Source organism: Roseinatronobacter ekhonensis, from assembly GCF_900499075.1.
GTDB lineage: Bacteria > Pseudomonadota > Alphaproteobacteria > Rhodobacterales > Rhodobacteraceae > Roseinatronobacter > Roseinatronobacter ekhonensis.
The window spans coordinates 55613-110258 of record NZ_UIHC01000003.1 but is presented as its reverse complement, the minus strand read 5'-3'; the positions used below and the strand labels follow the sequence as shown (position 1 = coordinate 110258).

General features: G+C 62.8%; 58 protein-coding genes (2 of these 58 cut by a window edge). 36 read left to right on the top strand and 22 right to left on the bottom strand.

The window, feature by feature from the left end:
- The 5 genes in view from flgG to ROE7235_RS02375 are tightly spaced (at most 47 nt apart) and all read left to right on the top strand, a layout consistent with a single transcriptional unit that may run on beyond the window.
- Nucleotides 1–216, top strand: the 3' portion of a protein-coding gene (gene flgG, locus ROE7235_RS02395) for a flagellar basal-body rod protein FlgG (protein WP_121093062.1). It extends 570 nt beyond the left edge of the window; the window shows 216 of its 786 coding nt (coding positions 571–786); its start codon lies beyond the left edge, outside the window; the stop codon is at nt 214–216.
- Nucleotides 216–641 carry a flagellar basal body P-ring formation chaperone FlgA gene (gene flgA / locus ROE7235_RS02390; RefSeq protein WP_121093061.1) on the top strand — a complete coding sequence of 142 codons (426 nt, stop codon included), beginning with the start codon at nt 216–218 and terminating at the stop codon, nt 639–641. Before flgG ends, flgA begins: the two co-directional genes overlap by 1 nt.
- A gap of 31 nt (nt 642–672) precedes the next feature.
- On the top strand, nt 673–1398 hold the full coding sequence (gene flgH / locus ROE7235_RS02385; RefSeq protein ID WP_121093142.1) for a flagellar basal body L-ring protein FlgH: 726 nt from the start codon (nt 673–675) through the stop codon (nt 1396–1398).
- Nucleotides 1399–1419: 21 nt separating this feature from the next.
- Nucleotides 1420–1881, top strand: a complete 462-nt coding sequence (locus ROE7235_RS02380) for a flagellar basal body-associated FliL family protein (RefSeq protein ID WP_121093060.1) — start codon at nt 1420–1422, stop codon at nt 1879–1881.
- 47 nt (nt 1882–1928) lie between these two features.
- Nucleotides 1929–3173, top strand: a complete 1245-nt coding sequence (locus ROE7235_RS02375) for an aminopeptidase (protein ID WP_121093059.1) — start codon at nt 1929–1931, stop codon at nt 3171–3173.
- A gap of 5 nt (nt 3174–3178) precedes the next feature.
- Here ROE7235_RS02375 and ROE7235_RS02370 read toward each other — a convergent pair whose 3' ends face one another.
- The 7 genes from ROE7235_RS02370 to kynU all read right to left on the bottom strand — a co-directional run bounded on the left by ROE7235_RS02370 (nt 3179) and on the right by kynU (nt 10878).
- Entirely contained in the window at nt 3179–3502 is a 324-nt protein-coding gene (locus ROE7235_RS02370) for a hypothetical protein (RefSeq protein ID WP_121093058.1), read from the bottom strand.
- Entirely contained in the window at nt 3499–4584 is a 1086-nt protein-coding gene (locus ROE7235_RS02365; protein WP_121093057.1) for an EscU/YscU/HrcU family type III secretion system export apparatus switch protein, read from the bottom strand. Before ROE7235_RS02365 ends, ROE7235_RS02370 begins: the two co-directional genes overlap by 4 nt.
- Entirely contained in the window at nt 4581–5372 is a 792-nt protein-coding gene (locus tag ROE7235_RS02360; protein WP_121093056.1) for a flagellar biosynthetic protein FliR, read from the bottom strand. Before ROE7235_RS02360 ends, ROE7235_RS02365 begins: the two co-directional genes overlap by 4 nt.
- A complete protein-coding gene (gene flhA, locus ROE7235_RS02355; protein ID WP_121093055.1) occupies nt 5369–7450 on the bottom strand; it encodes a flagellar biosynthesis protein FlhA in 2082 nt (693 codons plus the stop codon). The genes ROE7235_RS02360 and flhA overlap by 4 nt, the downstream gene beginning before the upstream one ends.
- Nucleotides 7447–8178: a lytic transglycosylase domain-containing protein gene (locus tag ROE7235_RS02350; RefSeq protein WP_147434157.1), complete on the bottom strand. Its 732-nt coding sequence runs from the start codon at nt 8176–8178 to the stop codon at nt 7447–7449. Before ROE7235_RS02350 ends, flhA begins: the two co-directional genes overlap by 4 nt.
- Before the next feature lie 75 nt (nt 8179–8253).
- Nucleotides 8254–9615 (bottom strand): oligosaccharide flippase family protein, encoded by a 1362-nt coding sequence (locus ROE7235_RS02345; RefSeq protein ID WP_121093053.1) that lies wholly within the window; start codon nt 9613–9615, stop codon nt 8254–8256.
- A 69-nt stretch (nt 9616–9684) separates the two neighbouring features.
- Nucleotides 9685–10878 (bottom strand): kynureninase, encoded by a 1194-nt coding sequence (gene kynU / locus ROE7235_RS02340; protein ID WP_121093052.1) that lies wholly within the window; start codon nt 10876–10878, stop codon nt 9685–9687.
- A 125-nt stretch (nt 10879–11003) separates the two neighbouring features.
- On the opposite strand from kynU, the gene ROE7235_RS02335 reads away from it, so the two are divergent.
- The 6 genes from ROE7235_RS02335 (at nt 11004) to ROE7235_RS19845 (ending at nt 17624) form a co-directional block, all read left to right on the top strand.
- Nucleotides 11004–11390: a rhodanese-like domain-containing protein gene (locus tag ROE7235_RS02335; protein WP_183073279.1), complete on the top strand. Its 387-nt coding sequence runs from the start codon at nt 11004–11006 to the stop codon at nt 11388–11390.
- On the top strand, nt 11381–11833 hold the full coding sequence (locus ROE7235_RS02330; RefSeq protein ID WP_121093050.1) for a methyltransferase family protein: 453 nt from the start codon (nt 11381–11383) through the stop codon (nt 11831–11833). Before ROE7235_RS02335 ends, ROE7235_RS02330 begins: the two co-directional genes overlap by 10 nt.
- Before the next feature lie 274 nt (nt 11834–12107).
- Nucleotides 12108–13679, top strand: a complete 1572-nt coding sequence (locus ROE7235_RS02325) for a Re/Si-specific NAD(P)(+) transhydrogenase subunit alpha (RefSeq protein ID WP_121093049.1) — start codon at nt 12108–12110, stop codon at nt 13677–13679.
- A 15-nt stretch (nt 13680–13694) separates the two neighbouring features.
- Nucleotides 13695–15131 carry an NAD(P)(+) transhydrogenase (Re/Si-specific) subunit beta gene (locus tag ROE7235_RS02320; protein WP_121093048.1) on the top strand — a complete coding sequence of 479 codons (1437 nt, stop codon included), beginning with the start codon at nt 13695–13697 and terminating at the stop codon, nt 15129–15131.
- Between the two features lie 196 nt (nt 15132–15327).
- A complete protein-coding gene (locus ROE7235_RS02315; RefSeq protein ID WP_121093047.1) occupies nt 15328–16611 on the top strand; it encodes a DUF3422 family protein in 1284 nt (427 codons plus the stop codon).
- Between the two features lie 71 nt (nt 16612–16682).
- Nucleotides 16683–17624, top strand: coding sequence for a hypothetical protein (locus tag ROE7235_RS19845; protein WP_147434156.1), 942 nt, complete (start codon nt 16683–16685; stop codon nt 17622–17624).
- A 32-nt stretch (nt 17625–17656) separates the two neighbouring features.
- On the opposite strand, the gene ROE7235_RS02305 is transcribed toward ROE7235_RS19845, so the two are convergent.
- Nucleotides 17657–19444, bottom strand: a complete 1788-nt coding sequence (locus ROE7235_RS02305) for an ABC transporter transmembrane domain-containing protein (RefSeq protein WP_121093045.1) — start codon at nt 19442–19444, stop codon at nt 17657–17659.
- Nucleotides 19445–19622: 178 nt separating this feature from the next.
- Here ROE7235_RS02305 and ROE7235_RS19840 point away from each other — a divergent pair, with 178 nt between their 5' ends.
- Entirely contained in the window at nt 19623–20003 is a 381-nt protein-coding gene (locus ROE7235_RS19840; RefSeq protein ID WP_147434155.1) for a hypothetical protein, read from the top strand.
- An 89-nt stretch (nt 20004–20092) separates the two neighbouring features.
- Here the strand turns inward: ROE7235_RS19840 and ROE7235_RS02295 are convergent, their stop codons facing one another.
- Nucleotides 20093–20710: a class I SAM-dependent methyltransferase gene (locus ROE7235_RS02295; RefSeq protein WP_121093141.1), complete on the bottom strand. Its 618-nt coding sequence runs from the start codon at nt 20708–20710 to the stop codon at nt 20093–20095.
- 82 nt (nt 20711–20792) lie between these two features.
- Nucleotides 20793–21125, bottom strand: a complete 333-nt coding sequence (locus ROE7235_RS02290; RefSeq protein ID WP_121093043.1) for a HesB/IscA family protein — start codon at nt 21123–21125, stop codon at nt 20793–20795.
- 85 nt (nt 21126–21210) lie between these two features.
- On the opposite strand from ROE7235_RS02290, the gene ROE7235_RS02285 reads away from it, so the two are divergent.
- The 4 genes from ROE7235_RS02285 to coaD all read left to right on the top strand — a co-directional run bounded on the left by ROE7235_RS02285 (nt 21211) and on the right by coaD (nt 24790).
- The gene (locus ROE7235_RS02285; RefSeq protein WP_121093042.1) at nt 21211–22386 is read left to right on the top strand and encodes a deoxyguanosinetriphosphate triphosphohydrolase; all 1176 of its coding nucleotides are present in this window, start codon (nt 21211–21213) and stop codon (nt 22384–22386) included.
- A gap of 135 nt (nt 22387–22521) precedes the next feature.
- Complete coding sequence (locus ROE7235_RS02280) at nt 22522–23700, top strand: trans-sulfuration enzyme family protein (RefSeq protein WP_121093041.1); 1179 nt, start codon at nt 22522–22524, stop codon at nt 23698–23700.
- Nucleotides 23701–23794: 94 nt separating this feature from the next.
- A complete protein-coding gene (locus ROE7235_RS02275) occupies nt 23795–24229 on the top strand; it encodes a CBS domain-containing protein (protein ID WP_121093040.1) in 435 nt (144 codons plus the stop codon).
- Nucleotides 24230–24289: 60 nt separating this feature from the next.
- Nucleotides 24290–24790, top strand: a complete 501-nt coding sequence (gene coaD, locus ROE7235_RS02270; RefSeq protein ID WP_121093039.1) for a pantetheine-phosphate adenylyltransferase — start codon at nt 24290–24292, stop codon at nt 24788–24790.
- Here coaD and ROE7235_RS20065 read toward each other — a convergent pair.
- From ROE7235_RS20065 to puuE, 5 genes are all read right to left on the bottom strand, one after another.
- Complete coding sequence (locus ROE7235_RS20065) at nt 24778–24942, bottom strand: hypothetical protein (protein ID WP_183073277.1); 165 nt, start codon at nt 24940–24942, stop codon at nt 24778–24780. The two genes, coaD and ROE7235_RS20065, sit on opposite strands and share 13 nt — an antisense overlap.
- Nucleotides 24943–25302: 360 nt before the next feature.
- A complete protein-coding gene (locus ROE7235_RS02265; protein ID WP_121093038.1) occupies nt 25303–25902 on the bottom strand; it encodes a superoxide dismutase in 600 nt (199 codons plus the stop codon).
- Between the two features lie 106 nt (nt 25903–26008).
- Nucleotides 26009–27433 carry a uracil-xanthine permease family protein gene (locus ROE7235_RS02260; protein WP_121093037.1) on the bottom strand — a complete coding sequence of 475 codons (1425 nt, stop codon included), beginning with the start codon at nt 27431–27433 and terminating at the stop codon, nt 26009–26011.
- Between the two features lie 73 nt (nt 27434–27506).
- On the bottom strand, nt 27507–27998 hold the full coding sequence (locus ROE7235_RS02255) for an ureidoglycolate lyase (protein ID WP_121093140.1): 492 nt from the start codon (nt 27996–27998) through the stop codon (nt 27507–27509).
- A 49-nt stretch (nt 27999–28047) separates the two neighbouring features.
- A complete protein-coding gene (puuE, locus tag ROE7235_RS02250) occupies nt 28048–29463 on the bottom strand; it encodes an allantoinase PuuE (RefSeq protein ID WP_121093036.1) in 1416 nt (471 codons plus the stop codon).
- A gap of 162 nt (nt 29464–29625) precedes the next feature.
- Here puuE and uraH point away from each other — a divergent pair, with 162 nt between their 5' ends.
- Genes uraH through ROE7235_RS02235 form a run of 3 tightly spaced genes read left to right on the top strand, consistent with a single transcriptional unit; the run spans nt 29626 to nt 32386 of the window.
- Nucleotides 29626–29982: a hydroxyisourate hydrolase gene (uraH, locus tag ROE7235_RS02245; protein WP_121093139.1), complete on the top strand. Its 357-nt coding sequence runs from the start codon at nt 29626–29628 to the stop codon at nt 29980–29982.
- 57 nt (nt 29983–30039) lie between these two features.
- Entirely contained in the window at nt 30040–31221 is a 1182-nt protein-coding gene (locus ROE7235_RS02240; RefSeq protein ID WP_121093035.1) for a glycosyltransferase, read from the top strand.
- A 22-nt stretch (nt 31222–31243) separates the two neighbouring features.
- The gene (locus ROE7235_RS02235; protein WP_121093034.1) at nt 31244–32386 is read left to right on the top strand and encodes an HPP family protein; all 1143 of its coding nucleotides are present in this window, start codon (nt 31244–31246) and stop codon (nt 32384–32386) included.
- On the opposite strand, the gene ROE7235_RS02230 is transcribed toward ROE7235_RS02235, so the two are convergent.
- A complete protein-coding gene (locus ROE7235_RS02230) occupies nt 32383–33291 on the bottom strand; it encodes a LysR family transcriptional regulator (RefSeq protein WP_121093033.1) in 909 nt (302 codons plus the stop codon). The genes ROE7235_RS02235 and ROE7235_RS02230 overlap by 4 nt on opposite strands.
- A gap of 105 nt (nt 33292–33396) precedes the next feature.
- Here ROE7235_RS02230 and ROE7235_RS02225 point away from each other — a divergent pair, with 105 nt between their 5' ends.
- Nucleotides 33397–34626 carry a urate hydroxylase PuuD gene (locus tag ROE7235_RS02225; RefSeq protein ID WP_121093032.1) on the top strand — a complete coding sequence of 410 codons (1230 nt, stop codon included), beginning with the start codon at nt 33397–33399 and terminating at the stop codon, nt 34624–34626.
- 16 nt (nt 34627–34642) lie between these two features.
- Here the strand turns inward: ROE7235_RS02225 and ROE7235_RS02220 are convergent, their stop codons facing one another.
- Both ROE7235_RS02220 and mobA read right to left on the bottom strand, forming a co-directional pair.
- Entirely contained in the window at nt 34643–35509 is an 867-nt protein-coding gene (locus ROE7235_RS02220; RefSeq protein WP_121093031.1) for a molybdopterin guanine dinucleotide synthesis, read from the bottom strand.
- Complete coding sequence (gene mobA, locus ROE7235_RS02215; protein ID WP_121093030.1) at nt 35506–36093, bottom strand: molybdenum cofactor guanylyltransferase MobA; 588 nt, start codon at nt 36091–36093, stop codon at nt 35506–35508. Before mobA ends, ROE7235_RS02220 begins: the two co-directional genes overlap by 4 nt.
- Before the next feature lie 64 nt (nt 36094–36157).
- On the opposite strand from mobA, the gene ROE7235_RS02210 reads away from it, so the two are divergent.
- The 3 genes from ROE7235_RS02210 to ROE7235_RS02200 all read left to right on the top strand — a co-directional run bounded on the left by ROE7235_RS02210 (nt 36158) and on the right by ROE7235_RS02200 (nt 39228).
- A complete protein-coding gene (locus tag ROE7235_RS02210; protein ID WP_121093029.1) occupies nt 36158–36670 on the top strand; it encodes a DUF2478 domain-containing protein in 513 nt (170 codons plus the stop codon).
- A 5-nt stretch (nt 36671–36675) separates the two neighbouring features.
- Nucleotides 36676–37281 carry a LysE/ArgO family amino acid transporter gene (locus tag ROE7235_RS02205; protein ID WP_370743417.1) on the top strand — a complete coding sequence of 202 codons (606 nt, stop codon included), beginning with the start codon at nt 36676–36678 and terminating at the stop codon, nt 37279–37281.
- A 105-nt stretch (nt 37282–37386) separates the two neighbouring features.
- Nucleotides 37387–39228, top strand: coding sequence for a M3 family oligoendopeptidase (locus ROE7235_RS02200; protein ID WP_121093137.1), 1842 nt, complete (start codon nt 37387–37389; stop codon nt 39226–39228).
- Nucleotides 39229–39323: 95 nt separating this feature from the next.
- Here the strand turns inward: ROE7235_RS02200 and ROE7235_RS02195 are convergent, their stop codons facing one another.
- Nucleotides 39324–39884 carry a PAS domain-containing protein gene (locus ROE7235_RS02195; RefSeq protein ID WP_121093028.1) on the bottom strand — a complete coding sequence of 187 codons (561 nt, stop codon included), beginning with the start codon at nt 39882–39884 and terminating at the stop codon, nt 39324–39326.
- A 171-nt stretch (nt 39885–40055) separates the two neighbouring features.
- On the opposite strand from ROE7235_RS02195, the gene ROE7235_RS02190 reads away from it, so the two are divergent.
- The 4 genes from ROE7235_RS02190 to ROE7235_RS02175 all read left to right on the top strand — a co-directional run bounded on the left by ROE7235_RS02190 (nt 40056) and on the right by ROE7235_RS02175 (nt 42532).
- Nucleotides 40056–40961, top strand: a complete 906-nt coding sequence (locus ROE7235_RS02190) for a YicC/YloC family endoribonuclease (protein WP_121093027.1) — start codon at nt 40056–40058, stop codon at nt 40959–40961.
- Nucleotides 40962–40965: 4 nt separating this feature from the next.
- Entirely contained in the window at nt 40966–41607 is a 642-nt protein-coding gene (gmk, locus tag ROE7235_RS02185; protein WP_121093026.1) for a guanylate kinase, read from the top strand.
- Between the two features lie 98 nt (nt 41608–41705).
- Nucleotides 41706–41885: a hypothetical protein gene (locus ROE7235_RS02180; RefSeq protein ID WP_147434154.1), complete on the top strand. Its 180-nt coding sequence runs from the start codon at nt 41706–41708 to the stop codon at nt 41883–41885.
- A 62-nt stretch (nt 41886–41947) separates the two neighbouring features.
- Complete coding sequence (locus tag ROE7235_RS02175) at nt 41948–42532, top strand: 5-formyltetrahydrofolate cyclo-ligase (RefSeq protein WP_121093024.1); 585 nt, start codon at nt 41948–41950, stop codon at nt 42530–42532.
- A 54-nt stretch (nt 42533–42586) separates the two neighbouring features.
- On the opposite strand, the gene ROE7235_RS02170 is transcribed toward ROE7235_RS02175, so the two are convergent.
- Nucleotides 42587–43192 (bottom strand): ImuA family protein, encoded by a 606-nt coding sequence (locus ROE7235_RS02170; protein ID WP_121093023.1) that lies wholly within the window; start codon nt 43190–43192, stop codon nt 42587–42589.
- Nucleotides 43193–43322: 130 nt separating this feature from the next.
- On the opposite strand from ROE7235_RS02170, the gene ROE7235_RS02165 reads away from it, so the two are divergent.
- Both ROE7235_RS02165 and ROE7235_RS02160 read left to right on the top strand, forming a co-directional pair.
- Nucleotides 43323–44363 carry an aldo/keto reductase gene (locus ROE7235_RS02165; protein ID WP_121093136.1) on the top strand — a complete coding sequence of 347 codons (1041 nt, stop codon included), beginning with the start codon at nt 43323–43325 and terminating at the stop codon, nt 44361–44363.
- A gap of 61 nt (nt 44364–44424) precedes the next feature.
- Entirely contained in the window at nt 44425–45120 is a 696-nt protein-coding gene (locus ROE7235_RS02160) for an HAD family hydrolase (protein ID WP_121093022.1), read from the top strand.
- 72 nt (nt 45121–45192) lie between these two features.
- Here ROE7235_RS02160 and ROE7235_RS02155 read toward each other — a convergent pair whose 3' ends face one another.
- Together ROE7235_RS02155 and ROE7235_RS02150 are read right to left on the bottom strand one after the other, a co-directional pair.
- On the bottom strand, nt 45193–45600 hold the full coding sequence (locus ROE7235_RS02155) for a VOC family protein (protein ID WP_121093021.1): 408 nt from the start codon (nt 45598–45600) through the stop codon (nt 45193–45195).
- On the bottom strand, nt 45584–47059 hold the full coding sequence (locus tag ROE7235_RS02150; RefSeq protein ID WP_121093135.1) for a replicative DNA helicase: 1476 nt from the start codon (nt 47057–47059) through the stop codon (nt 45584–45586). Before ROE7235_RS02150 ends, ROE7235_RS02155 begins: the two co-directional genes overlap by 17 nt.
- 171 nt (nt 47060–47230) lie before the next feature.
- On the opposite strand from ROE7235_RS02150, the gene ROE7235_RS02145 reads away from it, so the two are divergent.
- The 7 genes from ROE7235_RS02145 to ROE7235_RS02115 form a co-directional block, all read left to right on the top strand.
- On the top strand, nt 47231–48880 hold the full coding sequence (locus ROE7235_RS02145; RefSeq protein WP_121093020.1) for a histidine--tRNA ligase: 1650 nt from the start codon (nt 47231–47233) through the stop codon (nt 48878–48880).
- Complete coding sequence (locus ROE7235_RS02140; protein WP_245963862.1) at nt 48877–49953, top strand: ATP phosphoribosyltransferase regulatory subunit; 1077 nt, start codon at nt 48877–48879, stop codon at nt 49951–49953. Before ROE7235_RS02145 ends, ROE7235_RS02140 begins: the two co-directional genes overlap by 4 nt.
- On the top strand, nt 49950–50669 hold the full coding sequence (gene hisG / locus ROE7235_RS02135; RefSeq protein WP_121093018.1) for an ATP phosphoribosyltransferase: 720 nt from the start codon (nt 49950–49952) through the stop codon (nt 50667–50669). The genes ROE7235_RS02140 and hisG overlap by 4 nt, the downstream gene beginning before the upstream one ends.
- 89 nt (nt 50670–50758) lie before the next feature.
- Entirely contained in the window at nt 50759–51370 is a 612-nt protein-coding gene (locus tag ROE7235_RS02130) for a serine O-acetyltransferase (protein ID WP_121093017.1), read from the top strand.
- Complete coding sequence (locus tag ROE7235_RS02125) at nt 51370–52563, top strand: hypothetical protein (protein WP_121093016.1); 1194 nt, start codon at nt 51370–51372, stop codon at nt 52561–52563. Before ROE7235_RS02130 ends, ROE7235_RS02125 begins: the two co-directional genes overlap by 1 nt.
- The gene (locus ROE7235_RS02120) at nt 52560–53924 is read left to right on the top strand and encodes a cytochrome P450 (protein WP_245963861.1); all 1365 of its coding nucleotides are present in this window, start codon (nt 52560–52562) and stop codon (nt 53922–53924) included. The genes ROE7235_RS02125 and ROE7235_RS02120 overlap by 4 nt, the downstream gene beginning before the upstream one ends.
- 74 nt (nt 53925–53998) lie before the next feature.
- Nucleotides 53999–54646, top strand: the 5' portion of a protein-coding gene (locus tag ROE7235_RS02115; RefSeq protein WP_183073275.1) for an MBL fold metallo-hydrolase. Its footprint extends 267 nt past the window's final position; only the first 648 of its 915 coding nucleotides appear in the window; its start codon is at nt 53999–54001; its stop codon lies off the right edge, out of view.

Sequence of the window (54646 nt, the reverse complement as noted above, 5' to 3'; positions counted from 1 at the left end):
CTGTTTCTCGAAACCGAAGCCTCTGGGCCTGCCATTCAGGGCGTGCCGGGGCAGGACGGGCTTGGCACCTTGCGCCAGGGATATCTGGAAGAAAGTTCCGTCGATCCGGTGCGCGAGATGACTGAACTCATAAAGGCGCAGCGCGGATACGAATTGAACGCAAAGGTCATCACGGCGGCAGACCAGATGATGGGCGCAACGGCGCAGGTGCGCTGATGAAACTGTTGCTTCTGGCGCTTATCCTGCCGTGGCCCGCTTTTGCCGATGCGCTGGTCGCGACCCGGCTTATCCGTCCCGCCGAGGTGTTGCGCGCCGTCGATGTCGAGGTGCAGCGCGGGTCGCAGCCAGGGGTTGCCAGCGACCCCATGCAGGTCGTGGGGTTGGAAGCGCGCGTTGCCATCTATCCGGGCCGCCCCGTGCGACTGGCCGACCTTGGCCCCGCAGCGGTGGTCGAGCGCAACGAGACCGTCGTCATGATCTACCGTCAGGGCGGGTTGACCATTTTGTCCGAGGGGCGCGCGCTGGGTCGCGCGGCGCTGGGCGACAGTGTGACGGTCATGAACAGCACGTCGCGCCAATCCGTTCAGGCGCGCGTGACCAGTTTCGGGCAGGTCGAGGTCGGCGGGATGCTCGCCCCATGACTGCCCGCTTTGCCCCAACAAAGGAATGCCGATGCGACCTGTCCTGATTTGCCTTTCGTGCCTGTCTCTCATGGCTTGCGAGCCGTTGTCCGAAGTGGGCCGCGCCCCCGCTTTCACCGCGCCCGAGGACAGCTTTGAGCATGCTGCACTCTACCGGATGCCCTTGCCCGAAGAGGCAACGGCCGAAGCGCCGCCGGACCGCGCATCGCTCTGGTCGGCAGGACAACGGTCGCTGCTGGGCGACCGCCGCGCCTCTGGTCCGGGTGATATTCTGACCGTGGTCATCGAGATCGACGACAGTGCGCAAATTTCGAATTCCACGGCGCGCGGGCGGTCGGGCTCTACCAGTATGGCGGGCCCGTCACTGTTCGGGATACCCGAAGCGATCGACCGGCGTTTGCCGGGCGGCCTTAGCATTGCGGCGGGAGCCAGCACCGAAGGGGCCAGCGATTTTTCCGGCAATGGCAGTGTCAGCCGCAACGAGCAACTGACCCTGCGCGTCGCCTCGACCGTGGTCGAACGTCTGCCCAACAACATCATGCGCATCGAAGGGCGGCAGGAAGTCCGGGTTAACCACGAGCTGCGAGAGCTGCTTGTGACCGGCTATGTGCGCCCCGAAGATATCTCGCGCAAGAACGAGATCGGCTACGACAAGATCGCGAATGCACGCATTTCTTATGGCGGGCGGGGCGTCATCTCCAGCATGCAGCAACCTCGCTACGGGGCGCAGATCCTTGAGATTGTCACGCCTTTCTGAGGGGCTTTGAAAGAGGGCACCATGGCCAAGATCCTTCCTATCGTGTTGATTCTGCTGGGCCTTGGTGGGGGCGTTGGGGCGGGCTTTGCTTTGCGGCCCGCGCCCGAACCGCCTAGCGAGGATGGCGCAGCACCCCCGCCGCCCATAGACGCGCCCGTGACCGAGCTTTATGTGCTGGAGGGCCAGTTCCTGGTGCCGATTGTCGAGCAGGGCAGCGTCACCTCTATTATCGTGATCGAACTTGCGCTGGAGATTGACGATACCGCAAACTTGGCGGTCGCTGACAAAGAACCCTTGTTGCGCGACCGAATGCTGCAAATTCTGTTCGACCATGCCAATATCGGCGGGTTCGAGGGGATGTTCACCTCGAGCAACAATATGGCACTGTTGCGAAAGTCCCTGTTGGAAGCGGCAACGCAGGTCATGGGCCGCCGGGTCGTCTTTGAAGTGTTGATCACGAATATCCTGCGCAACGGCGCTTGACCCCACCCGCTGCTTGGCCCAGCTTTCGCAAAAGAATGGAGGCTGGAATGCGTGACGCGACCGAACTGGAACCTGACATGATGGCGGCACTGGCCCGCTTGTCGGTGCGGGTGGGATTGAACCTGCAACCCGATCAGGAATTGGTCATGACCGCGCCGACCGCGGCTTTGCCGCTGGCGCGGGCGATTGCGGCCGAAGCCTACAGCGCGGGCGCACGCCTGGTCACGCCCATCCTGAGCGATGGCGACATCGCGCGCGCGCGATATGCGCATGGCCATGATGCGGGGTTCGACCACGCGCCGGCATGGCTTTATGACGGGATGGCGCAGGCCTATGAAAACGGCGCCGCCCGACTGGCGCTTGTGGGTGAGGATCCGTTTTTGTTGTCCGATCAGGACAGCGCCCGCGTTGGTCGTGCCAACCGTGCCAACGCGGCCGCATATCGACCCGCGCTGATGCATATCTCTGATTTTCGCATCAACTGGTCAATCATGGCCTGCCCGACGCCTGCGTGGGCTGCGCGCATTTTTCCCGACCTGCCCCCCGCAGAGGCGTTGGCGCGGCTTGCGCAGTCTATCGCGCAGACCGCGCGTATTGATCAGGAGGACCCGGTCGCCGCCTGGAGCGCGCATAATGCTGCATTGGCCAAGCGCTGTGAGGTGTTGAACGCGGCGCGTTTCGACGCGTTGCAGTTTTCCGGGCAGGGCACCGATCTGCGCATCGGGCTGGCAGAGGGGCATTTCTGGCAGGGCGGCGCAAGCCGCGCGCGCAACGGTGTGACCTGCAACCCCAATATCCCGACCGAAGAGGTGTTCACGACCCCGCATGCGGGCAAAGTGGACGGCGTGGTGCGTGCGACAAAACCGCTGTCGCATCAGGGAACGCTGATAGAGGGGATCGAGATGCGGTTCGAAGCCGGACGCGCGGTCGAGGCGCGTGCAGCGCGCGGACAGGATGTTTTGTCGCAGATGATCGCAACAGATGAGGGCGCGGCGCGTTTGGGCGAGGTGGCGTTGGTGCCGCACAGCTCTCCCGTGTCGCAATGCGGGCATCTGTTTTACAACACGTTGTTTGATGAAAACGCCGCCTCGCATATTGCCATGGGGCAATGCTACGCCTCTTGTCTGGAGGGCAGTGACTTGACGCCCGAAGATATCGCGGCGCGCGGCGGCAATAAAAGCCTGATCCATGTGGATTGGATGATCGGCGACGGGCGCACGGATGTCGACGGTATGCGCGCGGACATGGACCCTGTACCGCTGATGCGCAAGGGTGAGTGGGTGATCGGCTGACCGGCCTAGGGTTTGCGCGCGGCCAGTTTTTGCAGCGCTAATGTGCGGCCAAGGGCGCGCGCGGCCCTTGGTTTTTGCTCGGCGACCGCAGCGCTTTGGCGGGCTAAGGTCTGGTTCAGGCGTATGCGCTGCTGCTCTGCCCAGCGGGCATGCGCCAGCCTCGCGGCATTCAGCGCTGGATCGTCCGAAATCTCGACCCGCGTTGACAGTTTTGCGATACGCGCTGCCATGTCCTGACGCGCGCGTGCCAGCCGGCCCAAACGTGCCAGTTCACGGTCGCGGATCAAGCCTGCCAGCAAAGACAGCTGTGCGTGTCGCCCGCGTGTCATGCCCAACGCCCTTTGGCGGCTTTGGCGCGCATTGCCTCTGCAAAGCGGATCGCGGCAGCGACGGCGGCGAAATGTCGGGCGTCGATTTCGGCCCCGATATTGACCGTTGCGTGCAGCGCCCGCGCAGTGGGCGGGTCGCTGTGGATCGGCACCCCGGCGTCGCGCGCGCGCTCGCGGATGCGCGCCGCGACCTCGTCCGTGCCCTTGGCAACGCAGATTGGTGCCGCAGCCTCGAGCGCGGACCATTTCAGCGCCACCGCGTAGTGTTCGGGGTTCACGATGACCACACTGGCGTCGGGCACATCCGCAAGCATCTGGTTGGTGGCGATCTCGCGCCCGCGGCGCGTGCGCTCGCCCTTGGCGTGCGGATCTCCCTCGGAATTCTTCATCTCGTCGCGCATCTCCTTGTGCGACATTCGGTTCTTGCGCAGATGCTCGGCGCGCTGCCAGAAGAAATCCACTGCCCCGATGAGCGTGGACAGCACGAAGACCAGCAGCAAAAAGCGCAGCACCATCTGCATCAATTCGGTCGAGGCGACCGCAGGTGTCAGATACAGGCTGCGCAGTATGGCGGGCAATTCGTGCAGCAAGAACACCCAGAGCACGACAGAAATGATTGCCAGTTTTACCGTGCTTTTGCCGAATTCGAACAGCCCATTGCGCCCGAACTTGTTTTTGGCATTGGAGATGAGCGAGACGCGCGACAGCTTGGGTTGCAGCTTCTCGGGGGCGAAAATGACCGCGCGCTGAGCAAAAAGCGCGGCCCAGACCAGAAAAAACGGCACAGCGAACAGGGGTAGGGCGGCGCTGACCGTGTCCAGAAGCACGGTGCCGATGATCGGGGTGCCGCCCGTGCTGGTTTGGGCCGCGATGCTGTCGGCCTGTTCCAGCAGGACGGTGCCAAGCTTGCCAATACGTGTGATGCTGGTTTGCCCAAGTGCAACGGCAGCGAGCAATAGACCCAGATAAGCCGCCGCCGTGTTGATGTCGGTCGAGCGCGGCACCTCTCCCTTGCGGCGCTGTTCGTCCAGCTTGCGCTCTGTGGCCTCGAATTCCTTTTCGGTGGCGTCTTCCTCGCTCATGGTGGCCCGCCTGTCGGGTTCATGATGAAGGCTGTGAAGGCGTCATGCCAGATTGGCAGAACTAGCGGGGCTGTCATGAACAGCAGCGCCAACCCCGCAAAGGTGATTGCAGGCGCGCCGACGAAGGCGACCATAAGCTGCGGCATGGCTTTGTTGATTGCGCCGAGTGCAACATAAAATACCAGCGACAGGATGACGAAGGGCATGGCCAGCGTGAACGCCAACGAAAACGCCTGCGAGACCTGTGCGACGCCCCAATCTGCTGTATCGGCGGGGGAAAGGAATTGTCCGGGCGCGAAGAGCTGGTAGGACAGCAGCAGAAGCTCTGCCAGCCGAACGTGCAAGCCAAGCGTGACCGCCAGCGCCAGCCCGCCCATGACCAGAATTTGCGACATTGCGGGTTGTGGGTCGACCCCTGCGCCACCGAAGAATTGCGACAAAGAGGTCGCCTGTGCGGCGATGGTTCCGGCGATCTGCAACACGATCACGAACAGGCGCAAGCCCGCGCCAAGCACAAAGCCGGCCAAGGTTTCGGTCGCGACGAGCCCGAGTAGTGCAACGGGCTGCTGCGGCACTGCGGGCAACTCTGCGGCAAGGGCCGGGGTTATCACCGCCGTGAAGGCGAGCGCCAGCGCCACTCGCACGCGCAGAGGGATCACCGCCTCGCCAAAGGCGGGCAGTAGGGCCATCATGGCCCCGACGCGCAAGAACACCACCAGCGCGGCGGTCAGCGTCGGGCCGAAGCTGTCACCAAGCCCGGTGAGCGCTGCGACCAGATCAGAGCTCATGCCGCGATTGTTCCGACAAGGGCGGGGCGCGCTTCGAACCCGATTTCTTCGTAGCTGAGCACAGGAGCGACCAACCCCTTGGCCACAAGCGCTGTGCGCAGGAACCGGCGGCGGCGCGACGAGGTGACAAGCGCGGGGCTGATTCCGCTGGCGCCCAAACCTGCCAGCTTTTCGGCGATACCGGTGGTCAGGCGACCGAAATCCTCTGGTGGCAAGGCGATGTCGGCACTGCCCTGATCGCCCGAAAGCTGGTAGGTCGCGAACATTTCTTCCCATTCCGGTGCGAGCTGCAACAGCGGCACCGTGCCGTCGGGCCGCTTGAGCCGGGCCACAAGTTGAAAGCCCAGACGTTGGCGGACATGTTCGCAGAGCGTTTCCGGCGTCTGGCCAGCCCCGCGCATTTCGGCCAACGCTTCCAGAATCAGCGGCAGGTTGCGGATGGACACCCGTTCGTCCAGCAGCAGGCGCAGCACGCCCAGTAGCATGTCCATGGGCACCTTGTCGGGGATCAGTTCTGACAGCAGGCGCTTGTTGGCATCGGCGCGGGTGGCATCGGTCAGGCTGCCCAGTTCATCCAGCACGCGGTTCAGGCTCCGGTAGGTCAACAACCGCCCGAGGTTGGATTTCAGCACCTCCAACAGATGGGTGGCCAGCACTTCTATCGGGGCCACAACGGTCGCGCCCGAAAGCGCGGCGTCTTCTTGTGCGGCGCTGTCGATCCAGCGGGCGGGCGCGCGGTAGACCGGCTCCGACACATCCTCTCCGGGGGCGTCGAGCGTGCGGTCGGTGCCGATAAGGGCCAGAACCTTGTCTTGCCGCAGCCTGTCGCGGGCCTGTTCGACCCCGTGGATCAGAATGGCATAGCTGCCTGCGGGCAAGGTCGCCTCATCCGTCAGACGGATTTCGGGCAGGATCAGCCCGAATTCGCGGGCGACATGGGCGCGGATATTGCTGATGCGCGCATCCAGACCCAAACCGGGGTCGAGCACCATTGGCACAAGGTCGGGGGCGAACTGGACATGGATTTCGTCCAGATCCAGCACATCGCCCAAGCCGGGTGCCGGGGCGGGCGCGCTGTCTGGTTGCGGCGCGGTGTCCGGGGGGGCGGCCGCCTTTTGGTAGGCCAGATAAGCCAAGCCCAGCAGCAATACCGCGCCCGCGATAAAGGGCACGAAAGGCAGGCCGGGGACGAAGGCGAAGAGCGCCATCAGAACCCCAACGGTTGCCAGCGCCGAGGGGTAGCGGCCCAACTGGTCAAAAAGCTGAAGGTCGGTCGCGCCATTCGCGCCGCCGCGGGCCAGCAAAAGCGCCGCCGCGATAGAGATGATCACCGCAGGAATCTGGCTGACCAGTCCGTCGCCCACGGTCAGAATGGCGTAGGTTTCGAACGCGGCCCCCAGCGACATGCCGTGCATCATGGTGCCATTGATCAGCCCCATCACGATATTCAGAAGCGTGATCAACAGCCCCGCCACCGCGTCGCCCTTGACGAATTTCGACGCCCCGTCCAGCGAGCCGTAGAAATTGGTTTCCGCCTGTTCGGTTTCGCGGCGGCGTTTCGCCTCTGTGTGGTCAATGGCACCGGCCGACATGTCGCTGTCGATGGCAAGCTGTTTACCCGGCATCCCGTCCAGTGCGAAGCGGGCGCCGACCTCTGCCATGCGCCCCGCGCCTTTGGTGATGACGATGAAATTCACGATCAGCAGCACAAGGAAGATGACGACGCCCAGAAATACCGATCCGCCCATGACGAAATTGGCGAACCCCTCGATGACGCCGCCCGCGGCATTCGTGCCGGTATGCCCTTCGCCAATGATCAGCTTGGTCGAGGAGACATTGAGCGACAGCCGCAGCATGAGCGATGCCAGAAGCACGGTCGGGAAGATCGAGAAATCGAGCGGGCGCTGGATGAACAGCGTGACCGTGAACATCAAGATTGCCAACGCAAAGGACGTGGCCAGCCCAAGGTCGAGCGCCCATGCAGGAATGGGCAGGATCATCATCACGATGACGGCCATCAGCGCGAGCGCAAGCAGGATCGTGGGCTGGAACAGGGTCTTTGGGTCGATTTTCTTCATCTTGGCCCCCCCGATTGCGGGATAAGCGGGGCCGCACCATCCAGGACCGCGACGGGTACGAGCGAGCCAAGCGCGCCGCGCCCACCGCCGCCGAGCAGCACAAAGCCGTTTGGCGCGCGCGCAGGCGGCATCTGCGGGTTGGATCCAGTTTGCGGTAATGGGCCAAGATGTTTGGCGACGGTTTCATAGCGGGCAAGGTAGCGCGCGGCATATTCGGGTGTGCGCGAATGATAAGCGCCGACCGCCGCTTTCCAGTCGCCCAGCCGCTGGAAATGCGTCCGTAAATAGCGCGCTGCGTAATTGGCGTTTTGCGCGGGGTCGAGCATGTCCTCGATCGAGGCGAAGGACGCGCCATGCCAATGGTAGTTGAGTTGAAAGCAGCCGAAATCCAGATTTCGCCGCCCGGTTGCAAGTATGGCCCGTGCTTTTGCGGCGGCGTCGGCTTTGCTGTCGAGCCAATGGCTGGTCCCGCCGGCATTGAGCGCCCATGGCCACGGGCGTAGCCTGTCACCCTGTTTGCGCCCGGTTTCCAGCAGTGCCACGGTGCGCAATATGTCAAGCGGCACGCCATGGGTGCGCGCGGCGTTCTGTGCGGCGCGGTCGCACAGGGCCGCCCCGCTTTGGGCCAGCGCGGGCCATGCAAAGACCAGCAGCATCAGCCCGGCCGCGCCGATATAGCACAGCCGGGACGGTTTCAGGCCGGGTCGTGCAACTTTGGAAAGGGGCACAGCACACTCCGATTCGAACGCTTCTGCAGGTCCGAGATCAGGTGTAGCGCAGGGTTCCTTACCACTTCGTAAGCGTCAGGGCAGAAGCGGCGCAATCTTGTCCCAATGCAGGTTGAGCGCGGCGGCGATGGGCAAAAGCGCCAGCGCTGTGTAGAGCGCATCATGGCGCTTGTCCCAGACGCCGGTATGGCGGGCCAGAGCCGCCACAGCGGGATAAACCAGAACCGCCGCAATCGCCTGACCCAAAAGCGCGCCGGGCAAACCGAGCAGCGCTGCGCCCGCTAGAAAGCAGGCGGTCTGGACCACGGCGCGGATGGCCACGACGCGGAAAAAGCGCTGCGAATCGCCGCGTGCCAGCGCGGCCTGATCATAGGTCAGCATGATCAGCGACAGCATTTGCGCGCAGCTTATCATCACGATAATTGGTCCGGCCTCTGCGTAGCGGTCATCATAGAGCAGGTCGATCAACCCCGGCCCGATCAGCGCCATGATGCTCAACAAAACCATGACCGCGCCGGTTAGCCCCATGCGCATACGACGGATTTTGCGGTCATGTTCGCCGTTTTGTCCGGCAAACGCCTCTCGGTAGGATGGGATCAGCAGTTTCGACATCATCGTATGGGCCATGAGCACCGGAAAGAAGGCGAGGAAATAGGCGATATTGTAGATGCCGAGTTTCTCCACCGTCAGGAACACGCCCAGAATGGCGCGGTCGCCCTGAAGCAGAACGAAGCCGAAGGCCGAAGAGAGCATGATCCAGCCCCCGAAGCGCAAAAGCTCGTTGCCCGCGGCCTTGTCCCACGCCAGCCGGTTGCGTGTACCTGCCAGCAAGCTCCACTCCATCAGCAGTTTTGCAGCCCCGGTCACAAGCACACCCGCGACCAGCGCCCAATAGGTCTGATAGATCCATGCCAATGTCACCATCACAACAATGCCAATGGCCTGCGAGGCAAGCTCGATCCCCATGATACGCCCCAGTTGCAGGTGGCGCTGCGCCGAAAATACCCGCGTCGGGGCCGCGCCCAGCATGATCAGCGACAGCCCGCCAAGCGGCAATATCCACATGAGTTCCGGCGCTTCGTAAAGCCATGCTGCGGGCCATGCCAGCGCGCAGGCAACAAGCCATAGGAACACCCCGCGCATCAGGTTCAGGGTCCATGCCGTGTTCAGGAAATCCGGGTCATCGCCGCGTTTGTGTTGCATGATGGATTGCGGAACACCGGTATCCGACAGCATGGTCAGACCCGTCAGAACCATCGCCATCAGCGCCATCAGCCCAAAGGCTTCGGGGAACAAAAGCCGTGCAAGGATCAGGTTCGATGCGAACCGCAAGCCTTGGCTGAGCACGAACCCGCCAGAGGTGAAGGCCGCGCCGCGCATGACTTTCTGCACGAAACTGCGGGGAGCCTGTGGGGTATGATCGGTGCCTGCGCTCATGATGTATCTGGCCTTTTGCCTTGTTTGCGCAGGGTATTGCACCGAAAATCGGCAATCTTGTGGCGCGGGTCAGGTGACTTTGGATCGTGCGTGATAGTCGGGGCGGTCCCAGCGGCCTGTGGCCATGATATCGCATAGGATATCGGCTGCGCGCGTCACATCCTCGGGCGACAGGTAAAGCGGGGTGAAGCCAAAGCGCAAAATATCGGGCGCGCGGAAATCGCCGATCACGCCTTCGGCGATCAGGGCTTGCATAATGGCATAGCCTTGGGTGTGGCGGAAGCTGACTTGGCTGCCGCGCTGGGCAGGGTCACGCGGCGTGGCCAAGCTCAGCATGGGGCAGGCGGCCTCAACCCGTTCGATAAAGATGCCCTGCAACTCCAGCGACCGCGCCCGCAGGTCGGACATATCCACGCTGTCCCAGACATCAAGCGCGGCGTCGAGCGCGGCGAGTTGCAACACCGGAGGCGTGCCCACGCGCATCCGCTCGATCCCCGCGCCGGGGCGGTAGTCCAGATCAAAGGCAAAGGGCGCTTCGTGACCCAGCCAGCCCGACAGCGCGGGGCGCACATGGTCGGCAAGGCGGGGTGCCACATAGATGAAGGCCGGGCCGCCGGGGCCGGAATTGAGGTATTTATAGCTGCACCCCACGGCAAAATCGGTATCCGCGCCCGCCAGATCGACCGGGATCGCGCCCGCCGAATGCGCCAGATCCCAGACCACCAGCGCGCCCGCTGCGTGTGCGCGTGCGATCAGGTTTGCCATGTCGTGCTTACGCCCGGTGCGGTAATCGACCTCGGTCAGCATCAGCACGGCGACGGTATCGTCAATGGCGTCCTCGACGGCCTCTGGCGCGACGGTTTTCAGCACATAATCAGGCCCTAATGTGCGGCACAGCCCTTCCGCCATATACAGGTCCGAGGGGAAATTGCCGGTGTCCGACAGGATCACCCGCCGGTCCGGTCGCAATTCCAACGCAGAGGCCAGCGCCTGATACACCTTGATCGAGAGCGTATCGCCCATGACCACGGTTCCGGGCGCGGCCCCGATCAGCCGCCCCACACGGTCGCCCACGCGCGCGGGCAGATCCATCCACCCCGCCTTGTTCCAGCCGGTAATCAGCATCTGCCCCCATTCGTCGGCAATGGCGCGCGCCACACGGTCCTTTGCCGCGCGCGGCAGAGGGCCAAGCGAGTTGCCATCAAGATAGATAACACCGTCGGGCAGGTCGAACATGGCGCGGGTGCGGGCGAAGTCGGTCATGGCGGTCCTCTTTGGGATAGTGACTATTCGGTGGCGGGTCCGGCGCGGTTGGTCAAGGCATCACAGGGGGTTGCGCAAAATATTCATTTCAGCGAATGTCTGCGGGTGAGAGGTGTGGAGGTTTCATGCGCGTTGTTCTGTTGGCCCTTTTCCTGTTGCTGCCCGTCACCGCGCAATCGCAGGAGTTAGAGGGCGCGCTATCCGAATATCTGGATTTCGCGACCGAGGCTGAAGGCATCATCGCGCCCGCCCAACTGACCGCAGACCTGTTGCCGCAGGTGCAGTTCATAGATGTGCGCAATGCGGCGGCATTCGGGACCAACCCCATCGCCGGTGCGATCCATATTCCGTGGCGCGAGATTGTCGCGCGGTTGGACGAGGTGCCAGCCAGCGGGCTGGCAGTGCTCTATTGCGATACCGGCGCGATTTCGGCGCAGGCGATGTTCGCCGCGCGGCTGATGGGGCGCGACAATGTGCTGGTGCTGCAAGGCGGACGCGCGGGGTGGCCTTGAAACTGACGCTCGATTACCCGCCGGTCTGGTTGCTGGGCGCGCTGGGCCTTGCACGCGCAGAGGTGACCTTGCTCGGCCCTGCCTTTCAAATCGGCGTGCTAGGCTTGCTTGGCAATGCGCTGTTTTGGGGCGGGCTTGCGATCATGGCGGTCGCGGCGCTGTCCTTTCTGCGGGCACGCTCGACCATCGTGCCGCATGAAACCCCGGCCAAGCTGATCACTGGCGGGCTGTATCGGCTGTCGCGCAACCCGATCTATTTGGCGGACCTGATGCTCTTGGGTGGCCTTGCGCTGGTCTGGGGGTCAGTTGCGGGGCTGGTGTTGGTGCCCGTTCTGGGCCGCATCCTGACGCGCCGCTTCATAGAACCCGAAGAGGCCCGCCTACGCGCTGCATTCGGGCCAGAGGCAGAGGCCTTCTTCCAGCGCACCCGGCGGTGGATCTGAGCCGACGCCTGACCATGCGGACCCTCGCGACACCAGGTCGCATGATAGCCCTAACCTGTCGGAAACGCCCGCCCGCCCTTGCAAATGCGTCACTTTTCCGCGATGCACGGGCAGTCAGGATAGGGGAGGATCGCTGCGCTGCCGCAGCGTTCTTATCGTAACGTTTATTGGTGCCTTGTGAAATATTCTTGCGCGGGCTATGCAGTCGCAGGATTGAAATGATCGCGGGGTGTCCCGCATCACAGGCGCTTTAACAAGCAAAGGGGGACGACGCGTGAAAGTCGGGGCCTTAAAAGAGATCAAGCCGGGCGAAGCCCGTGTTGCGCTGACGCCGGACTCTGCGGCGCAACTGCAAAAGCTGGGGCATGAGTGCCTTGTGCAATCTGGCGCGGGCGAAGCTGCCGGGTTTAACGACGCGACCTATGAGGCCGCTGGCGTGACGGTTGTTGCCGATGCCGCGGCTTTGGTGGATGGCGCTGATATCGTCATCAAGGTGCGCGAGCCCGAAGAGGCCGAGGTCAAGCGCTTGCGCGCAGGGCAAACCCTGATCTCCTTCTTCTGGCCCGCCCAGAACGAAGCGATGCTGGACGCCGCCAAGGACACCGGCGCGACCGTGATCGCGATGGACATGGTGCCGCGGATTTCCCGCGCGCAGAAGATGGACGCGCTGTCGTCGATGGCCAATATCGCGGGCTACCGCGCGGTGATCGAGGCGGGCAACAACTTTGGTCGCTTCTTTACGGGCCAAGTGACGGCGGCGGGCAAAATCCCGCCCGCGCGTGTGCTGATCGTGGGTGCCGGTGTGGCAGGGCTTGCCGCCATTGGCACCAGCACCTCGCTTGGCGCGATCACCATGGCGTTCGATGTGCGGCCCGAAGTGTCCGAGCAGATCGAATCGATGGGGGCGGAATTCGTCTTTCTTGAATTCGACGAGCCCGCGCAGGATGGCGCGGCGACGGGCGGCTATGCGGCCCCCTCCAGCCCCGAGTTCCGCGAAAAGCAGCTTGAGAAATTCCGCGAACTGGCGCCGACCACCGATATCGTCATCACCACGGCGCTTATTCCGGGCCGCCCCGCGCCCAAGCTCTGGACCGAAGACATGGTCAAGATGATGAAGCCGGGCTCTGTCATCATCGACCTTGCGGCGGAAAAGGGTGGCAATTGCGACCTGACGGTCATGGATGAGCGTGTTGTCACCGAAAACGGTGTCATCATCATCGGCTATACCGATTTCCCGTCGCGCATGGCGACGCAATCCTCGACACTGTATGCGACCAATATCCGCCATATGATGACGGACCTGACGCCCGAGAAAGACGGCGTCGTCAACCACAACATGGAAGATGATGTCATTCGCGGCGCGACCGTTGCCCATGCGGGCGAGATTACCTTCCCGCCGCCACCGCCCAAGGTGGCCGCGATTGCCGCCAAGCCGAAGGAAAAGGTCAAGGAACTGACGCCGGAAGAAAAGCGCGCCAAGGAAGTGGCCGCGTTCAAGGCGCAGACCAAGCAACAGGTCACACTGATTGCGGTGGCTGCCGTGCTGTTGCTGGCCGTGGGGCTTGTCGCGCCTGCCAGCTTCATGCAGCATTTCATCGTGTTTGTGTTGTCGGTGTTTATCGGCTTCCAGGTTATCTGGAATGTCGCGCACTCGCTGCACACGCCTCTGATGGCCGTGACGAACGCGATTTCGTCGATCATCATCCTCGGCGCGCTGATCCAGATCGGGTCATCCAGCCTACTGATCACGGTGCTGGCAGCGGCCGGTATCTTCATGGCGTCGATCAATATTTTTGGCGGCTTCCTCGTGACACGGCGCATGCTCGCCATGTTCCAGAAATCGTAAGGCGGGGGATCAGGTATGGAATACGGATTCACGATTGCGACCTATGTGGTCGCGGCAGTTCTTTTCATCCTTAGTCTGGGCGGTCTGTCCGGTCAGGAAAGCGCGAAACGCGCAGTCTGGTATGGCATTGCGGGCATGGCAATTGCCGTGATCGGCACGCTGATCGGACCGGGGCAGGGGCTGTGGCCCGCGTCGCTTGTGCTGATCGCACTGGGGGCGGGCGTGGGCTACCAGCTTGCCACCAAGGTGCAAATGACGCAAATGCCCGAACTGGTGGCGATCATGCATTCGCTAGTCGGTCTGGCGGCGGTCATCGTCGGTTTCAACGCCGACATCACGATCAACATGGTTCAGGCCGCACAGTCGGCGGGGGACGCCTTGGAAGGCGCCTTTGCAACGCTGGTTGCCAAGAAAGCTCCGGTCGAGATTACGATCTTGCGGGTCGAACTGGTGCTGGGCATCTGGATCGGTGCTGTCACCTTCACCGGCTCGGTCATCGCCTATGGCAAACTGGCGGGCAAGGTCGACACGTCGGCCAAGCAACTGCCCGGCGGCCACCTGCTGAATGCAGCGGCTGCGGCAGGCTCGCTGGTGCTGATGTTCGCCTACTTGGGCGGCATGGGAAGCTGGACGCTGGTTCTGCTGACCATTCTGGCGCTTTTCATCGGCTACCACCTGATCATGGGCATCGGCGGCGCCGACATGCCTGTGGTGGTGTCCATGCTCAACAGCTATTCGGGCTGGGCGGCAGCGGCGATTGGTTTCTCGCTTGGCAATGATCTGCTGATCGTGGTCGGAGCGCTGGTCGGGTCGTCTGGCGCGATCCTGTCCTACATCATGTGCAAGGCCATGAACCGCAGCTTTGTCAGCGTCATCCTTGGCGGCTTTGGCGGTGCGGCCAAGGGCGACCAGATGGCTGTCGAAGGCGAGCAAGTCGCGATCGACGCAGGCGGCGTGGCGTCGGCCCTGAACGAGGCCGACAGCATCGTCATCGTGCCGGGCTATGGGATGGCTGTGGCCCAAGCCCAGCAGACCGTGGCGGAACTGACCCGCAAACTGCGTGCGCAGGGCAAGGAGGTGCGCTTTGCCATCCACCCCGTGGCGGGCCGTTTGCCGGGGCACATGAACGTGCTTCTGGCCGAGGCCAAGGTGCCCTACGACATCGTGCTGGAGATGGACGAGATCAATGACGATCTGCCATCGACCGATGTGGTGATCGTCATCGGCTCGAACGACATCGTCAACCCGGCGGCGCAGGATGACCCCAACAGCCCCATCGCCGGCATGCCGGTGCTGGAAGTGTGGAAGGCCAAACAGGTCTTTGTCAGCAAACGCGGGCAGGGCACGGGCTATTCGGGCATCGAAAACCCGCTGTTTTACAAGGACAACACCCGCATGTTCTATGGCGATGCGAAAGCCAGCTTCGACAGTCTGGTGCCGCTGATCGACTGACGGGCGGCTGCCCTCCGACACCACGAAAACCGCTGCCCCCACAGGGTGGCGGTTTTTTCATGCGCGCATGCGCCCGCCGAATAAGTGTTGCCCGCTTGCAAGTATGCACAAGGACACCGCCCGCGCGCTTTTCTTTGCGGCGGTGCAGAATATGCTTTAGGGCAGACATATACAGCGCCAGCCAAGGTCAGCCCCCATGCCTCCCATTCAGGACCATCCCGACCGCTACGCCATGGTCAACGAATTGCACGCGCGCCCGGCGGCCAAGATCACGGCGCCGATGACGGCGACGTTTCTGGCCATCAAGCCGCCGCGCTTTGCCGCCAAACGCTCGCGCGAGGATGACCGCGACCACCTGCTGGCGCTGCTGGAGCGGCACGGCGCCGGGCACCCCGCCCCTGATGCCACGCATTTCTCGACCGATATGGGCCGCTACCATATGAAATGGGAAAGCCATACAGAGTTCGTGACCTACACCACATTCGAGCAGGGGCTGACCGACCGGCCGTTCGATCCGGCCAGTTTCGATGTCTACCCCGCCGATTGGTTGGGGGACGCGCCGGGCAAGCGTCTGACCTCTATCATCATGCGCATAGAGGTGATGCCGGACAACACCGAAGACATGATCGACAAGATGCTGGACTGGTTCGTGCCCGAAAGCCTTGCGGCCTCGGCGGTTCTGGACGGTGTCGCGGTCATTGCCAGCGATTTTCGGATTGATGCCGCGGGCCATATCCGCATGGCGCTGTTCGTGAAACAAGGCACTGGCGGGCGGCGCGTGGGGCGTATTGTCCAGCGCATGTGCGAGATAGAGACCTACAAGACCATCTCCATGCTGGGCCTGCTGCGCGCGCGGTCCATGTCGCCGCAAATGGGCGCGCTGGATGATGAGCTGACCCGGTTGACCCGTGCGATGAATGAAAGCGGGTCGAAATCCGAGGAAACGCTGGAACAGCTTTTGCGGATTTCCTCGGAGTTGGAGAATATGGTCGTCGAATCCTCCTTCCGTTTCGGGGCGACCGGGGCCTATGAGGCGCTTGTGCATCAGCGCATTCAGGTGCTGCGTGAGGCACGGTTCAACGGGCGGCAGACCCTGCACGAATTCATGATGCGCCGGTTCGATCCCGCCATGCGCACGGTGAAATCGGCCGAGGCGCGGCTGGCCAAGATGGCCGAACGCGCCATGCGGGCGGGGCAGTTGCTATCGACGCGGGTGGATGTGGAACGCTCGGCCCAGAACCAGGAATTGCTCGCCAGCATGGACAAACGCGCCGACCTGCAACTGCGCCTGCAACATACGGTCGAAGGGCTGTCGGTGGTCGCGATCAGCTACTACGCGGTGAATTTGGTGGCCTATCTGGTGATGCCACTGGCGGAACCTGCGGGCGTGTCCAAAACCGTCGCCATGGCGGTGCTGGCGCCGGTGGTGGTGCTGGGGGTCTGGGGAATGGTGAAAAGGATCAGGGCTAAGTTTGAGTGAGGTTCTGCCCCCGTATACTGATATTGTTTGGGCTTTTTCCTAGATAGACGGTGAACACGGAGAATTAAAATTTGGCAAAAACTATTGCGCTTGACCAAAATAAGTGGATTGAAATTGCTATTGCTTGGAAGACGCAAGATAAGAATATACACCAAGCAGTAAAATTGAAAAAGCTTGTCGATCTTGTGAATTCTGGTCGTGTCAAGTTTCCTCTTACGTTTTCAAATATCTATGAAACCTTTAAGATAGGTGATGATAACCGTCGACGAGAACTTGCACTTGTACAGTCGGTGTTGAGCCGAGGCCTGTGTTTTGTTGGAAGATACCAACAACGTCAGAGGGAGATAGAAAAAATCCTAAGATATAACTTTAAAGTAATCCCATACGATGAGAATGACCAGTGGTATTTGACACGCAGGTTTTGGGAAGCGGTTATCCCCACCAATCGGTTAATCGGAGATGTTCCAATCTCTGAGCCGCATGTTTCATGGGTTGACGAAAACTCTAGCTATGCATTATTCTCATATCTCTCTGAAACTGATGAAGTAACACGACAAGCCGCTGTAGGGAATTTCTCCACTGAAACGGCCGCGCTTCTCGGACGAATTCAACAGCGAAGAGAAGCGCAACGAGAATTGGGTCTTTCTATGCGGAGGAGAGCCCTAAGCTTTAGTATGTTTTTGGAAAATCAAGATCATTTCTGGGAGGCCGTCGCAAGCGTTGGTTTATCAGACAGAGCATTCCGGGATTGCCCTGACAGCTTTAAACGAGACTTGATCAGGAAAGTGCCATGCCTGTTCATTGAAAGGGAGTTAGCGCTGAAACTCGAAGCAGAGAACACTGAACTTACAGAAAACGACGTGCGTGACATTTTGTTCATGTCAACAACGCTACCATATGCTGATGTTGTCGTTGCGGAGAAACCTTTTGCACAGCGTGCTAGACAGGCTGGACTAGATCAAGAATTCTCGTCCCAAATAACCTCTGACTTAACAGATATACTTAAGAATTAAGTGCAGCGCCAAACAGTTGGTCGTTTTTCGTCTCAAGCCGCCCGATCCGCCGTGAACTGCAACCGCGCCAGCCGCGCATACAGCCCGCCCTCAGACACCAGCTCGTCATGCCGTCCCTGTGCCACGATCTGCCCGTCCTCGAACACCACGATCCGGTCGGCCTGTTTGACCGTGGCCAGACGGTGCGCGATCACGATGGTTGTGCGGTCTTTCGACAGGTGGTCGACGGCGCGCTGCACGGCGGCTTCGGATTCGGCATCCAATGCCGAGGTCGCCTCGTCCAGCAGCAGGATCGGGGCGTCGCGCAATATGGCGCGGGCGATGGCGATGCGTTGGCGTTGCCCGCCCGACAGCATCACCCCGCGCTCGCCCAATTCGGTGGTGTAGCCGTTGGGCAGTTTCTCTATGAACAGATCGGCGGCGGCGGCGCGTGCGGCGTCCTTCACCTCTGCATCCGTGGCACCGGGCCGCCCGTAGCGGATATTTTCCAGCGCCGAGGTGGCGAAGATCATCGGGTCTTGCGGCACCAGCGCCATGACCTGCCGGAAATCGGTGCGCGCCATGTCGCGCAGGTCCATCCCGTCGATCATCACCTGGCCCTGCGCCGGGTCATAAAACCGCATCAGCATTTGCAGGATGGTCGTCTTGCCCGCGCCCGACGGGCCGACCAGCGCCACGGTTTCGCCGGGGCGCACATCAAGCGTGACGCCGTTCAGCGCGCGCTCGTCAGGGCGGGTCGGGTAGGTGAAGGTGACGTTGTCGAACCGCACCTCGCCCCGTGCGGGGCGCGGCAGGGCGCGGGGTGCGGCGGGATCAAGAACGGTGTCGACCGCGATCAGCAGTTCCACAAGCCGCTCTGTCGCGCCCGCCGCGCGCTGAATCTCCGACCAGATTTCCGACAGCGCCCCGACGGACCCGGCGACGATCACCGCGTAGATGACGAATTGCGCCAGCTCACCCGGTGTCATTGTGCCCGCCGATACGTCGCGCGCGCCCACCCAAAGCGTGCCCAGAATACCGGCAAAGACCAGGAAGATCACCACCACCGTCAAGGCCGAGCGGGTCAGGATGCGCTTGCGTGCCACGTCGAAACTGATTTCGGTCACGCGATCGAATTCTGCGCGGCTGGTCGCTTCTGCTGTGTTGGCCTGCACGGTTTGCACCGCGCTCAGCGCTTCCGAGGCGTTACCCGAGCTTGCCGCGATCCAGTCCTGGTTCTCGCGCGACAGGGTGCGCAGCTTGCGCCCCATGACCACGATGGGCACGATGATGACCGGCACCATCAGTAGCACGAAGCCGGTCAGCTTGGCCGATGTCAGTGCCAGCAGCGCCAGCCCGCCGATCAGCATCAGGGCGTTGCGCAGCGCGATCGAGACGGACGACCCGATCACCGACTGGATCAGCGTGGTGTCGGTTGTCAGGCGTGATAGAACTTCACCGGTCATGATCCGCTCATAGAACGCGGGCGACCGGTCGATCACCTTTGCAAAGAGCGCCTTGCGGATATCGGCCACGATGCGTTCGCCCAGCCTTGTGACGAAGTAGTAGCGCAGGCCCGTGCCAAGGGCCAAAAGCCCTGCAAGCCCAAGCGCCGCACCGAAATACTGGTTCAGCATTGCCATTTCGCGCGCTTCGAACCCGTCGACCACGCGGCGCACCGCCAAGGGCAGGGTCAGCGTGATGGCCGCGGTCGAGATCAGCGCGACCATGGCCACGATCAGCAAGGTGCGATAGGGGCGGATGAAGGGCCAAAGACCGCGCAGGGCCGAGATATTCTTCGATTTGGCCCGCGCATCGCGCGCGGCGGTCGTGTCTGTCATGGCAATCCGGCTCTTGCTATTGCGCTATGGGTGTAGTCAAGCGGTCCCTCTGGGGCAAGCCCTTGGGGGCGGGCATTGCCAAACACCCTGCGGCGAACTGGCACAGCCATGCCGCCGCCGTGCGCCGTCCAGCGCAATTTTCAGCACATCCGCAGCATTTTCCAATGGCAACGCAGGCATGACCGCGCTGGTCATTCTCATGCAGAAATCGGGATCAATGCGGAAAGCGGGCCCGACATTGTGTATTATGCGGGCGGGGTGGCCACGGTGGGCGATGTTGCATCGAGTGTGCCATGGCGTCCGCGGCAGGTGGGTCTGGGCCGTTTATGCGCCGTCAGTCACCACTGCTGTTTGCATTTTCCAAATGATTGCAAAGCCTTACAACGGGATGAAAGGGTGGCCCTACATCTTTGGCGAAGGCAAGGCCAAAGACATGATCGTCTTCGACTCAGTCGGCGCGGAGTCGAACCTTGGTTCGGTGCTGGACTTCTCGGATGCGGCTTTGTTCGTAATATCGGTTGTGAACGCAATCGGCCTGCATCAATGCTGCCGATCATGAAACGCTTGGATAACAGCTATAGGTCGCGCCTGAAATCGGGCGAGGTCAGAGCGTTCGAATAGGCAAACGGGTCCGGCCCCGCCACAACTCTAGGCGGCTTTCTGCATCCGCAAAAAGGTGAACAGGCCCAGCTTGGTCAGGTGCTTTTCCTCAACCAAGCTCAACGCGTCTACCCCAAGCACGCGATCTTTTGGGAAGTTGGAATGCCACCCCAGATAATCTGCGAACGGCGCGAATTTGCGCTCAAACCATGCCAGACACCCCTCTTCGCGGGCGAAATGGTTCACCACCAAAATTTGTCCGCCGGGTTTGCAGACGCGCGCCATTTCGGCCATTACCTGCTCGGGGTCCGGCACGACAGAAATAAGATGCATCGCGACCACGATGTCGAAACTGTCATCGGCAAAATCCAACTTGCGCGCATCCATCTGACGCAATTCGCGTACTTGGCTCAGGTTTTCCTCGGATACCTTGGCGCGCGCACGCTCCAGCATATCTTCCGAGAAATCTATGCCCGTGACCGACACGCCAGGCGCGTAATAGGGCAGCGCGAGCCCTGTGCCGACGCCGACTTCCAGCACGTCCCCGCCGGTCTGGTTGGCCACCTCGGTCGCATGACGGCGACCGGCATGGGTGATCTGCCCGAAGGTCGCGTCATAAATCGGTGCCCAACGGCGATAACTCGTGGTAATCGATTCTGGCTTCATGTCATCCCCCTGTTGCGTCAAGACTTGTAGACTTGACGCCAAAGTTCAAGGCGACATTGCAGTTTCGCCAGTGACACACGCGTTACATGGCGAAACTTATGCCACAGCCGCAACTGGAAGAGGCATTGGGGTTGTCGATCACGAACCGTGCGCCGATCAGGTCTTCGGAAAAGTCGATCACCGCGTTTTCCAGAAATGGCAGCGAGACCGGATCGACCAGAACCTTGTGGCCGTCGCGTTCCAGCACCAGATCGTCATCGGCAGGCTGGTCAAACCCGATATCATACTGAAAACCCGAGCATCCGCCGCCATTTACGGCGACGCGCAGGGCCTTGACCTCGCCTGCGTCTTCGGCAATCTCGGCGAGGCGGGCAAAGGCCCGGTCACTGACACGAGGGGGGATGGCAAAGGACATGGTACGCCTTTTCCTGTCATATTCCTGATAACTACACTCTGATATAAGCGCGGAACCTGCGCGGGGCAAGCCGACCGGAGGGATCATGCTCAAACCCTATGCCACACAGCCCGAAGACTCGCGCGGGCGGGCCTACCCGGAGGCGATGAGCACGTTTCGCTCACCCTTTCAGCGTGACCGCGACCGGATCATCCATTCCAGCGCGTTCCGACGCCTGAAACACAAGACCCAAGTGTTCATCGAACACGAGGGCGACTACTACCGCACCCGCCTGACCCATTCGATCGAGGTCGCGCAAGTCGCCCGCACCCTAGCTGCGGCACTGGGCCTGAATACCGATCTGGCAGAGGCGATCGCGCTGGCGCATGATCTGGGCCACCCGCCCTTTGGCCACACGGGCGAGGATGCGCTTTGCGCATTGATGGCCCCGTATGGCGGGTTCGACCACAATGCCCAGGCCTTGCGGATCGTCACGCGGCTGGAACGCCATTACGCCGATTTCGACGGGCTGAACCTGACATGGGAAACGCTGGAAGGGATCGCCAAGCATAACGGGCCGGTCACGGATGCGGGCGGCCACCCGCTGAAAGGCGAGGTGCTGCCCTATGCGCTGGCCGAATGCAATGCGGGCTTCGATCTGGAATTGTCCGGCTATGCCAGCGCCGAAGCACAGGTGGCAGCGATTGCCGATGACATTGCCTATAACCACCATGACCTGCATGACGGGTTGCGCTCTGGCCTGTTCACCGAAGACGACCTGATGGAACTGCCGATCACCGGCCCGGCCTTTGCCGAGGTGGACAAGCGCTATCCGGGGCTGGAGCCGATGCGCCGCCGCCACGAGGCGCTGCGCCGGGTCTTTGGCGTGATGGTAGAGGATGTGCTGCTGGTGGCGGGCACGCGGTTGGGGCCTGCCGATCTGCATTCGGCGCAGGATATCCGCGATCTTGGGTTGACCATCATCCGGTTTTCCGACCGGCTGTTTCGCGAATTGAAGGTGATCCGGCATTTCCTGTTCACCCGCATGTACCGCGCCCCAAGCGTGATCGAGATGCGCAGCAAGGTGACGGCGATGGTCGAGGATCTGTTCCCGCTATTCATGGCGCGGCCGGACCTGTTGCCGCCGGAATGGCGTCTGGATATGGATATCGCAAAGGATGAAACCGCGCTGGCGCGGATTGTGGCGGATTACGTGGCGGGTATGACCGACCGTTTCGCCATTCAGGAACATGCCCGGCTGCTCGGCGCGCCTGACCGGTAAAGGGGGCGCCGCTTGGCCCCCATCGAGGGGGCCGCGCAGCGGCGCGGATCGTCCGCGCTGGGGGCGCTGCCCCCGTCGCACCTGCGGCGCGACTCCCCCGGGATATTTTTGCAAGGATGAAAAATGGAGAGCAGGATGCGTGATAAAGAAAGCCTAGTGCGGCGGATGGCATGGCCCGAGAGCGCGTCGCGCGCCGTTGGCACGCCGATCCAGCCATCGGTGGTCTATGCCTCGCCCGATCCAGACACGCTGGATGCGCAGTATGAGGGCCGTGTGCAGGGCTATACCTATGCGCGCGAGGGCCACCCGAATGCCGATGTGCTTGCGTTCAAGATCGACAGTCTGGAACGCGCGGATGGCGGGATCGTGCTGGGGTCCGGGATGGCTGCGGTTGCGGCGGTGCTGATGGGGCTGACGCGCGCGGGCGATCATGTGCTGGGCGGCGACCAGCTTTATGGGCGGTCACTGCGGCTGATGCGCGAGGATCTGCCCCGTCTGGGTGTTGCCACCTCGTTGGCCGACCCGACCGACGCGGCGCGGTTCATTGCCGCCATCCGGCCCGAGACGCGGCTGATCCTGCTGGAGGTGGTGTCGAACCCGACGCTGCGGGTGGCAGATATGGCCGCGATCATGGCAGAGGCGCGGGCGCGCGGGGTGCTGGTGGTGGTGGACAACACGTTTACCACGCCGCGCGGCTACCAGCCATTCGCGCATGGTGCCGATATCGTGCTGCATTCGGTCACCAAGATCCTGGCCGGACATTCGGATGCAACGCTTGGTTATGTTGCGGCGGCTGATCCTGCGCATCGCAAGGCGATCTATGATTTCGCCGTGACGGTCGGGTTTACCCCCAGCCCGTTCGATTGCTGGCTGGCCGAGCGGGGTCTGTATTCCTTCGAGTTGCGCTATGACCGGGCAGAAGAGAATGCGCGCGCGCTGGCCGATCATATCGCGGGTTTGCCGGGTGTGCGCCGGGTGCTTTACCCGACACGCCCCGACCATCCTGACCACAACCGCGCCGTGGCCCTGCTTGGAACACGCGGCGGGCATATGGTCAGTTTCGAGATCGGGGGCGGGCGCGCGGCGGCCAACCGCCTGACGCAGGCGGCACCCAATATCGCGTTTGCGCCGACCTTGGGCGATATCGGGACGACGCTGTCGCATCCGGCCAGTTCCTCGCACCGAGCACTTGGGGCCGAGGGACGCGCCGCACTTGGCATATCGGAAGGGTTTTTCCGGGTATCTGTGGGGGTAGAGGATATAAACCTGCTGACGCACGAATTCGAAACCGCGATCCGCGCGGCCACGGCCTAAGCCGTTTGGGTTCTTGACAGGCCCCCGTTTGCTGGCGGATGCTGCGGCAAGGTGTCGCGCTGCGTCGCGGCCCACCAGCGGAGGAGGAAAACCCATGCTTGTCAATCAGATCGTGCGCAACAAGGCCGGGAGCGGCGTGGTCACCTTGCCGCGTGGAACGTCGCTGGAACAGGCAGCACAGCTTTTGTCGGAAAAGCGGATCGGGGCGGTGGTCATCTCTGATGACGGCGCGACGGTGGCGGGGATATTGTCGGAGCGCGACATCGTCCGCGAATTGGGCAAGCGGGGGGCTGCCTGCATGGCCGATACGGTCGACGCGGTCATGACACGTGATGTGTTCGGCTGTGCGCCAGAGGATGACGCGGATGTCGTGTTGCAGACCATGACCGCGAAACGCTTCCGCCATTTGCCGGTGATAGAATCGGGTCGCATGATCGCGTTGATCTCGATCGGGGACGTGGTCGCAGGCCGCCTGTCAGAACTGCAACTGGAGAAAGACGCGCTGACCGGCATGATTGCCGGCTATTGATGCCAAGGGTTGCGTTTTGCCGCGCAATATTGTTGCGTGGCGAAAAACGCGAGGGACATCATGCGCATCGGTCTTTACCCCGGAACATTTGACCCGCTGACGCTGGGCCATGTCGATATCATCACGCGCGCCGCGCAGCTTGTCGACAGGCTGGTGATTGGCGTGGCGATCAACCGCGACAAGGGGCCGCTATTCAGTTTGGAAGAGCGCGTGGCGATGATAGAGACCGAGGTTGCCGAGTTGTCCGCGCGCACCGGTGTCGAGATCATCGCTCACCCGTTCGAGAACCTTCTGATTGATTGCGCGCACGAAGTGGGCGCGTCGATCATCATTCGCGGGCTGCGCGCTGTCACGGATTTCGAGTATGAGTTCCAGATGGTCGGCATGAACCGCGCGATGGATGACAGCGTGGAAACCGTGTTCCTGATGGCAGAGGCCCGCCATCAGGCGATTGCATCGAAGCTGGTCAAGGAAATCGCGCGGTTGGGCGGGGATGTCACGAAATTCGTGCCCTCCGCGATCAAGGCGGCGCTACTGGAAAAGCTGGATCAGCGCCCGTAAACGGCCTGCGCCGCGAGTTTTGCGGCATCGGGTTTGTAGATATCCAGGTCGATGGCGACATCGAGCGGCATGGATTCCAGTTCCGCTTTGGTGCGCGTGTAGGCGGCGCGTTGTTGCAGGCGGGTTTGCAGCGTGGTGAGAAGCGCGGTCATTGTAGGCTCCTTTCGGTGTTTGCGTTAACTTGCTCCAAAGATGGGCCATGCTGCGGCGCAGCGCAAGCCACAGGGATGCAAAGCCGCGTTGCATTGGATGCAAGTGTTTGAGGTGACGATGCGACAGAGCGCCATCGGTGGGCCGGGGACTGCCGATCCGACCGATGATCGAAAGCAGTTTATGGCAGCCAAGCTCATGTGACATGGGATCTGCGCGCCTGTGGCAGCCAATCGGCAGGCCGCCGCACGGCCCGCCGATGACGCGGCGGGCTGCGCCCTTGTTCCGTGCCAAGGGGCAGTCCATGAAAAAAGGGCGCCCAAGTTGGGCGCCCTTTCTGTTAAACTGACACTTGAGGCGTCTTACATCCGACCGGCGACGTTGTCCCAGTTCACCAGCTTTTCGAGGAAGTTCGACAGATACGCCGGGCGCTTGTTGCGGAAGTCGATGTAGTAGCTGTGCTCCCACACGTCGCAACCCAGAAGCGCGGTTTGGCCAAAGCACAGGGGGTTCACGCCGTTTTCGGTCTTGGTCACGCGCAAGGAGCCGTCCTTGTCCTTCACGAGCCAGCACCAGCCGGAACCGAACTGGCCTGCACCAGCAGCAGCGAAGTCTTCCTTGAACTTGTCGACAGAGCCGAAGCTTTCGGTCAGCGCTTTTTCAAGCTCTCCCGGCATGCCGCCGGTGCCTGGACCCATCATCTCCCAGAACTGGACGTGGTTCCAGTGCTGGCTGGCATTGTTGAAAATGCCCGATTGCGCAACTGCGCCCGACTGGTAGGTGCCGGTGATGATATCTTCGACCGACTTTCCTTCCCACTCGGTGCCCGCGATCAGCTTGTTGCCGTTATCGACATAGGCCTTGTGGTGGATGTCATGGTGAAATTCGAGCGTCTCGGCGCTCATGCCCAGATCGGCCAGCGCGTCATGTGCGTAGGGAAGGTCGGGAAGTGAAAATGCCATGCTTTCCTCGTCTTTCTTTATGGGTTTAGCTGCACTCTATAAGAGACCTCCGCCCCCAGCCGTCAAGGGGTGGCGCGGGAAAAACACCTCGCGCCACCCGTCTGCGTCAGCCTTTGCGGTCGGCAGGGTCCAGACCCGCGCCCGCCCCATGCATCCCGCCAGAGACCTCTTCGGTCGCTTCCCCTGCCAACTCTTGGGGCAGGATCAAGTTCAGTATGATGGCGATAAAGGCGGCGGGCAGGATGCCTGATGTCAGCAGAACGCGCGGAGTATCCGGAAGGTGTTGCAGCGCCGACGGCTCCAGTTGCAGGCCCAACCCAAGCGACAGGGAAATCGCGAAGATCACCATGTTGCGGCGGTTCCAATGCACATCCGACAGCATGGAAATACCGGCGGCCACGACCATGCCGAACATCACGATCACACCGCCGCCCAGTACTTCGATGGGGACTGTCGAGATGATCGCGCCCACCTTCGGAAACAGCCCTGCCACGATCAGCAGCACCGCGCCAAAGGTCACGACATGGCGCGACATCACGCCGGTCATGGCGATCAGACCCACATTCTGGCTGAAGCTGGTATTGGGCAGCGCGCCAAACAGGCCCGACACGGCGGTGCCCAGACCATCGGCATAGGTCGCGCCAGAGATTTCGCGGTCGGTCGCTTCGCGCCCCGCGCCCCCCTTGGCAATGCCCGACACGTCGCCCACGGTTTCCACCGCAGAGACGAAGGCCATTGCGCAGAAGCCGATGATCGCGGCGGCGGTGAATTCCAGCCCGAAATGCAAGGGGTTGGGCAGCGCGAAAACGGCGGCGCGGCCAACATTGCCGAAGCTGACCATGCCAAGCGCGAAGGCCACCGCGTAGCCCGCCAGCAGGCCCAGCAACACGGCGGAAATGGCCATCATCCCGCGGGTGAAAAATTTCAGACCCAAGGTGACGAAAATCACGACCATCGCGACCGACCAGCTTTGCAGGTTTCCGAAGGCTTCGGTTCCCATTGCCGGGACGCCACCGGCGGCGTATTGCACACCCACGCGCACCAAGGCGAGGCCGATCATGGTGACGACCAGACCCGTGACCAAGGGCGGCAGCGCGAAGCGGATGCGTCCGATGATGGGCCCAAGCGCCGCATGGAACAGCCCGCCCACAAGGATGCCGCCCATGACCGCTGCCATCGCATCGACGCCTTTGCCCGCCACCAGCGGGATCATGATGGGGATGAACGCAAAGGACGTGCCCTGCACGATGGGCATACGCGCGCCTATGGGACCAAGGGTGATGGTCTGGAACAGCGTGGCGACGCCGGCAAAGAACATCGACATTTGCAACATGTAGATCAGGTTCGGGAAATCGGGCGAGTTCGAGCCGAAGCCGAAGCCGGCCGCACCAGCCACGATGATCGCGGGCGTCACGTTCGACACGAACATCGCCAGCACATGCTGCACGCCCAGCGGGATCGCCTTGTAGACGGGTGGCATATAGTCCACGTCGCGCAACTGCGCAGGCGTGCCAAGGGAATTGTCTGTCATTGTCTGTCCTCCTCCAAAGACATGCGGGATTGGTCCGCCAAGGCGGGTGTCCCAGTTTTCGCGGGTCTTTTGCTTAGGGTGTGCGCACCTCCCACGGGGGGGTGAACCAGTGCTCCTCCAGGTTCGGGGTGGGGCCGATGCGGTCTATGACCGCGAACAGCCCCGGCGTGGCGAGGGGTGTCAGAACCCCGTGCCATGTGTTGCGGTGAAAATTGATCGCCTGCGCGCCAGTGGTCAGGAACGCCAAGGGCGTGCCGGGGGTGCCGTTTGCATCTGGGGCGACGACCACCAGAAACGGGTGTTGGTGCATAGGGATGAAGGCTTGAGAGCCGTCCGGGTGGCGCTCTACCATGTTCAGAGCATAGGGCAGGGCGCGCGGCTCTGCATTGAAGATCGAGATCCCCGCGCGGCCCTCCGGCCCGAAATCGAGCTTTGCGCGGTCATGGAAGCGCCCGCATAGCCCTTGATTGATGATCTTGTCGGGCGCGCCGTCAATGTCCAGCACATCGCCGAAAGGGGCGAATGCGGTAGCCGTCAGGGCCTGAGTGCGCACCACCTGCATCATGCCCGGCCCCCGCCGTTGCGCCATGAGTATTTTTGGCAAGATGAAATTGTCATGGCAGCATATCCGTCAGGCGCAGCGCGGCGATACGTTCCACCTGCGCGCAGGCAGTGGCGAATTCGGTCGCGCTGTCATTGGCGATGCGGGTCTGGAATGCCGAAAGGATGCTGTCCTTGGTATTGTCGCGCACGGCGATGATGAAGGGAAAGCCATGCTTGGCAACATACTCGGTGTTGAGATTCTGGAAGCTGGCGCGTTCGGCATCGGTCAGCGCATCAAGCCCGGCGCTTGATTGCTCGGCCGTGGACTCTGCGGTCAGGCGCTTGGCAGCGGCGAGCTTGCCCGCAAGGTCGGGGTGCGCGCGCAAGACCTGCATCCGGGCCTCGGCACTGCCCCTGCGAAACGCGCGCGCCATGGCATGCGCCAGCCCCGCCGCGCTGTCATGCGCGGGGCCCAGTTCCAACGCGTGCGCGGCTTCGGCGACCCAAGGGGAATGCTCATAGATGCCGCCGAATTTGGCGACGAAGCTTTCGCGGTCCATCTGGCTGGGGCGCGCGTGGCGCTGGTGCGGATGATGCGTGGCCCAATGCTGCGCGATCTGTGCGCGCGTAGCGAACCACACGCCATCATGCGCCATGGCATGGTCCAGAAAGCGCATCAGCCCCGCGATCTTGCCCGGACGCCCGACAAGCCGGCAATGCAGCCCGATAGACAGCATTTTTGGTGCGCCTGCGTCACCTTCGGCATAAAGCACATCGAACGCGTCTTTGAGGTAATCCTCGAAATCGCGGCCCGTGACCCAGCCCGGCGCGGTGGCAAAGCGCATGTCATTGGCTTCAAGCGTATAAGGTAGGATCAGTTGGTCGCGGTCGCCAATTTCCATCCAATGCGGCAGGTCATCGTCATAGGTGTCCGAAATCCAGTCGAACCCGCCGGTTTCGGCCACCAGCCGCACGGTGTTGGTTGAGCAACGCCCGGTATACCAGCCGCGCGGCGCGGCGCCCGTCACTTCGGTATGCAGGCGGATGGCCTCGGCAATGGCGGCGCGCTCTTCCTCCTCGGGCATGTCGCGATGCTCGACCCATTTCAGCCCGTGGCTCGCAATCTCCCAGCCCGCGCTTTGCATGGCCCCCACCTGTTCAGGACTGCGGGCCAAAGCGCTGGCCACGCCAAAGATGGTCACAGGCAGGTCGCGGGACGTGAATAGCCGGTGCAGCCGCCAGAACCCCGCGCGCGCTCCGTAATCATAGATCGATTCCATGTTCCAGTGGCGCATTCCCGGCCATGGGGCCGCGCCGGGGATGTCGGACAGAAACCCTTCGGACGCGGCATCACCGTGCAGCAGGCAGTTTTCGCCGCCTTCCTCGTAGTTCAACACCAGAGAGATCGCGATCTTCGCGCCTGCCGGCCAGTCGGCCTTGGGCGGGGTTGGGCCATATCCGGTCATGTTGCGGGGGTAGCGTTGCAAAGGGTGCCTCCGATCGTGATGCGATTATGTGATAAAGCAGAATAATCATTTCCGCTTTCTCGAATTTCTTGAAAGACCTGCGTGCCGCGCACAAGAGCCTGCGCTGGTGTTTTGCACGGGCTTGCGGCTAGATGCACGCAAAGCCGACAAATGGAGGGCGATATGGCCGGATTTCTGACCACTCATGTTCTGGACACCGCGCGCGGGCTACCCGCTGCCGGGCTGGAGGTTGTGCTCTACCGGCTGGACGGCGACACCCCGGTCGAGCTGGCACGCATGACCACCAATGCCGACGGACGCACCGACAGCCCGATCCTGCCGCAAGATCGGTTCGCGACCGGAACCTATGAGCTGCGCTTTGCCGCGGGTGACTACTTGCGCGCCTCAGGTCAGGCCGGCGCGGACCCGTTGTTTCTGGATATGGTGCCGATCCGCTTTGGCATAAGCGATCCTGATAGCCATTACCATGTGCCGCTGTTGCTGTCGCCCTTCGGGTTTTCCACCTATCGCGGCAGCTAAGCTGCTTGACCGGTCCGGTCCGTCCGCGCATAGCTGTGACACAGTGCAAGGACAGGTATGGCAAACCGGTTAGTGATCTATTCCAGCGCCCCCGCGCAGCAGCGTGAAGACGGGCTGTGGCTGGACGCGAAATTCGTGCAGGGCATGGAGCGGCATGTGGCCGAATGGCCCGGCCCCGTTTCGGTCGTGCTGCGCGATGTCGGATTGCCCTTGCCGTTCGGGGTGCATTGCCCGCCGGGGTCACTGGGGTTCGATCTGGCCATTGTGCCGCGTGGCGCACCGATCACCCCGCATCTGGGGCGCGATGTGGCCCTTGTTGCTGCCGCCGCCGATGACCATGAAGCTCTGGACTTTCCGGCACAGGTGAAAGCCGTCGATGCCAAACTTGTCTATGTGCTGGAATACACGCTGGGCACGCGGTTGCGTATATTGTGGATGGACCGCACGCGCGGGCTGGCGCGGCGGTTGCGCTCTGCGCTGTGGACCCTGAAGCAGGAACGCCGGTTGCGCCGCGCCCTGCGCGCTGCCGATGCGGTGCAGTTCAACGGATATCCGGCCTATGACGTCTATCGCGGGCTGGTGCGCGATGCACATCTGTATCTGGACAACCGGCTGAGCGGCGACATGATGGCGCGGGACGACGAGATGACAACCCGCGCCGAGCGATTGCGCAGCGGCGCGCCGTTGCGGCTGATCCATTCGGGACGTCTGGAGCCGATGAAAGGCGCGGGCGACCTGTTGCCGGTTATGGACCGCCTGGCCGCGCTGGGCGTAGAGGCCACGCTGGATATTTACGGCACGGGCAGTCTGGAGGCCGAGATCGGCGCTGGTCTGGCCCGCTTTGATGGCCGCGTGCGCCTGCATCCACCGGTGGATTTTGTGCGCGAACTGGTTCCGATCAACCGCAGGCAGGCCGATGTTTTCCTGTCGTGTCATCGCCAGTCGGACCCGTCTTGCACCTATCTCGAGGCGATGGGCTGCGGGCTTGCGGTGGCGGGGTTCGACAATGGCATGTGGCGCGGAGTCCAAGAACGTAGCGGCGGTGGCGGTCTGGCACCCTTGGGCAATGTCGCCGCGCTGGCCGATCTGATTGCGGGGTGGGACCGGGACCGCGACCGCCTTGTGCTGGCCTGCGACAGCGCGCGCGCCTTTGCCGCAGAGCATGAATTCGACGGCGTGTTCTCCGCCCGGATGGCGCATTGGTGCAAGGTGGCGGGGCTTACGGAACAGGCGCAGTAGCGGCGAACAGGGGCAGATCGACATGTGGAAATCCCTAGGTCCGGCCATGGCGCGCGTCAGCCTACTCGAGGCCCTGCGCGCTGGCCTCGGTGCCCTGGTCGCGGTCGGGCTGCTTGGTTTGTTCCTGCTGTCGCCTGAAATCGACACGGAATTCGGTCTCTATCTGGTCGCGCCCTTTGGGGCTTCGGCGGTGATGGTCTTTGCCATCCCCAACAGCCCGCTCGCACAGCCTTGGTCGGTGATTGTCGGCAATACGCTCGGGGCGCTGATTGGCGTTTCGCTGTGCTACGTTGTGCCGGACGCCGCCTTGCGCGTGGCGCTCGCCGTGGCGGGCGCGGCCTTTGCCATGGCGATGCTGCGCGCCTTGCACCCGCCTGCGGGCGGGGTTGCCATGGCGGCGGCTCTGCACCCCGAAGAAATCTTCCCTCTGGGCTTGTGGTTCGTGCTGACGCCGATCGGGCTGGGCGCGGTGTCTTTGGTCGTGATGGCGGCGGCCTATGCGCGACTGACCGGGCGGATTTACCCGTTCCGCCAGTATGACGGGCCGGTCGGGCAGGCGCCAGGCGTGCAGGGTGTCAGTGCCCGGCTTGGCCTGTCAGAAGGGCAGTTGTCGGCCATTCTTGAACGGTACCGGCAATCTTCGAACCTTGGGGCAGCGGACCTTGCGCGGCTGATCGGGGCGGCACAAATGGAAGCGGCGGCGCAGTTTGCCGGCCCGCTAACTGCGCGCGATATCATGTCGCCCGACCCTGTGACGGTTGCGCCCGATACGCCCTTGGGCACGGTTGCCGATCTGTTTCAGAAACACCGGTTCACCACCATCCCCGTGGTCGGTGATGGTGGGCGGTATGCGGGCACGTTGCACCAGATCGACCTCATTGCGCGGGCCGCACGCGATGCGGGGGTGCTGAAAGGGCGGTTCGGTGCCGCCATGGCGCGCCTGCTTGGGCAGGGCGGCGCCATGCCGGAAGTCGCGCAGGACATCCTGCGCGCCGGTGCCGAAGGCGTGGCCCCCGACACGCCGCTGGCCGCACTTTTGCCGCTGATGGCGGATGGAGAGGTCCATGCGGTCCCGGTCATAGACGCGGGCCGGGTGGTTGGCGTTGTGTCGCGCACTGACCTTGTCGCCATTCTGGCACGACGTGCGGCCTTGGACGCGGGTTAAGTCTCGGCCATCGCAGCGCGCATACGCGTTGCGATGAAATCGACGAACAACATCACCTTCGGGTCGCGCAAGCGGCGGTGCGGGGTCAGCGCGGCAAGCGTCGCTGGCAGTGGCGGGGTATCTGTCGCGACCGGAACCAGCGCCCCGCTGGCCAGATGCTCGGCCACCTCGAAGCGCGGTTTCAGGATAATCCCGCGCCCGTCCAGCGCCCATCCGGTCAGCACATCGCCGTCATCCGACTCGAACGGCCCGGATATCTTGAAGCGTTTCGGCCCGTCGGGCGTTTGTAGCGCCCATTGAAATTCGGTGGCACCGGGAAAGCGCAGTGTCAGGCAGTCGTGCCTGTCAGCCACCAGTGCCGCCCCGTCACGCGGCATCCCGCGGCGCGCGACATAGTCAGGCGAGGCACACAGCACGCGCGGGCAATCGGCCAGCACCCGCATTTTCAGCCCCGAATCTTCCAGCGTGCCAAGGTGAAAAGCCAGATCCAGCCCTTCGGCGGTCACATCCACCTTGCGGTCCGACAGGCGCAGGCGCAGGTCGATCTGCGGGTGTTCGTCTTTGAACACGGGCACATGCGGCGCGATCAGCCGCCGCCCAAGGCCAAGGGGGGCGGCCACGAAAAGCGTGCCGCGCGGTTGCGCACTGGCATGGGTCAGCGCCGCTTCGGCATCTTGCACCGCATCCAGCACGCGTTGCGCGCCCTCGTAGAACAGCCGCCCGTTAGAGGTGGGTTGCAGCGACCGCGTGGTGCGGTTGAACAGCCGCGCGCCCAAGTGCTTTTCCAGCTCCGCCACCCGCGACGACGCAACGGCGGGCGACGTACGCTGGTCACGGGCCGCAGCCGACATGCTGCCCAATTCATAGACACGCACGAACATGCGTAGGTTGCTCAGGTAGGCCATGTTGATTTTCAGGCTGCATTTGAAAGTGCTGGGTGTTTTATGGAATTAACAGAAAGCGCCGTGCCAGTATAGCCTGTGCGCAACTCATTCAGGAAAGGGGCCAAAATGTTCGAGCTTGCCGTGATCGGCGCATGGGCCGAGTTTGCCGTGCGCTGGCTGCATGTGATCACCGCCATCGCGTGGATCGGGTCCAGCTTTTACTTCATCGCGCTGGATCTGGGGTTGCGCAAATCCCCAAGCCTTGCGCCCGGCGCGTCGGGCGAGGAATGGCAGGTCCATGGCGGCGGATTTTACCACATCCAGAAATACATGATTGCCCCGGACAAGATGCCCGACCACCTGATCTGGCACAAATGGCAAAGCTACTGGACATGGATGTCGGGCTTCGTGCTGTTGGTGCTGGTCTATTATGTTGGCGCGGAATTCTACCTGATCGACCTCGACAAGATGGATTTGCAAGTCTGGCAGGCGGTGGGGATTTCCGTGGCCTCGCTGGGCCTTGGCTGGGTGATCTATGACCAACTGTGCAAATCGCGTTTTGGCGAGGATAACACCCGCCTGATGGTGTTCCTGTTCGTGCTGCTGGTCATCATGGCCTGGGGCTACACGCAGGTTTTCACAGGGCGCGCGGCGCTGCTGCATCTGGGCGCGTTCACCGCCACGATCATGTCGGGCAATGTGTTTTTCATCATCATCCCCAACCAGAAGATCGTTGTGGCCGACCTGAAAGCGGGGCGCACGCCAGATGCGAAATACGGCAAGATCGCCAAGCAACGCTCGACCCATAACAACTACCTGACGCTGCCCGTCCTGTTCCTGATGCTGTCCAATCACTACCCGCTGGCCTTCGCGTCCGACTATAACTGGCTGATCGCGGGGCTGGTGTTCCTGATGGGGGTCACGATCCGGCATTTCTTCAACTCCATGCATATGGGGCAGGGGTATAAATGGTGGACATGGGCCGCGACTGCGGTGCTGTTCGTGGGTGTGGTGATCCTGTCGGTGATGGGCCAGCCCAAGGATGTCGAAGAAGAGGTGGCCAGCCTCTCGCCCGCTACCGCGCGCTTCATGGTCGATGCGGGCTTTGAGGATGTGTATTGGACGGTGCAGGGCCATTGTTCCATGTGCCACGCCGAGGAACCGCTCTGGCCCGGCCTGCACTGGGCCCCAAAAGCGGTGGTTCTGGAAACCGAAGCACAGGTCGCGCGCGCCGCGCAAGCGATCTACCTGCAATCGGGCGTCAGCCATGCCATGCCACCGGGCAGTACGGTTTTGATGGATGACTATGCCCGCCAGGACATCCGCAACTGGTTTGAGCGCGCGACAGGGTCGTGACGGCTGCCCGGCACGCTTAGCCGCGCAGCGCATCCGCCAGCGCCGCGCCATGGCCCAGCCCGAAAATCCAGCCTTCCTCTGGCAAGGCGGGTGACGGGGGCGGCGCGAAGAATGCGGGCAGGGTGCCTTCACGGTTCAGCCCCAGTATTGCCTGCGCCAGCAGCGTGACTTGCGCCGCATCACGCACGGTGGCCGCGTCGCGGGCGCGCACCGCGTCATCGACCAACGCGGTATAGGTTTCGACCAGCACCACGGGGGTATCCGCCCCCTCGAATGGCCAGACGGCGACCGCGCCATCGTGGCGCGCGCGCAAGCCCGCCAGCACCGGCAAGCCGACTAGGTTTTGCGCTCCCACCGCGCCCGCGCCCGCAAGCTGCCAGCAGGATTTCGGGACCATCCCCAAGGCACGGGCATTGCGTTCGGTCAGCCGGAATTCCTGCAGCCCGTCGGGAAGCGCGGGTTTGCGGCGTGGCAATCCCGGCACATCGGCGCGCGCGCCATTGCCCCAGAACGGCCCTCCACCCGCAAACAGCGCGTTTGCCTGCGCCGCGACCTCGCGCAGGTTGTGGCGGTTGGTGGCGTCATCGCGGATGCGCGTAGCCAGCCAGTCCCAAACCGCCAGCGCGCTGCTTTGTCCGGTCAGGGCCGGGGCGAAGCGCTCGGGGAACCCAAAGGACAGGTCACAGGCGATCAACAGCCGCGTTCCGGTGTCGCGTGTCTGCTGCACCAGCGCGTCCAGCCGCGCGGCGGCCAGCGCGCGGGTTGGCAGGTTTTCAGCCGTGGTGCCCTTCGGCCCCGCCACGCCCAGCCAGATAGAGTCGCGCCCGCGTTTTGGCGTGCTGGCCGCAGACCAGTCCAACACGGCGATGCGGTCGAAGCTCATAGATACCTCTGCGCGCGGGCCAGATCGTCGGGGGTGTTGATGTTGAAGAACGGATCATGGGCCGCGCCCTCGAAGACCACGCGATTTGCGCCGACACTGTCGGCCCATAGCATGACCTTGCGCGTGCCAGAACCCAAAGCCGCGCGTAGCTCTCCCCGCAGGGCGACGGGCCATAGCCCGATTGTGGGATGGACGCGGTCGGTCGTCGCCAGCACCGGGTGCGCGCCGGATTGCGTGCCAAGCCGCGCCGCCAGATCGGGCGGAAAGAACGGCGTGTCGCCCGCAACTGTCAGGACATGCGGCGCACCAAGCCCTGCCGCCCAGTCCATTGCCGCCAGAATCCCCGCCAAGGGGCCGGGATGCTCTGGCACGCTGTCGCGCAACACGGGCAGGCCGTACTGCGCAAAACGCGCCGCCGCGCCATTGGCATTCAGCGCAACTGGTGCCGCTTGCGGGGCCAGCCTGTCCAGAATGTGGTCCAGCAAGGTCCGTTTCCCCAGCTTCAGCAAGACCTTGTCGCCCCCGCCCATGCGGGTGGCCAGACCCCCGGCAAGGATTACGGCTGGCGGTTTGGCGCGGGTCATCTTGGCACTTTCACACGGGGCGGGAATGGTTTAGCCAAAGTCGAGGCAGGCAGGTGGATTGTCAATGATCGGCTATATTGTGGCGCAAGGGCGGGGCGCGTCCGACCGTATCATGGCGGATGCGGCGGCCCTTCTGTCCGCCCATGGCCTGCGGCTGGCGGGCGCGGTCCAGCACAATCCCGAAAACGCGGCCGGGCGGCGCTGCCATATGGATTTGCAGTTGCTGGCCTCAGGCCAAAGGCTGCGCATCAGCCAAGACCTTGGGCCGCATGCCGTGGCCTGCCGCCTGAATGCAAGCGCGCTGGCGCAGGCCGTGGGGCTGGTCGAGTACGATCTGGCACAGGGGGCCGAGGCGTTGGTCCTCAACAAATTCGCCAAGCAAGAGGCCGAGGGGCGCGGTTGGCGGTCCGTCATTGCCGTGGCAGTATCCGCAGATATTCCGGTGGTCATGGCGGTCAGCGCCGACAGCCTTGCCGCCTTTCACGCCTATGCCGGTGACATGGCGCAGGGTTTGCCAGCGGACCCGAAGGCGATTTGCGACTGGGTCTTGGCGCAGCACGCACAGGCTGCCTCTTGATCAGCATTGCGGTGTTTCTGACCGGCCTTGGCGTCGGGCTGGGGCTAATTCTGGCCATCGGCGCTCAGAACGCCTTTGTGTTGCGGCAGGGCTTGCGCGGCGAACATGTGCTGGCCGTGGTGCTGGCCTGCGCGATATCCGATGCAGTTCTGATCGTGTTGGGCGTGACCAGTTTTGCGCGGATCGCGTCGGTTCTGCCATGGCTGGACCCGGTCATGCGCTTTGCGGGTGCCGCGTTTCTGGGCTGGTATGGCTGGCGTGCTGCGGCCAGCGCCCTGCGCTCGACAGAGGCGCTGGTTGTCGCGGGCCAAGCCCCGCCCGCGCCGCTGGGGCGCGTTCTGGCCACCTGCCTGGCGCTGACATGGCTGAACCCGCATGTCTACCTGGATACGGTTGTGTTGCTCGGCACCATTTCGACCCGCTTTCCGGGCGATGAACTCAGCTTCGGGGCGGGCGCGGTTGCAGGGTCGTTCCTGTTCTTTTTCAGCCTTGGATATGGCGCGCGCCTGTTGCGGCCCTTGTTCGCCAGCCCAAAAGCATGGCGGGTGCTGGACGGGCTGATTGCGCTGGTCATGTGGGCGATCGCGGTCAAGCTTCTGGCTTTTACATAGCGCGCTGCGTTTGATTGCGCGTCATGTTGCGGTGTGGTGTGGCCCATCCGCCTTGCAGCGATAGGGCTTGCGGCTTAGGTATGGCGAAACCAGATGGAGTTTGACATGACCTTTCCCCCTCGCACGCAAGTGTCCCGCCCTACCCATGATCTTGACCGCCCGCGCGGCAGGGCCGATCTGGGCGATCTTCCGGTCTGGGATTTCTCTGCATTGTATGCCGCGCCTGATGCGCCGGAAATCGCGCAAGACTTCGACTGGCTGGACCGCGAATGCGCCGATTTCGCCGCCACCTACGAGGGCAAGCTGGCCGGGCTTGATGCGGCGGGCCTGCTCGATTGTGTGACCCGCTACGAGGGGATCGAGCTAAAGGCCGGGCGGCTGATGTCGTTTTTCGGGCTGCGCTATTACCAGAACACGGTCGATACCGCGCGCGCCAAGGCGATGTCGGACGCGCAGGACCGCGTGACGACTGCGACGACTCCGCTGGTGTTCTTCTCGTTGGAGCTGAACCGCATTCCCGACGCAGAGTTTGATGCCAAGCTGGCCGAAAACGCCGATCTGGCACGCTACGCGCCGGTTTTTGAGCGGATGCGCGCCATGCGCCCGCACCAACTGTCGGACGAGCTGGAAAAATTCCTGCACGACCAGTCCACGGTCGGGGCTGCCGCGTGGAACCGATTGTTCGATGAAACCATGGCGGGGCTGGAGTTTCCCGTCGTGGGCGAAGATGAGCCTTTCGGGCTGGAAGCCACGCTGAACCTGTTGACCGACCGCGACCGCAGCCGCCGCGAGGCGGGCGCGCGGGCCTTGGCCGCAGTGTTCGGGGCGAATATCCGGCTGTTTGCGCGGGTGCACAACACGCTCGCCAAGGAAAAGGAAATCGAGGATCGCTGGCGCAACATGCCCAGCCCGCAGCATGGCCGCCATCTGGCCAACCATGTCGAACCCGAAGTGGTGCAGGCGCTGCGCGACGCCGTTGTTGCAGCCTATCCGAAGCTGTCGCACCGGTATTACGCGCTCAAAGCCAAATGGCTGGGGCTGGACGAATTGCAGATCTGGGACCGCAACGCGCCCCTGCCGACGGAAGCCGCGCGCACCATTGCGTGGCCCGAAGCGAAGGACATGGTGCTGGACGCCTATGCCGGTTTCTCCCCCAAGCTGGCCGATCTGGCGGAGCCGTTCTTCGACCGTGGCTGGATCGACGCCGCCGTGACACCGGGCAAGGCACCGGGCGCGTTCGCGCACCCGACCGTGACCGACGCGCACCCGTTCGTGATGCTGAACTACCTTGGCAAGCCGCGTGACGTAATGACGCTGGCCCATGAATTGGGGCATGGCGTGCACCAAAGGCTGGCGGCGGCGCAGGGAGAGATGTTGTCTTCTACCCCGCTGACACTTGCCGAAACCGCCAGCGTGTTCGGCGAGATGCTGACCTTCCGCCGGATGCTGGCCAAAGCCACGACCGACGCAGAGCGCAAGACCCTGCTGGCGGGCAAGGTCGAGGATATGATCAACACCGTCGTTCGTCAGATCGCGTTCTACGATTTCGAATGCAAGCTGCATGATGCGCGCCGCGGCGGAGAGCTGACGCCCGACGACATCAACGCGCTGTGGATGAGCGTGCAGGCCGAAAGCCTTGGGCCGGTCTTCATCTATATGGAGGGGTATGAAACCTTCTGGTCCTATATCCCGCATTTCGTGCATTCGCCGTTCTACGTCTATGCCTATGCGTTCGGCGACGGCTTGGTAAACGCGCTTTATGCTGTCTATGAAGAGCAGCCAGAGGGTTTTCAGGACAAATATTTCGAGATGCTCTCGGCAGGCGGGTCCAAGCACCATAAGGAGTTGTTGGCCCCGTTCGGTCTGGATGCGTCCGATCCGGCCTTTTGGGACAAGGGCCTAAGCATGATCGCGGGCTTCATCGACGAATTGGAAGCGATGGAATAGGGCGGCTCGATCCGGCATTGAAGACGGCGCGCAGATTGGGTCTGCGCGCCTTTTTTGGTTTTTCCGTCCCGGTCCAAGGGTGTTGTGGCCCGGCGCTACGTTCTGCCGCCCGTGATGACCCGCAATATTGGTGCTGGATCGGGTGCCGCCATTGCAGGTTTTGCGCTTGCAAAGCGGCGCGGGCGGCGTCCGATCTGGCCATGGCGTTCCAGCACCCCCAGAACATGTGTGATGCGCCCGTCATCCCCTGTCAGCGGCATAAGCGCAAGCTGCGCGATCATGTCTGGCTGGCCAAAACCGGGTTCCGCCTGCAAGGCCAGCGTGGCGCGCACACCGTGGCCCACCTGTTCCAGCGCGGCCATGATCTCTGCCCGCGCGGTGTCGCTGAACAACGCCGTCAGCGGCATGCCGCGCAGGTCCATGCCCATCGTATCCTCTATCGCGTGGCCGCAGAGCCGGATGCGGGCGACCCGCGGGCTGACAAATTCGGCCAGAAAGACATGCGGCAGCGCATCGGCCATGACCGCAGGGTCAAGCGCATCGCGCGCGGGCAGTGCATGGCGGCTGCGCAGGCTGGACCAATGGTCGCAAACCTTGGCCACCATCGCAAAATCCGTGCCGGTTTGCGGGCGGGAGGGGAAGGTCGTATCACTCATGACAATATCTCTCAAACAAGTGGTGGGCGCAGGGCATCTGATGCCGAATGTGAAATTCCACCGGCTTTCATATTTAGGAAAGCTGGATTAACACCATCTTAATAGACCAAATTTTGCCTGAATTCTGCCGTATTCTTGGCAAGTGGTTAACCTGAAGTGGACCGGCGCAGCATGTTGAACTCTATGACGGGCTTTGCCAGCCAGCGCGGCGAGGCGCTTCTTGACCAGACCCGCACCCTGTGGGACTGGGAGTTGCGGGCGGTCAACGGGCGCGGGCTGGATCTGCGGTTGCGCCTGCCCGAAGGCTTTGGTTTTCTAGAAAAACCCTTGCGGGGCAAGCTTGTTGCGCGGGTCGCGCGCGGCAATGTTACCTTGTCGCTGCGGCTGCGCCACATGCGTCCCGAGGGCGCGGCACAGGTCGATCAGGCCGCGCTGCAAGACCTGCTTTCAAGCCTTGCGCAGCTTCACGCGCAGGCGGCGGATGCCGGTGTGGCCCTGTCACAGCCGACCACGCTGGAGCTGTTGAACGCGCGCGGCGCGCAGGCGACCGGCCATGATGTTGCCACATTTGACACCGCCGAATTGGGCAAGCTGCTGCTGGCTGATATAGAAACACTGCTGGCCCGGTTCGCGGACACCCGCGCACAGGAAGGCGCGGCGCTCGGTGCGATCCTGTCTGACCAACTGGACCAGATCGCGGCACTTGTTGCACAAGCGCGCGAGGGGTTGCCAGACCGCGACCGCGCCATGCAGGTGCAGTTTCGCAGCATTCTGGCGCGGTTCACCGAGGCCGACCAGATCGACCCCGGCAGGCTTGAGCAGGAACTGGCCATGCAGGCCGTCAAGGCCGATATTGCCGAAGAGCTTGACCGGCTGGACGCGCATTGTGCAAGTGCGCGCGCGCATCTGGCCCAAGGCGGCCCAGTCGGCCGCAAGCTGGAGTTTCTGACGCAGGAATTCAACCGCGAGGCCAACACGCTCTGCGCGAAAGCCCAGCATATGGAGTTGACGCGCCTTGGTCTGGCGTTGAAAAGCGTGATCGACCAACTGCGCGAGCAAGTCCAGAACCTGGAGTGACCCAATGATCCGACGCGGGCTATTGATTATTTTGTCGTCGCCTTCGGGCGCAGGCAAATCCACCTTGGCCAAGCGGCTGATGGCGTGGGATGACAGCCTGCGCTTTTCGGTATCTGCCACGACGCGCCCCCCGCGCGAGGGAGAGGTGGACGGGCGCGAGTATGACTTCCGCAGCCATGACGCATTCGCCGAGATGATCGCGGCGGGCGAGATGCTGGAACATGCCGAGGTGTTCGGCAATTACTACGGCTCTCCCAAAGGGCCGGTGGTCGCGGCGATGGAGGCCGGGCGCGACACGCTGTTTGATATTGACTGGCAGGGCGGCCAGCAGGTGCGCAATTCCAGCTTGGGCAAGGATGTGATTTCCATCTTCATCCTGCCCCCGTCCATTGCCGAACTTGAACGCCGGTTGCGCACGCGCGGGCAGGATAGCGACGCGGTTATCACCGACCGGATGCGGAAATCGCGCGACGAGATCAGCCATTGGGCAGAATATGACTATGTGTTAATCAATGATGACTTGGACGTGACAGAACAACGGTTGCAGAGTATCATTTCAGGGGAACGGTTGCGCCGTGACCGGCAACCGGGGCTGAACGATTTTGTGCGCAACCTGAATGCGGAGTTTGAACAGTTCCGCGCCTGACCCGACGGAGTGACGATTTAACGTTCTGGTATGGTTCTACGTGTAGCTTGGTGTGATCGTCTTTCGGGGTGTTGGTAATGGTTTTGGTGCATTTGATCGTGGCGCTGCTTTCTGGGCTCGCAGGGGTCGCGTTTGGGGCATTGCTGGGGGTGCCGGTGTTGCATATCGGCGCGCTTTACACGCTATGCGGGGCAATGGGCATGTTGATGTCCGTCTCTGCGGTTATCGCGATTGCCGATGCGTCGGATTCGCCACGCAGACCGGCGCAAGACGGGTAGCTGCGCGGTTCAATCCATGTTTTGCTTTGCCAGATGGTGCGAATGCAAGGCCGGGCAGACCTATGGAAATTGACAAATCAGCGCATCGCAAGGCGGCTGCCGTGCGCCGCGCGCAGGCGCATGAACAGGCCGGGCCAAAAGCGGCGCAAGCGGCATGCGATGTAGTGCAGCGCCATTTGCGCGCTGTTTTCGGGGCAGGGTTGCCACGTGTCACGCTCGCTGGCTATATGCCGATGCGCTCGGAAATCTCGCCGCTTGCAGCGATGTCCGCGCATCCCGGTCCGGTCTGCGTGCCGGTTATTGCCGCGCCGCACACGCCGCTGGATTTTCAGCGCTGGTCGCCCGACACACTCTTGGTGCGCGGCGCGTTCGGGGCCGATATTCCCGCTGTGGCGGACCCTGTCACGCCGGTTGCGCTGATCGTGCCCTTGCTGGCTTTTGATGCGCGGGGATACCGGCTGGGTTATGGCGGCGGCTTCTATGACCGGACGTTGGCGCTGTTGCGGGCGCGCGGCGATGTGCTGGCAATCGGTCTGGCCTATGCTGCGCAGGAACAGCCCGAAGTGCCGACCGAGCCGACGGATGAACCCCTTGATGCCATCGTGACAGAGGGCGGGGTGACAAGCTTCGCGCGCAGCGACAGGTAAGCGGGTCGCCCGCACGCATGGCGTCGCACGCGCCCGATGTCACCCTGCCGCCCGTTATGCGGGCAGGTTTTGCACATAGAACGCGTCGCCATGCCGCCGTATATACCACCGTGCTGGCGGGGCCATGCGGGCGCGCAAGCGTGTCAGGTGCCATGCGGTGCCGACCGGGTCCGTTGCTGGCGTGTCGTGCTCCGGGCAGGGGGCCATGTGCCAGCGGGTTTCGACCCCCGGTGTGCCGCCATCGCCCGGTGTCAGCACCAGTGCGCGCAGGCTGCTGCCGGGATGGCGCGTACGCCGCCGAGCCAGCCCTTCCTCTGCGGCCAGATGCAGGCGCCGCAGCGGTGTCATGGCCACGGGTTCGGCGAGATCGGCCACCACCAGCGCGCAGGCGCCGCTGCGCAAGCCGTCTTCGGCGCAGGATAAAAGCTCTGACGCGCGCGCCGCCTCTGCTACGATCAGCCCGCCGGGGGCGGCCCATTCGGCCAGCCCTTGCGGATACAGGCGGTCCGGGTTGTGGCGCAAACGCAGCCACAGCACCGGCGCGCCCCATGCCGCGACCCATGCCGCCAGAACCCGCCGGGCTGGGCCGCACAGCTCATGCGCGCGGCCCTCGGCCAGCTCAAGCGTCTCGTCCAGCGCGCTGTTGTTCGCATCCAGCATGGCATCCTCAGATGTTCACTATATGTTCCATAGTTATCGCATGGTGTCCGGCAAGGCAAGAAAACGGTTTAACTCCGCCGCAGAGCCGCTAAGTTGCGCGCATGCATCGCAACCAAGAAGGATGGCACCCATGCGCAAACTGACACTGGGCCGCAGCGACCTGACGGTTTCGCAATATTGTCTTGGCACCATGACCTATGGCAGCCAGACCGATGAGGATGACGCCCACCGCCAGATGGATATGGCATGGGAGGCCGGGATCAACTTTCTGGACGCGGCAGAGATGTATCCCGTGAACCCCGTCACGCTGGAAACCGCGGGCCGGACAGAGGAGATCATCGGGCGCTGGCTTGCCAGCCGCAAACCGCAAGGGGCCGTGGTTGCGACCAAGATCACCGGCGAAGGCTCTAGCGCGGTGCCCGGCGGGGTGCCGATTTCGGGTGAACGGATGCGCGCGGCCGTTGATGCCTCGCTCGCGCGGTTGCAAAGCGACTGTATCGACATCTACCAGTTGCACTGGCCCAATCGCGGATCCTACCATTTCCGCAAAAGCTGGGGGTTCGACCCATCGGGCCAGAACCGCGCCGACACCGTGGCACATATGCGAGAGATCCTGACCGTCGCGCAAGACTTGGTCAGGGCGGGCAAGATTCGACATATCGCGCTGTCGAATGAAAGCGCCTGGGGCACCGCGATGTGGTTGCGACTTGCCGAAGAAGAGGGGCTGCCGCGCGTCCTGACCCTGCAAAACGAATACTCGCTGCTGTGCCGCTATTTCGATCTGGACATGGCAGAGCTATGCGTGAACGAGGACATTCCTTTGCTGGCCTATACGCCCTTGGCGGCAGGTCTGCTGACCGGCAAATACGCGGGCAACGTCACGCCCGACGGCTCGCGCCGGTCGCGCAACGGCGATCTGGGCGGACGCATCACCGGCCGCGTGTTCGAGGCGGTCTCTGGCTACATGGCGATTGCCAACGAGTATAATATCGACCCGGTTCACATGGCGATCAACTGGACAACGACGCGTCCGGCGACAACGCTGCCCATCATCGGCGCGACCACGTCCGAGCAACTGGCGCATCTGCTGAAAGGCGTGGACGTGGCGATCACACCCGAAATTCGCGCGGCCATCGACCAGATGAACCGTGCCATGCCGATGGTGTTCTGACCTGTCACCAGAATGTCGTGCGCGCAAGATACCCCGCGCGCGACATCTGCCGGAGTGTTCCATGACCTTGCCCCCCCTGCGCGCGGTGCTGTTCGACAAGGACGGCACGCTGTTCGATTTCACCGCAAGCTGGGCGGGTTGGATGGACGGGGTCATCGAAACCCTGTCCGATGGCTGCGCGGCGCGTGCCGGGGCCATTGCGCAGGCTGTGCGGTTCGACCGTGGGGCACGGGCGTTCGATCCGTCCTCGCCCTTGATCGCAGGCACGCTTGACGAGGGCGCGGATCTGATCCGCCCGCATATCGCGCCGGACCGCGCCGAGGGGCTGGGGGACTATCTGCTGGAGAGTTCGAAACACGCCGCCATGGTGCCGCCGGTGCCGCTGGCGCCCCTGCTACAGGGGTTGCGCGCGCGCGGGCTGGTGCTGGGCGTGGCCACAAATGATGCCGAAGCGTCGGCCCATGCCCATCTGCACGCCGCCGGTATTGCCGCGTATTTCGCGCATGTTCTGGGCTATGACAGCGGTTATGCGCCCAAACCCGCGCCCGACATGCTGCTGGGCTTTGCCGCGCGCGCGGGGCTGCCTGCGAACAGCGTGGCCATGGTGGGCGACAGCACGCATGATCTGTTTGCCGCCCGCGCGGCGGGGATGGTGACGATTGGCGTGCTGACGGGGCTTGCGGACGCGGCGACGCTTGCGCCCCATGCCGATCTGGTGCTGCCCGATATCGGGCATTTGCCGGACCATCTGGGCTGACGGATTTGGGGGCTGCCGCCCCCCTGCGGCTGCGCCGCATTCCCCCCGCGAGTATTTGGGGCAAGATGAAGATCAGTCGAAAATCTGAATTGTCGGATCGTTGGCCCTGCAATGATCAATGCGGCTGGCAAGTGTGCCGACATGCAGTTCCAGCTTGTGACCGTCGGGATCGCGCAAGTAGAGCGAGGCGCCTTCGGAGCGGTTGTCTTTCCAAAGTGGCACGCCCTTCAGACGTTCGCCAAGATGCGCAAATCCCGCTTCCGTGACCGACAGCGCGATATGGCTGTCATCCTGCGCCGGTCTGGCTTGCCCAAGTTCCAGACACAGCCATAGCGCCCCGCCTTCCAGATAGGCAAAGCTTGGACCATATGCGCGCAGGCGCAGGCCAAGCATGTCGCGATAAAACCCCAACGCGCGGTCCAGATCGGCCACGACCAGCGTGATGTGATTCACGCCCGAAATGTCAGAACCGGTCGCCATCCTGCTGCCATGGTTTCACGAGGTTGCCGAAGCGGGTGAACTGGCCCTCGAAGCTAAGCTCCACCGTGCCGATTGGTCCGTGGCGCTGCTTGCCGATGATGACTTCGGCCTTGCCATGGACCGATTCCATCTTGGCCTGCCATGTGGCCATCTTGTCCAACTCGTCCTCGCCCGGTTTCTCGCGTTCGCGGTAGTATTCGTCGCGGTAGACGAACATGACCACATCCGCATCCTGCTCGATCGAGCCGGATTCGCGCAGGTCCGACAGTTGCGGGCGCTTGTCTTCGCGCGATTCGACATTCCGCGAGAGCTGCGACAGCGCGATGACAGGGATGTTCAATTCCTTGGCGATGGCCTTCAGCCCTTGGGTGATCTCGGACACCTCTTGCACGCGGCTTTCCTTGGACGAGCCGCGCAAGAGCTGCAAATAGTCTACCATCAGCACGTCCAGCCCGTGTGTGCGCTTCAGGCGGCGAGCGCGCGCGGCGACCTGTGAAATGGGCAAAGCGGGCGTGTCGTCAATGTAAAGCGGGCAGGATTCGAGGGCTTTCGCGGCCTCGACAAAGCGGCGGAATTCGGCCTCCGACATATCGCCCCGGCGGATTTGTTCCGAAGGCACTTCGGCGGCTTCGGACAGAATACGCGCGGCCAATTGCTCGGCGCTCATTTCCAGGCTGAAAAACCCGACCGCGCCGCCCTCTATCGCACCCTCTGTCCCGTCGGGCTTGCGGCCCGTGCGGTATGCTTTGGCAATGTTGAATGCAATGTTCGTTGCCAGCGAGGTTTTCCCCATCGACGGACGCCCGGCAAGGATCAGCAAATCCGAGGGGTGCAGCCCGCCCAGCTTCTTGTCCATGTCGATCAGTCCGGTCGAAATACCCGCCAGCCCCCCGTCGCGCTGATAGGCGGCATTGGCCATCTGCACGGCATCGGTCACGGCCTTGAGAAAGCTCTGAAACCCGCGCTCGGCCACGCCCTGTTCGGCCAACTTGTAAAGCCGCTGTTCGGCCTCGACGATCTGTTCTTTGGGTTCCGACGCCACGTCCATTTTCGACGCCTGTGCGGCGATATCCTGCCCCAGCCGGATCAGGTCGCGCCGCACGGCAAGGTCATAGATCATCTGCGCATAGTCGCGCGCGGCATAGGCGGAAATGGCGGCAGCGGCCAGGCGCGCCAGATAGCCCGCACCGCCCAGTTCTTTCAGCCCCTCGTCATCTTCCATGAACGCCTTGAGCGTGACCGGCGAGGCCAGCGCATTCTTGGCAATCCGCGCGCTCGCAATCTCGAATATCCGCTGGTGGACGGGCTCATAGAAATGATCGTGCTTCACCAGCGATGAGATGCGGTCGTAAATGTCGTTATTGACCAGAATCGCCCCCAGAAGCTGTTGTTCTGCCTCTATATTATGGGGCAGGGACTCGGTCGGACCCTCGGGGCGGATCGTGCTGATTTCGTTCATCTGGGCCATGCCACCACTATATCTGGTCAGCCCAAGTGTGTATCGGATTCGCGGTTGCTTCGCAAATTGTATAGCTCTGTGGAGAAGTTGGGGAAAAGCGTCGGCCTTGCCCCTGCGCGGCCCTTGGGCTAAGGCGATGCGCGACGAACCACCCCATGAGGAGCGCCCGTTATGGCCAAAATCAAAGGCCCCCGCCGCCCCAAGGCGCAGACCCCGAAAGGGTTTCGCGACTATTTCGGCGCCGAGGTAAGCGCGCGCAAGGCGATGCTGGACAAGATCGCAGAGGTCTATCACCGCTACGGGTTCGACGCTTTGGAAACTTCGGCGGTGGAAACGGTCGAGGCGTTGGGCAAGTTCCTGCCCGATGTGGACCGCCCGAATGAGGGTGTATTCGCGTGGCAGGAGGATGAGGACTGGCTGGCGTTGCGCTACGATCTGACCGCGCCCTTGGCCCGTGTGGCCGCGCAATACCGGCAGGATTTGCCGACGCCGTATCGGCGCTTCGCGATGGGGCCTGTCTGGCGCAATGAAAAGCCGGGGCCGGGGCGGTTTCGGCAGTTTTATCAATGCGATGCGGATACGGTTGGCGCGGCAAGCGTGGCCGCCGATGCCGAGATTTGCGCGATGCTGGCGGATGCTTTGGAATCCGTGGGGATTGCCCGCGGGGATTATGTGATCCGGGTGAATAACCGGAAGGTGCTGAATGGGGTGATGGAGGTTGCGGGGATATTGGACCCGGAAGACCCCTCGAAATTCGAGGCCGAGCGCGGGATCGTGCTGCGCGCCATCGACAAGTTTGACAGGCTTGGCGTTGACGGCGTGCGCGCGTTGCTTGGTGAGGGCCGCAAGGATGAGAGCGGGGATTTCACGAAGGGTGCGGGGCTGGGTGGAGCACAAGCTGAGCAAATTATGAAATTTGTTTCAGCAAACGATTTGGTTTCATTTGAATTAGAACGCGTAGCGCAAACTGTTTCCTCACGTGGAGGAGATGCTAACGATCTCTTCAAGGCCAGTTGGATAAGAGATCCGAGTGATCTTGCTTTGCAAAAGAGTCTCGGTGCGACCATTTCTGTCGATCAAATATCCACCAAGATTTACAATTCTTTTGTCCTCGACTTTCTGAGCGATCTTGTCAGTGGTTCACTTGTTGGAAGCGAAGGTGTTGAAGAACTCGAACAAATCGCGAGCCTCCTCGCCGCCCAAGGCTACGGCCCCGACCGCATCATCATCGACCCCTCTGTCGTCCGGGGCCTTGGCTATTACACCGGCCCGGTGTTCGAGGCGGAGTTGACGTTTGAGATCACCGACGAAAAGGGCCGTCCGCGTCAGTTCGGCTCGGTCGCGGGCGGTGGGCGCTATGATGATCTGGTCAAGCGCTTTACCGGCCAAGCCGTGCCCGCGACGGGCGTCAGTATTGGGGTGGACCGCCTGCTGGCCGCGCTCGATGCCAAGGGCAAAGGACCTGCGAAAGCGCAAGGCCCGGTGGTTGTGACCGTCATGGACCGCGCCCGCATGGCCGATTACATGGCGCTGGTGAACGAATTGCGCCAAGCGGGCATTCGCGCCGAGATGTATCTGGGCAACCCCAAGAATTTCGGCAACCAGTTGAAATACGCCGATAAACGCGAAAGCCCCGTCGCCATCATCATGGGAGAGGATGAGGCCGCGCGCGGTGTGGTGCAGGTCAAAGACCTGATCCTTGGGGCGCAGATCGCCGCCGATGCCTCTGTCGAGGAATGGAAGGCGCAGTCCCAACAGGTCGAGGTGCTGCGCGGCGATATGGTCGCCACCGTGCGCGAGATACTGGCCCGCTACGCATGAGCCGCGCCGAGGATATCAGCACCGCTCTGCTGGCGCAGATGCTGGATGCCGGGGCGCAGCGTGTCACCCCCGATGTGCTGCAACCGGCGGAAACGCTGCTGGACCTGTATGGCGAGGATATCCGCGCGCGCGCCTATGTCACCCATGACCCCGCTTTGGGCGAGATGATGCTGCGCCCCGATTTTACCGTGCCCGTGGTGCAGGCGCATATGGCGGATGGTGCGGAGCCTGCGCGCTACGCCTATGCCGGTGCCGTGTTTCGCAAGCAATCCGCGACCCGCGCGCGCGAATATCTGCAAGTAGGCTACGAGGTGTTCGCGCGCGAGCACCCGGAGCAGGCCGATGCAGAGGTGTTTGCGCTGTTTGCCCGATTGCTCGACGGCTACCCGACGCGCCCTGTGACGGGCGATATGGGCATTGTCAAAGCCGCCGTGGCGGGCCTGTCCACCACCGAGCGGCGGCGCGCGGCCTTGTTGCGCCATATCTGGCGGCCCAAGCGCTTTCGTGCGCTGCTGGAGCGGATGCGCGGGCAGGGGCCGCTGGCGGCGGACCGTGCGGGTTTGGTGGACCGGCTGCGCGCGGCGCCTGTGAAAGAACTGATCGCGGCGGCTGGCCCGCATCTGGGCCTGCGCGGCGCGGATGAGATCACTGCGCGTGTAATGACGCTGCTGGAAGATGCCGAGGCCGTGCCCATCCCCGAGGATCAGGCGCAGGCGTTGGACGCGCTTTTGTCGCTGTCCGCCCCGGCGCAGGATGCCCTGGCGCAGATGCGGGCGATGGGCTGGGACGCGATCACCCCCGCGCTGGACCGGCTGGCGGCGCGGCTGGAGGCTTTGGATGCGGCAGGCATAGATACCGAAACCCTGCCATTCGAGGCCAGTTTCGGACGCACCACGATGGAATATTACGACGGGTTCGTCTTTGGCTTCATTGCCCGCGACGACCTGCCGCCCGTGGCAAGCGGCGGGCGCTATGACGCGCTGACGGCGGTGCTGGGGCATGGCCGTTCCATTCCGGCGGTGGGCGGCGTGATCCGCCCCGACACGCTAGCAGGTCTGGAGGGCGCAGGATGAGCCTGAAACTGGGTGTGCCCTCTAAGGGGCGTCTAATGGAGCAAACCTTCGACTGGTTCGCGGATCGCGGCCTGCGGCTTGCGCGCACAGGGTCCGCACGCGAATATGCCGGCACGGTCAACGGCGTGGACGGCGTGGAGCTGGTTCTCCTCTCGGCGTCCGAGATCCCGCGCGAATTGGCGGCGGGGCGCATTCATCTGGGCGTGACCGGGTCCGACCTTGTGCGCGAGACGCTGCCGGATTGGCCAGCGTCGGTCACGGAGCTGGCGCAAATGGGGTTTGGTCATGCCGACCTGATCCTTGCGGTGCCGGTCACTTGGGTCGATGTCGAGACATTGGACGATCTGGATGCTGCCGCCGCGGCGTTCCGCGCCCGCCACGGGTTCCGCCTGCGGATCGCGACCAAGTATCACCGGCTGGTGCGAGAGCATCTGCGCGCGCAGGGCGTGGCTGATTACCAGCTTGTCGACAGCCAGGGCGCGACCGAGGGCACGATCCGCAACCTGACCGCCGAAGCGGTGGCCGATATCACCTCTACCGGCGAAACGCTGCGTGCCAACCACCTGAAAATTTTGCAGGGCTCACCCATTCACCAATCACAGGCCACGCTGTTCGCAGCCCGCGGTGCGGACTGGTCCAGCACCGGGCAGACCTTGCAACGCCTGAGCGATAGGCTTGGGCTGCCGATGCCGACGGGGTTTTCGGCGCAGGTGTAAAAGGTTTCTTTCAGCTTCGCCGGTTTCGCGCTAACTTATAGGCCCGCACTAAGCTGAGGTGTTGCGTGTCACTTGAAGAACATAAGCTCATGCCCAAGGCGGTGCGCGCCGCGCCGCTGAGCGATGGCAGCACCAATATGAACCCGTCGGGGATTTCCTTTTGGGAGTTGGTGGCAGAAGATTTGAAGACCCATTACAGCGACATCCTCTCGCAAGGGTTCTGGTGCCTGTTCTGGCACAGGTTTGGCAACTGGCGCATGTCTGTGCGGTTCAAACCGGCGCGGATGGTCCTGACCGCGATTTACCGCACGATGTTTCGGATTTGCCAGTGGTTCGGTGGGATCGAATTGCCCTACACCGTTCAGGTCGGGCGCCGCGTGCGGCTGGAGCATTTCGGCGGAATGATCCTTGTGGCACGGACAATCGGAAATGACGTGGTGCTGCGCCAGAACGTAACCCTTGGCATTCCGCGCGATGACGACATCGCTGCCCGCCCTGTGCTGGAAGATTTCGTCGATGTCGGCGCGGGTGCGGTATTGCTGGGCGATATTCGCATTGGGCGCGGTGCTGTCATTGGCGCGAATGCCGTGGTCACAAAAGATGTGCCGCCCTATTCCGTCATGGTGGGGCTGCCTGCAAAATGTATCCGTATGCGCGACCCATCAGAGGTTGAGAAAGCGAGCGGGGCAGGGACCGCGTGATGTCACAGGCGGAACGGCCCTTCCGGCGGCAGGTGTTCTACATTCCGGGCTATGACCCGTTCCCGCCGCGCCGCTACCGCGAACTGTATCGCACAGAGGGGGCGGCACAGGCCGCGATCTCTGGCTACAGCCTGCGCCAACGGCCCAGAAAGGGTTCGGGGCCATATGGCTGGATCGTGACATCCGACATGACTGAGGGACAGGCGGAAAGCACCATCCAGATACTGGAATGGTCCGATATCGTGCGCGGTTCAATGGCCGCAGGTATCTGGGCGACCTATGCGCTTTTGCTGCGCACGGCCTGGATTTACCTGTCCACCGGCGCCCTGTTCCGGCTGTTCCGGCTGCGCGCGGGGCCGGGGATTGCCGCGATGTATCCGGTGGTCATGCTGCTTGGGCAATTGCTGGTGGCGCTGCTTGCGGCGTGGGCCTTGGGCTGGGCGCTGGCATGGGTGCTGTCCGGCTGGCTGGCATTTCTGCTGGGTTTGGGGGTGGTTTGGCCCGTGCTGGAAGGGTTCCGGCGCATAGATGGCAAGTTCTTCGTGCATTACCTGCTGCTGGATTTTGCGTTCACCGCCAAGCATATGGGCCGCAACCCGCCCGAACTGGAAGCGCGGCTGACCGAATTTGCCGCCCTGATCGCCGCCGCCCTTGATGACCCGGATCTGGACGAGGTTCTGGTCGTTGGCCACTCATCCGGGGTGCATCTGGGGGTTTCGGTTCTGGCGCGGGTGGTCGCGCGGGATGTGCCGGAGCGCAAGCTGGCCTTTCTGTCGCTGGGCCATGCGGTGCCGATGCAATCCTATCTGCCAAAAGCCGACACCCTGCGTGCCGATCTGCGCGCGCTGTCACAGTCGGACAAGTTGTTCTGGCTGGATGTGACCGCGCCGGGCGATGGCTGCTGCTACGCTTTGTGCGACCCGGTGGCCTGTTCGGGGGCGGCCAGCGCGGGGCAGAAATGGCCGTTGATGATCTCTGCGGCCTTTACCCAAAGCCTGACGCCCGAGACCTATGGCAAATACAAGCGGCGTTATTTCCGGCTGCATTTTCAATACCTTTGTGCCTTCGATGCGCCAAAGGACTACGATTATTTTCAGATTACGGCGGGGCCTGTGGCTTTGGCTGATCGCTTTGGCGCGCGCAAATCGTCGGCCAGCGTGTCGCGCGCCTGCTACCTGCCGGAGGTGGCGTGACCCGCCCGCCCATGCCCGACCACCGCGCTGACCGCGTGCCGCTCTGGCGTCATTTGCTGCTGTTCCGGCGAGACATTCTTTCGGCGCAACCTGACAAGCTTTATCGTGCCAAGATGGCAGAGGTGAAGCTGCCTTTCTTGCATTCTGTCATGGTCAACACGCCCGATCTGGTGCAACTGGTGCTGCAAGAGCGGGCGCGCGATTTCCCCAAATCGAACCGCGTGCGCGAGGGGTTGCGTCTGCTGTTGGGCAATTCGGTTTTCGTAACCAATGGCACGACATGGGCACGCCAGCGCCGCATGATCGACCCGGCCTTTGAAGGGGGGCGGTTGCGCGACACCTTTCCGGCGATGTGGGCGGCGTCCGAGGCGGCGGCGCAGCGCCTGAAACCTGGCTGGACAGAGGTCGAGGCGATGACCAGCCATGCCGCCGCCGATGTCATTTTTCGCACCCTGTTTTCCCTACCGATAGAGGATGCGACGGCGGCAGAGGTCTATGGCAGCTTTCGCGCCCATCAGCGTGCCGCGCCGATCCTGAACCTTGCCGCTCTTGTGCCGCTGCCGCGCTGGCTGCCCCGCCCGATGCCACGCGCGGCGCGTGCGACCGCAGGGCGCATCCGCGCGCTGATCACAGGCATGACGGAAGCGCGCGCACAGGCAATTGCCGCAGGCACCGCGCCGGATGATTTGGCGACCAAGATCATGACCACCCGCGACCCCGCAACAGGCGCGGTGTTCGATACCGCAGAAATGGTCGATCAGGTCGCCATTTTCTTTCTGGCGGGACATGAAACCAGCGCGTCGGCACTGGCCTGGGCATTGTATCTGGTTGCGACCCACCCGGACTGGCAGGCCGAATTGGCGCGCGAGGCGCAGGCCATCCGCCCCCATATTGGCGGTCCGGCGCCGGATTTTGGCATCCTGCGCCAGTTCCCCCGTATCCGCGATACGTTCCGAGAGGCGCTTCGGCTGTATCCGCCGGTGCCGATGATGGTGCGGGAGGCGACCCAGCCAGAAGAGTTTCGCAACCGTCCCCTTGGCCAAGGCGCGCAGGTCATCGTCAGCCCGTGGCACATGGGGCGCAATGAACATATCTGGCCCGACCCGCATGACTTCCGGCCCGAGCGCTGGCAAGAAGACGACAGCCGCGCGCGGGCGCGTGACGGCTTCATTCCGTTTTCGGCCGGGCCGCGCGTCTGCCCCGGTGCTGGCTTTGCCATGGCCGAAGCCGTGCTGATCCTTGCGCGCCTTCTGGCCGAATGGGAGTTTCACGCCGACCCGGCTCGCGTGCCGGTGCCGCAGGCGCATATGACGGTGCGTGCCAAAGACGGCATCTGGCTGGAGTTGCGCTTGCGCCAGTAGGGCGGGCATGTCACAGTTCTATTCATGAAAATGAATTTGTGATGCGGTTTCGCACAACAGACTGGAGAGTGCCCTTGACCCGATTTACCCTGATCTGTGCCGCATTGCTGGTATTGCCCCTGCCGGCGATGTCCCAGATCGTGCAAACCCAGCGCGTGACGGACACAGTCTGGGCCATTGTCGGCCCGCTGGAACAGCGCAACCCCGAAAACCTTGGCAATAACGCGACCTTCGGTCTGGTGGTGACAGACGCGGGCGCGGTGCTTGTGGACCCCGGCGGGTCTTGGCAGGGCGCCAAAGTGCTGCATGACACCATACGCCAGATCACCGACGCCCGCGTGCGCTATGTCATCAACACCGGCGGGCAGGACCACCGCTGGCTTGGCAATGGCTATTGGCAGGCCCAAGGTGCGACGGTGATCGCATCCACGGCGGCTGTGGCCGACCAAAAGGCGCGCGGGTCCATGCAGATGACAGGGCTGTCGCAGCTTATCGGCGACGGGCTGGACGGCACCGCACCCAGCCATGCCGACCTGAGTTTCGAGCGGGATTACACGCTTGAGCTTGGTGGCATGACTTTTGAGATCATGCACCGCGGTCAGGCCCATACACCGGGCGATGCCTTTGTCTGGCTGGACAGCGCAAAGACAATGTTTACCGGCGATATTGTCTATATCGACCGTATTCTGGGCAATGGCGCGCAGTCGAACGCCAAAAGCTGG

Bases quoted from the DNA above. Each gene is read 5' to 3' on its own strand.
- ROE7235_RS02175 (WP_121093024.1), top strand. From the start codon at position 41,948: ATGGAAATTGACAAATCAGCGCATCGCAAGGCGGCTGCCGTGCGCCGC.
- ROE7235_RS02295 (WP_121093141.1), bottom strand. From the start codon at position 20,710: ATGAAGCCAGAATCGATTACCACGAGTTATCGCCGTTGGGCACCGATT.
- flgH (WP_121093142.1), top strand. From the start codon at position 673: ATGCGACCTGTCCTGATTTGCCTTTCGTGCCTGTCTCTCATGGCTTGC.
- ROE7235_RS02260 (WP_121093037.1), bottom strand. From the start codon at position 27,433: ATGACAGACAATTCCCTTGGCACGCCTGCGCAGTTGCGCGACGTGGAC.
- ROE7235_RS02255 (WP_121093140.1), bottom strand. From the start codon at position 27,998: ATGATGCAGGTGGTGCGCACTCAGGCCCTGACGGCTACCGCATTCGCC.
- ROE7235_RS02320 (WP_121093048.1), top strand. From the start codon at position 13,695: ATGGAATACGGATTCACGATTGCGACCTATGTGGTCGCGGCAGTTCTT.
- ROE7235_RS02130 (WP_121093017.1), top strand. From the start codon at position 50,759: ATGCCCAAGGCGGTGCGCGCCGCGCCGCTGAGCGATGGCAGCACCAAT.
- ROE7235_RS02160 (WP_121093022.1), top strand. From the start codon at position 44,425: ATGACCTTGCCCCCCCTGCGCGCGGTGCTGTTCGACAAGGACGGCACG.
- ROE7235_RS02235 (WP_121093034.1), top strand. From the start codon at position 31,244: ATGTGGAAATCCCTAGGTCCGGCCATGGCGCGCGTCAGCCTACTCGAG.
- ROE7235_RS02375 (WP_121093059.1), top strand. From the start codon at position 1,929: ATGCGTGACGCGACCGAACTGGAACCTGACATGATGGCGGCACTGGCC.
- ROE7235_RS02220 (WP_121093031.1), bottom strand. From the start codon at position 35,509: ATGAGCTTCGACCGCATCGCCGTGTTGGACTGGTCTGCGGCCAGCACG.
- ROE7235_RS02280 (WP_121093041.1), top strand. From the start codon at position 22,522: ATGCGTGATAAAGAAAGCCTAGTGCGGCGGATGGCATGGCCCGAGAGC.
- ROE7235_RS02285 (WP_121093042.1), top strand. From the start codon at position 21,211: ATGCTCAAACCCTATGCCACACAGCCCGAAGACTCGCGCGGGCGGGCC.
- flgA (WP_121093061.1), top strand. From the start codon at position 216: ATGAAACTGTTGCTTCTGGCGCTTATCCTGCCGTGGCCCGCTTTTGCC.
- ROE7235_RS02190 (WP_121093027.1), top strand. From the start codon at position 40,056: ATGTTGAACTCTATGACGGGCTTTGCCAGCCAGCGCGGCGAGGCGCTT.
- ROE7235_RS02265 (WP_121093038.1), bottom strand. From the start codon at position 25,902: ATGGCATTTTCACTTCCCGACCTTCCCTACGCACATGACGCGCTGGCC.
- ROE7235_RS02225 (WP_121093032.1), top strand. From the start codon at position 33,397: ATGTTCGAGCTTGCCGTGATCGGCGCATGGGCCGAGTTTGCCGTGCGC.
- ROE7235_RS02150 (WP_121093135.1), bottom strand. From the start codon at position 47,059: ATGAACGAAATCAGCACGATCCGCCCCGAGGGTCCGACCGAGTCCCTG.
- ROE7235_RS02155 (WP_121093021.1), bottom strand. From the start codon at position 45,600: ATGGCGACCGGTTCTGACATTTCGGGCGTGAATCACATCACGCTGGTC.
- ROE7235_RS02240 (WP_121093035.1), top strand. From the start codon at position 30,040: ATGGCAAACCGGTTAGTGATCTATTCCAGCGCCCCCGCGCAGCAGCGT.
- ROE7235_RS02140 (WP_245963862.1), top strand. From the start codon at position 48,877: ATGAGCCGCGCCGAGGATATCAGCACCGCTCTGCTGGCGCAGATGCTG.
- ROE7235_RS02360 (WP_121093056.1), bottom strand. From the start codon at position 5,372: ATGAGCTCTGATCTGGTCGCAGCGCTCACCGGGCTTGGTGACAGCTTC.
- hisG (WP_121093018.1), top strand. From the start codon at position 49,950: ATGAGCCTGAAACTGGGTGTGCCCTCTAAGGGGCGTCTAATGGAGCAA.
- ROE7235_RS02345 (WP_121093053.1), bottom strand. From the start codon at position 9,615: ATGAGCGCAGGCACCGATCATACCCCACAGGCTCCCCGCAGTTTCGTG.
- kynU (WP_121093052.1), bottom strand. From the start codon at position 10,878: ATGACCGACTTCGCCCGCACCCGCGCCATGTTCGACCTGCCCGACGGT.
- mobA (WP_121093030.1), bottom strand. From the start codon at position 36,093: ATGACCCGCGCCAAACCGCCAGCCGTAATCCTTGCCGGGGGTCTGGCC.
- ROE7235_RS02380 (WP_121093060.1), top strand. From the start codon at position 1,420: ATGGCCAAGATCCTTCCTATCGTGTTGATTCTGCTGGGCCTTGGTGGG.
- ROE7235_RS02290 (WP_121093043.1), bottom strand. From the start codon at position 21,125: ATGTCCTTTGCCATCCCCCCTCGTGTCAGTGACCGGGCCTTTGCCCGC.
- ROE7235_RS02145 (WP_121093020.1), top strand. From the start codon at position 47,231: ATGGCCAAAATCAAAGGCCCCCGCCGCCCCAAGGCGCAGACCCCGAAA.
- ROE7235_RS02165 (WP_121093136.1), top strand. From the start codon at position 43,323: ATGCGCAAACTGACACTGGGCCGCAGCGACCTGACGGTTTCGCAATAT.
- gmk (WP_121093026.1), top strand. From the start codon at position 40,966: ATGATCCGACGCGGGCTATTGATTATTTTGTCGTCGCCTTCGGGCGCA.
- ROE7235_RS02275 (WP_121093040.1), top strand. From the start codon at position 23,795: ATGCTTGTCAATCAGATCGTGCGCAACAAGGCCGGGAGCGGCGTGGTC.
- ROE7235_RS19840 (WP_147434155.1), top strand. From the start codon at position 19,623: ATGACCGCGCTGGTCATTCTCATGCAGAAATCGGGATCAATGCGGAAA.
- ROE7235_RS20065 (WP_183073277.1), bottom strand. From the start codon at position 24,942: ATGACCGCGCTTCTCACCACGCTGCAAACCCGCCTGCAACAACGCGCC.
- ROE7235_RS02195 (WP_121093028.1), bottom strand. From the start codon at position 39,884: ATGAGTGATACGACCTTCCCCTCCCGCCCGCAAACCGGCACGGATTTT.
- ROE7235_RS02365 (WP_121093057.1), bottom strand. From the start codon at position 4,584: ATGAGCGAGGAAGACGCCACCGAAAAGGAATTCGAGGCCACAGAGCGC.
- ROE7235_RS02230 (WP_121093033.1), bottom strand. From the start codon at position 33,291: ATGGCCTACCTGAGCAACCTACGCATGTTCGTGCGTGTCTATGAATTG.
- ROE7235_RS02125 (WP_121093016.1), top strand. From the start codon at position 51,370: ATGTCACAGGCGGAACGGCCCTTCCGGCGGCAGGTGTTCTACATTCCG.
- flhA (WP_121093055.1), bottom strand. From the start codon at position 7,450: ATGAAGAAAATCGACCCAAAGACCCTGTTCCAGCCCACGATCCTGCTT.
- ROE7235_RS02315 (WP_121093047.1), top strand. From the start codon at position 15,328: ATGCCTCCCATTCAGGACCATCCCGACCGCTACGCCATGGTCAACGAA.
- ROE7235_RS02305 (WP_121093045.1), bottom strand. From the start codon at position 19,444: ATGACAGACACGACCGCCGCGCGCGATGCGCGGGCCAAATCGAAGAAT.
- ROE7235_RS02335 (WP_183073279.1), top strand. From the start codon at position 11,004: ATGCGCGTTGTTCTGTTGGCCCTTTTCCTGTTGCTGCCCGTCACCGCG.
- uraH (WP_121093139.1), top strand. From the start codon at position 29,626: ATGGCCGGATTTCTGACCACTCATGTTCTGGACACCGCGCGCGGGCTA.
- ROE7235_RS02200 (WP_121093137.1), top strand. From the start codon at position 37,387: ATGACCTTTCCCCCTCGCACGCAAGTGTCCCGCCCTACCCATGATCTT.
- ROE7235_RS02210 (WP_121093029.1), top strand. From the start codon at position 36,158: ATGATCGGCTATATTGTGGCGCAAGGGCGGGGCGCGTCCGACCGTATC.
- coaD (WP_121093039.1), top strand. From the start codon at position 24,290: ATGCGCATCGGTCTTTACCCCGGAACATTTGACCCGCTGACGCTGGGC.
- ROE7235_RS02170 (WP_121093023.1), bottom strand. From the start codon at position 43,192: ATGCTGGATGCGAACAACAGCGCGCTGGACGAGACGCTTGAGCTGGCC.
- ROE7235_RS02370 (WP_121093058.1), bottom strand. From the start codon at position 3,502: ATGACACGCGGGCGACACGCACAGCTGTCTTTGCTGGCAGGCTTGATC.